Source organism: Bradyrhizobium sp. AZCC 1721 (genome assembly GCF_036924715.1).
GTDB lineage: Bacteria > Pseudomonadota > Alphaproteobacteria > Rhizobiales > Xanthobacteraceae > Bradyrhizobium.
Genome location: NZ_JAZHSB010000001.1, coordinates 2,639,072 through 2,695,553 on the forward strand (window position 1 = coordinate 2,639,072; position 56,482 = coordinate 2,695,553).

Sequence of the window (56,482 nt, forward strand, 5' to 3'; positions counted from 1 at the left end):
TCGGCGGCCAGTTCTTGCCGCCCATGTTGCCGGGGCAGATGTCGGTTTCCATGTTGGTGCGGCTTGGCGTCACCGACGCGATATAGGTCTGCACGGCCTTGTTCGGGTCATACTCGATCGGCTTGCCGCTCTCAGGGTCGAGCCCTTTGGTCCATGTGACTTTCTTGACGAACGGGAGGCCCCAGACGAACTTGCCGGTGGTGCGATCGATCGCATAGGCGAAGCCGTTGCGGTCGGCTTCGAGCGCGAGCTTCCGCGGACCACTGGGCCCGGGGACGTCGACCAGCACGTTTTCCGCCACGCTGTCGTAGTCGTAGGGGTCGTTTGGCGTGTGCTGATAATGCCACTTGATCTTGCCAGTCGTGGCATCAAGGGCCAGCGAACTATCGGTGTAAAGGTTGTCGCCTGGCCGATATTCATTATCCCAGTCCGGCCCGGGGTTGCCGATGCCCCAGATGATGGTGTCCGTTGCTGGATCGTAGGTGCCTGTTACCCAGGTCGAACCGCCGCCGGCGGCGGCGGCGTTGTTGCTGTCTTTCCAGGTCTCGCTGCCGGGCTCGCCCTTGCCCGGGATTGTGTGGGTGCGCCAGACCTCCTTCTGGGTCGTCAGGTCGGTGGCGGCGATCCAGCCACGGATGCCGTACTCCGCGCCCGCCACGCCTGTGATCGCCATGTTCTTGACGATCAACGGCGCGCCGGTGATCACCTCGCCCTTGTCCGGATCGGCCACCGTGCGCTGCCAGGCAACCTGACCGGTTTCCTTGTTGGTCGCGATCAGCCGGCCATCAAGCGTATGGGAAATGACGAGATCACCCCACAAGGCGACGCCGCGGTTGTCGACGCCGCAGCACGCCACAGCGCCAGCCCAGTCACGATCCGTCTTGGGGTCCATCTTCCAGAGCAACACGCCGCGGCCACCATGCGCATCGATCTTGTAGACTGAACCCCATCCATCGGTGACGTAGAGAAAGCCGTTTTCGGCAATCGGAGTGCCTTCCAGCCCGCCATGGCTCCAGATGCCGCCGCCTTCGATGCCGCCGAGATGCATGGTCCAGGCGACCTTCAGGTTCTTCACGTTATCGCGGTTGATCTCCTTCAGAGTGGAGAACCGGTGAGCCGAGTAATTCTGATGATGATGAAGCCAGTTGCCCGGCTCCTTCTCGACGTTGAGCAGCCGTTCCTGATTGACCTCGTCGGCGGCGGACGCGGGCAGTGCGGCCGTGATGCCCGCGGCAGTGACTGCAATAGCGAGCAGGCGCGCTCGCGTGGAGATTCTTGTGTGACCTGAAAATCGCTCCATGAGAAATGCCCTCCTTTTGGCAGTCCACGTTAAATCGAGCGTCCGGCACATCCGGGCGTTTAGCTGAGAAGCCTCGTTCAGCGGCTCACCGGGCCGCTGTCGCGATCAGGGCGTTCGTGAAACCCGCACCTCCGTTTCTTTGGTTCCGCCTTTCTGGAAAACGATGGCGCATGTAAACGTCTCGCCGTCGACAAGTTGCTGCCGCGTCTGCAGCAGCATCACGTGATGTCCGTCGTGCTTGAGTTCGGTCGTCTTGCCCTCCGGGATTGGAATGGACTTGATCTCGCGCATGGCTGGGGCGCCTTCGCCGCGATCGACCGTGTGCCTTACGGCGAAGTTCGCGAACGGACAGCGGACGCGCAACAGGGCGTCGGCTTCGGCCGCATCGTTCCTGATCGTCATCACAAGCGGGAGATCGATACCGATCTGATCGGACGCATGCACCCGGGCGTTCGTCACTTGCAACGCTTCACCTGCCGCGGCGAACCCGCGCGTCAGCCAAAGAACAGCAACCAGTCCGAACACAAGAAATGCAATCCGGCCGCGATCAAGCCGTGCGCCATCAGCACCTGATGTCGCTGTCGCGGTCATCGGCTATGTCTCGGCCGAAGGGTAATCCTGTAAATGCGCGGTCAGTCGAGGTACACAAGCGAGGGATGCCCAAACGAAACTCTTCGTTCTGCACATTGGCGTGCCTCCCAAGATCGATTTTCTCTTGTTTCTTGGCGTCTCAAGTTACGCTTCAAAATAAGGCGACGAAAGGGCGCTGCGCATTTTTCCCGATCGATGACCGACAAAATGCGCTCGCCTTCACAGCCTCTACGCTGCTCGCTGATCAGGTGATCGAACAGACCGCCTCAGTTCCGCTGTTGGGCCTCGCTTTTGCGCTCTGGACACGAGCCTGCGGCATTGTCCAAAATCTCTCGGTACAGAGGAACCGCCCCGATGCCCATCATCGATTCCCAGGTCCATGCCTACGAGGCGAACAGTCCGAAGCGGCCTTGGCACAGTGTGCCGAACTGGCCCGATCACGTCACGGGTGACGAGATGGTGGCAGCGATCGACAAGGTTGGCGTCGACGGCGCGATCTTCATCTCGGCGTTTTCGTTGTACCGCTACGACGCCAGCTATGCCGTGGAAGTGCAACGGGCCCATCCCGGCCGGCTCGCCATCGTCAAGCCGGTCGACCCGGATGACCCTGATGTGGCCGACGTCGTCGCGGAGTGGAGGAAGACGCCGGGCGCGGTCGGAATCCGCATCATGCTGACCAAGGAGGCCAAGCGTGCGCCTGACCATCCCGGCCTCGACCGGATTGCGCGTGCGGCGGTTCGCCATGATTTTCCGGTCAACCTCCACTGCTGGGACAATCTGGATGCGGGCAGGGCGCTGATCGATCGCCACCCCGACACGCGGTTCATCATCGATCATCTCGGCCTCCTGCAGCCACGTGTTCCGCCGGCGCCGCCAGAGCCTTGGGCGGAGTTGCCGAAGGTGCTGGAACTCGCTGCGCGGCCGAACGCCGTGATCAAGGTCAGCGGCGCCTGCACGCTGTCGCGCGAGCCGTATCCTTATCCGGATATCTGGGACCCGCTCGCCCGCGTGTTCGATGCCTGGGGTTTCGAGCGCTGCCTGTGGGGCACGGACTGGACGCGCGCATTCGCCGTCGTCAACTACGAGCAGGCGGTCGAGCCGTTCCTCAGGACCAGCCGCCTGAACGAGAGCGAGCGCGCCATGCTGATGGGCGGGGCCTGCGCCAAGGCTTATGGCTGGTCGCCGAAAGAAGGCTAGCGCGCAGGTCATCCACCTCAGGAGGAAACGCGATGGAATTTCGAACCTTTGGCCGCACCGGGATGCGGCTCTCGATCCTCGGCTTCGGCTGCGGCGCCGTCGGCGGGTTGATGGTGCGTGGCGATGCTGCCGACCAGGAGCGAGCCATCGCGCGCGCAATTGCCGCTGGCGTCAACTACTTCGACACCGCGGTGCAGTATGGCGACGGGGAATCGGAAAGGAACCTTGGCCGGGTTTTGCAGAAGCTAAAGCCGGTCGACGTGGTTGTCGCCACCAAGGTCCGGTTGCCGCCTGACGATCGTGATCGCATTGATGAGGCGGTGCGGCTATCGCTCGAAGGCAGCCTGGCGCGGCTGCGGCTCGAGCGTGTCGATATTTTTCATCTGCACAATCCCATCACCGAGCAAGGCGGCGGGCCGGCGCTGAGCGTGCGGCAGGTGCTGGACGAGGTGGTGCCGGTGTTCGAGCGGCTGCGGCGAGAGGGGAAGATCCGGTTTCTCGGCATCACGGCGCTGGGCGATACGGCGGCGCTGCATCAGGTGATCAATGCGCGCGTGTTCGACAGCGCGCAGGTCGTCTACAACATGCTCAATCCGTCTGCGGCCGGCGAATTGCCGGCGCGCTATCCGGCGCAGGATTATGGACGGCTGTTCGATCACACGGAAACCGCCGGTGTTGGCGTCGTGGGCATCCGCGTGCTGGCCGGCGGGGCGCTGTCGGGTTCGGCGGAGCGTCATCCGATTGCGGGCGCTGCGCCGGAGCCGATCGGCTCTGCCATGAGCTACGATGCCGATGTCGATCGCGCGCGCCGGCTGATGCCGCTGGTGGAGGAGGGATTTGCCGCCAGCCTGACCGAGGCGGCCACGCGGTTTGCGATCTCGCATCCGGCGATGGGCACGATCCTGGTCGGCATGGCGACGCCGCAACAGTTCGAGGGTGCACTCGCCGCGGTGGAGAAGGGCCCGCTGCCGCAGGCCGCACTCGACCGGCTGTCGGAACTGCGGCAGGCGTTTGCCGGCGAGGCGCGATGATCGAAAAACGACGGTCTCGGCTTCCCCTTACCGAATTATTAACCAATCTGCATCAGGTTTAACGGATTATTAACCAATCTGGTTCGGGATTGGCGTCGCGACCAACCGGCACCAAGGGAGCACCTGATGGATACCCGAACGTCCGCCGCACCCGACGAAAAAACGCCTCCGTCGGAGGCTTTGGCGACACAACTCAGCAAATCGGAAACGCAAGAGAAGTCGCAGCCCTCCAGCGAGCTGGAGATCAGCGCCGAACGGATCAACTCCTCCGTCGCCCGGCTGACCTCAAATTCGATAGGCGAACTTCAGGGGTTGGCTTCCGAACTCCAAAAAATGCAGGACTTCCTGCAGGCCGAGGTCAACAACGTGCAGCGCCAGATCGACAGCGCGTTGGCCGGAATCAACATCATCGTCGAAACGATTAGTCCTTGGAAAAGTATCGCGGGCTCGCAAACGCTGCCATCCGGTAATCGCCATGTCCGCGCGGGGGGACCGGCGGCCAATATTGAGCAACGCAGTCGCGTCGGGTAGCAGCGTCGCGCGCGCCGCTCGCCCGATATTGCGGACTTCCGACCGAACTGGCGTCGGTGCGGATACTCGGCTTCATCCCTGCGAGCGCTTCGGTCGAAGTGTACGCTGCGCGGAAGAGAGTGAACGCCGGATCGCCACCACCGCGTCACCAAATCGCCTAACGACTCAACGACACTATTGCAGCGGGGCGCGGGCGATGCGCATGGGTGCATGCAATGGTGCGCTATGGGTCCAATCTATGTCTAACGCCGGCCCTGAGTGGGCTGATTATGGTCGCGCTGCTTGTGCTTGGCGCGATCGTCGTTCGAAGTCTCGGACCGGCTGAGAAAGGTGACCGAGTCATTGCCGTGTCCGAACACAGTAAGGTGAGCACGCGCACGACCCCCGAGAATGATGGCCGAGCAACCCTCGATATTGGTGTCGCAGACCTGAGAGGGTCGCTGCCGTAAGATAACTTGCGGTTTACGCTGTCTGGAAAGAGCGGCGGTCTGCGTTCCCCGGATGCTGTGCAGCACGCCGCTTGCGGCGTGATGCACTGCTGATCCGGGGTCCACCGATGCGTGGGTCCCGGCTCTGCGGAGCAGCGCTCACGCGCTGCACCGCGTCCGGGACACAGAGCTAAAACGCCACCACGATTTTGCCGAGGTGCTTGTTGGCCTCCATGTGCTCGAACGCTTTGCCGATCTCGGCGAAGGGATAGACCTTGTCGATCGGCAGTTGCAGTTTTCGCGATTCTACGGCCGGCCAGATGTCTTTGCGGACCTCGTCAAAAATCTCGCGGATTTCCTCGACGCTGCGAGTGCGGAAGGTGACGCCGATATAGTTGATGCGGCGGGCGGCGTGGAGGTCGAAATTGAAATCGGCGTGGGTGCCGCCGAGCCGGCCGACATTGACGATGCGGCCCTTGACCTTGGTGGCGGCGAGATTCTGGTTAGCGACCTTGCCGGAAACCTGGTCGACGATCAGGTCGACGCCTTCGCCGTTGGTGGCGTTGAGCACCTGATCGACCCAGCCGGGGTCGCTGGAATCGATCGCGAGATCGGCGCCGAATTCCTTCAGGCGGCCGCGGCGCATCGCGTCCGTCGAGGAGCCGATCACGAGCTTGGCGCCCTTCAGCTTGGCGATCTGCATCGCCATCAGGCCGACGCCGGAGCTGGCGCCCTGGATCAGGACGCTCTGGCCCGGCTGAAGCGCGCCGTTGGTCACAACGGCGTTGTGCATGGTGGCGAGCGCGACGGGGAGGGTGGCGGCTTCCTCGAAGTTCATGTTCGAGGGTGCACGGAACAGCCGGCCGTGGTCGGCCAGCGTATATTCGGCAAACGCGGCTGCGCCCGAGCCCATGATCTTGTCGCCGACCTCAACACCTTCTGCGTCAGGCCCGAGCTCGGCGACTTCGCCCGCCCATTCCATGCCGAGTACGGTGCCGACGCCACCGGCCGCGCCATGCACGTGGCCCTTGGTCATGCCGAGGTCGGCGCGATTGAGGCCGCAGGCATGCACCTTGACCAGCACCTGCGTGCCCTTCGGCGAGGGCTTTGCGACCTCTGATATTTCGGCGCCGTTGGCGCCGTAGACATAGGCTTTCATGGGCTCTTCTCGTTGTTGGCGGAGACCGCTTTTATTCTGCTGCCTGACGCTGCGCGCCCGACAGCATGCCTTCGAACCGGCTGCGGATGATCGCTTCCGCATCGCGCACGATGCGCGAGATCAGTTCGGCGCAGGTCGGAATGTCGTGGATCAGCCCCTGGACCTGGCCGGCCGACCAGATGCCCTCATCGGCGTCGCCGGTGGCGTAGACCATCTTGCCGCGGGCGCCGGCGACGAGTTCGCGCACGTCCTCGAATTTCGCGCCTTCCCTTTCCATCGCCACCACCTTGGTCGAGATCGTGTTCTTGGCGACGCGCGAGGTGTTGCGCATGGTGCGGAAGATCAGTTCGGTTTCGCGCTCGTCATTGGCGACGATGCGCTCCTTGACGAGCTGGTGAATCGGGCTTTCCTTGGTGCACATGAAGCGCGTGCCCATGTTGATACCCTCGGCTCCGAGCGCGAGGGCTGCGACCAGGCCGCGGCCGTCGCCGAAACCGCCGGAGGCGATCATCGGTATCTTCACCTTGTCGGCGGCGGCCGGGATCAGGATCAGGCCGGGCGTGTCGTCCTCGCCGGGATGGCCGGCGCATTCAAAGCCGTCGATCGAGATCGCATCGACGCCCATCCGCTCCGCCGACAGCGCGTGGCGGACGCTGGTGCATTTGTGGATGATCTTGATGCCGTGCTTCTTGAACTCGGTGACGTGTTCCTGCGGCTTGTTGCCGGCGGTCTCGACGATCTTGATGCCGGCCTCGATGATGGCCTGGCGATACTCGGCGTAAGGCGGCGGCTTGATCGCGGGCAGAATGGTGAGGTTGACGCCGAATGGCTTGTCGGTCATGTCGCGGCAGCGCGCGATTTCCCTGGAGAGATCCTCCGGCGTCGGCTGCGTCAGCGCGGTGATCAGCCCGAGCGCGCCGGCATTGGCTACGGCCGCAACCAGCTCGGCGCGGCCGACCCATTGCATGCCACCCTGGACGATCGGGTGCTCGACGCCGACGAGCTCGGTGAATCGCGTCTTGATCATGTCTGCCCTCTGTCGTGAGATTTCGATGGGCAGGATGCCGCCACCTCCTGCAAAAGTCTACGGGGCGCGGGGTGGTGGTCAGGACAACGCCATCATGCAAAAGCAGGGGCTGGTTTCCGCAGGGCGGAACAAGTCAGCGTGGGGTCCGGTATTTCCGAGATCACCCGCTAACCGCACATGCTGCCTACGTCCAGATTCACGCAAGGTACCACCCACACCCGAACGGGTGTAACTGATATCGTGTCTATCGCCCGAACGTTTGCGATCCGAATTGACGACTCGGCTTTTGGCTTGCCGAGGTGACATCCTCTCTTGAGTGCGGGAGGCGTCCGTCCGGTCGGCGCGAAACAATTTCGGTAGGCAACAGTCATGGATCATCGGAGTGTACCGGACCCTGTTCACGGCGTTCCCCTCGACCGCAAGCCTCAGCTTGGAAACGATCTGCCAGGCTCGTGGTGGATGTCCGCGGATTCATGGCCACGCTTCCTGACCCACACGGGAGACAACAGCGCCGGCAATGGCGGCAAAGGTCATTTTGCCGGGAGCCTGATCCATAGCAGCTACGCTGGTTTCGAGCCACTCAACGTGGCATGGCCGGGCGTCCATGCGCCAGCCCTCGCCAATCAGACGAACATCGCCTATTTGGATCAGTCCGCAAGCCAGATCGCGGGAGTTGGCGGTGATGGCGGCAATTGGAACGCCGCATCGGGTGGAAGCGTCGGCGCGCTCGGGCCTGCGGGCTCTGGCGTGATCGCCACCGGTGACAACAGTGCCGGCAATGGTGGCGATGGCTACTTCTCCGGAGCAATGGTGCATGCTCCTGTCGCGGTCTATAACCCGATCAATATTGCGGTGGCGGGTGCCCATGCGACGGCCGACGCTCATCAGACGAACAACGTGGTGTTCGATCAATCCGCGACCCAGATCGCGGGAGTTGGCGGCCATGGCGGCAACGGAAATACCGCATCGGGTGGAAATGTCAGCGCGATTGGGTCTACCGGCTCCGACGCGCTCGGTACCGGCGACAACAACGCCGGCAATGGTGGCGACGGATACGCCTACGGGGGTATCGTTCACGCGACCTTTGCGTTCTACTATCCGATCAACATTGCCGTCGCGGGATATAATTCCACCGCCAATGCCGATCAGACAAACAATGTGGTGTTCGATCAATCCGCTTTTCAGATGGCCGGCGTGGGGGGTGATGGCGGGAACGGTAATCACGCGGTTGGCGGAACTGCAGATATCTTCTCTTCCATCTTCGAGTTAATTGGCTCTGATGTAATAGCGACCGGTAACAACAACGCCGGCAACGGCGGCAACGGCCACTTCTCGGGAAGCATGATCGACATCGACGTGGCGATCTACGCCCCGATCAACATTGCGGTCGCCGGCTACAATTCAACAGCCGAGGCTCATCAGAGCAACAATGTCGTGTTCGACCAGAGCGTGATCCAGATTGCCGGAATCGGTGGCGACGGCGGCCACGGCAATGCTGCGCTTGGCGGCGATTTCGCCATGCATCTGTTGTCGGACCTTCACCTGCTGGATCATGCCTAGAGCCTGTTCCGTTTCGATAGAATCGAAACGCGATTCCAGGTTTTGATTTGACGCGTCTTCCTGGCGCGAACCTCTTCGCTTCACTCGAAAACGCTCGAGCAGCACTGGAGCTGCGCAGATCTCCGCGGCGCGACGCTAGCATTTCGGGCGTACACCGTTGCCACTGGGTGGCATCAGCTTTGGCGGCTAGACCGCGCCAGTCTCCAAATCCAAGATCGTTGCTGTCCACATTGGGACGCACAGTGCGCAAACCAAGTCAGGGAGTCTCACACATGGCAAAGGCATCATTTCCTTCCGACACGATCGTGTTCAAGGCGTCGACCGGCGGCAACAGCGCAGGGAACGGTGGAGACGGTTACAACGAGGGTAACATCATCAGCAACCCGAGTATCCACTTCAACCCGACCAACAAGGCCGAAGGCGCCGACGTCCACGTCAAGAACGGCGATGACGTTTATCAGAAGGCATACTGGGACGCCGAGGGCGCGAATGCGAAGGCGGAGAAGCATTCCAAGGCAGAGGGCGGCAAGGCCGTCTCGAATGGCGACCAGGAATCGGAGAGCGGCCATAACAAGTCCGACGTGGATGCCAACACGAAGGCCTATCAGGAAAACTGGCTCGCTGCGGACCAGAGCCAGACCGTGATGGCCGGTGTCGGCGGCGACGGCGGAGACGAAAACAAGGCGGAAGGTGGAGATATCTACTTCAAGGCCAGCATCGAATCCGCGAACCTGAACGACGTGCTTAACGATTCCAAGTACTTCCATATCGACGATTCAGGCATGTTTAGCTGATCCATGCCTGTGTGGGGTGAGGCCGGCGGCGCAATGCCGCCGGTTCTCAATTCGTCGCGGAGTCGACGAGGAGTGAGCGGAAGGTTCGGACTTCAGATCTGGCGGGACCGCAATGCTGATGCCACCGCTCCAACTGCAGACAATGTCGTCGCCGCGGACGCCGTTGAAGTCGGCGTTGCGGGCCTGCGCGGGGTCGTTCGGACTCGTTTTCGCGTATAGCTGCAGCTACAATCTCCTTCTTCTCGCGCCTTCCATCTACCTGCTTCAGATCTATGATCGCGTGCTGTCGAGCCGCAGCGGCGATACGCTTCTGATGCTGACGCTCATCGTCGCGTTTACCGTCGTGGTCGGCGGAGTGCTGGATGCGCTGCGCCGCGCCGCATTGGGCCGGATGGGTGAGTGGCTTGAAGAAGAACTCCATCCGGCAGCGCTCTCCGCCTGCCTCAAATGCGCCCATGTCGATCGAGCGCGGGCATCGGAAGCCTATCGCGACCTTGCGGTCCTGCGTCAGTTCGCCCAGTCCGGAGCCTGCTCTACGTTGTTTGACGCGCTCTGGACGCCGCTCTTCCTCGGGGTTCTCTTCCTCGTGCATCCCTTGCTCGGGGTGATAGGTGTGCTCAGCGTGCTCTTCCTGCTTGGGCTCGGGCTTGCCGAAGACCGGTTCACGGAAGCACCGCGGGCGCGGTCGGCTGCCGCGGCGACGAGGAGCCAGGGATGGTTCGGCATGGCCGTCGGAAACCTCCACGTGATCAGGGCTATGGGAATGCTCGACGGTACCACGCGCCTGATCCGCCAGACTGCGCAGGATGCGAGGAGCGAGCAAGAGGTGGTCCAGCGCCGCCATGAAACCATCATGCTGATTTCCAAACCCGCGCGAGCGCTGGCGCAGGTCCTGATCATGGGTACTGCCGCCTGGCTCGTCCTGGAACAAAGCCGAAGTCCCGGCATCATCTTTGCCACGACGCTTTTGTTCGGACGCGCGCTCGCGCCCGTTGAAGGGGCGGTTGCAGGCTGGAAGGCATTCGCGATGGCCTTGGCCGCCTACCGCCGGCTCAACGACGTCATGTCCGCTGTCACCACGGTTGCGAACGTCAGAGACCTGCCGGAGAGGCCGAAGGGCAATCTCATTGTCAACAATGTTGGCGTCGCCGTCTCAGGATCGGACTGTTGGATGCTGAAGGACGTCTCATTCAGTCTCGCACCCGGTGAATGCCTGGGCATCATTGGTCCATCTGGCTCCGGCAAATCCACGCTCGGCAGGATCATCACCGGAATCTCCGCGCCGACGGCAGGTTCGGTCCTGCTCGACGGCATCGATATTCTAGCCCTGCACGATTCGCGCGGCGGCGGGCGCCTCGGATATCTGCCGCAGGATATCGATCTGGTCGGAGAAACAGTAAAGGACATCATTGCACGGCTGGACGACGCCGATCTGCAGAAGATCATCGAAGCAGCGAAGCTGGCCGGCCTTCATGAGACGATCATTCGTCTCCCGCAGGCATACGATACGGTCGTCAATGGCGCAGCGGCCAATCTCCCACGTGGATTTCGCCAGCGCCTCGGCCTTGCACGGGCGTTTTTTGGCGACCCGCACCTCGTGGTCCTCGACGAGCCGAACTCCAGCCTGGACAGTCTGGGCGAGCGCATGCTCTTCGACGCCATCGAACGGATGAAGGCGGCCAATACGACTGTGATCATCATCACCCACCGGATAGGGATCCTCGGCGCAACGAACAAGCTTGCCATCATGCAGGGCGGCGCGATCAGCGCATTCGGTGAGAGCAGGGAAATTTTCGAAAGGTGTTTGGCAAGACCTCAAGTTACTTTGCGTGACCCTGTCTCATGAAGAGTTCATTCACTCACGTCGATGTTCGGGAGATTCCACGCTGGCTGAGATCGGCGGCGCTGGCGCTGCGCGGCCGGCTGCGCGGTGTCACCTGGATCAGCATCAAACGTCTTCACCGTCTCTGGGGTCGCCCAAAAATTGCATTCGCTCACGTTGAGATCTGGGAGGTCCCTCGGTGGCTGAGATCGGCGCCGCCGGCGCTTCGCGACCGACTTCGCGGCGTCACCTGGACCGGAAATCTGCTGGTTTGCGGCTTCGTCATCGGTCTCGGTACCTGGTCGACCTATGCACCCCTCGAGAGCGCCGCGATTGCTGTCGGCACCGTCGAATCCGAATCGAGCCGCAAGACGATTCAGCATCTTGAGGGCGGCATCATCAGAGAAATTCTGGTCGCGGACGGTGACGTTGTCCGTGCTGGACAAACGCTGATCTCGTTGGAGGACACCAAGGCCCGTGCCGAAGTCCAGAGCCTGCAAGGCCAGTTGTGGGAGGCGACGGCGCGAGAGGCACGGCTGCAGGCGGAACAGCGCGGAGACGAGCGGGTATCATTTCCGGGCAGGTTGGAGATGGCGCAGATGGCGAGTCCTTCAGTCGCGGATGTCCTTGCGGGTCAGCAAGCCATCTTCGAAACGCGCCGGCAGGTCTTTCAATCGCAAGCGGCCGTAAATCGGGAGAAGCGGTCGCAGGTGGAAAAGGAGATCGAGGGCCTCAGGGCGCAGGAAAGCGCGGCCGCAAGGCGCATCGACATCGTCCGCGAGGAAGCGGCAACGGTGGCCACGCTCGTCAGCAAGGGGCTTGAGCGGCGACCGCGGCTTCTGAACCTCGAGCGAGAGATAGCTGACATCGAAGGACGGCGGGGAGAGATTGTCGCGCAGATATCGCGCGCGGGGCAGGCCATCAACGAATCCGAGGCTGTTCTCCTCAAACTGGAGCACGACCGTCAAAACGAGATCGCGCAGTCGCTGCGCGAGGTACAGAACCAGATCTTTCAGATATGGGAACGACTGCGGGCGGCCGACGACCAACTCTCGCGAACGATGGTCAAGGCGCCCGAGGACGGCGTGGTAACCGACCTGAAGATCCATACGCCAGGCGGCGTTATCGGCGCCGGGGCACCTCTCATGGATCTGGTTCCCCGGCAGGATCGGCTCATCGTGATTGCGCGCGTCAGGCCCGAAGACATCGATGTGGTCCGTCTCGGACTGAGCGCCGAAGTGAATCTCCTGCCCTATAATCAGCGCCGCGTACCACGGCTCCATGGGACTGTGACGCACGTTTCTGCCGATCGTCTAGTCGATAAGCGCACTGACCAGCCGTACTACGCGGCGAAGATTCGAGTTCAGGATCTGGTCGGCGCCGGGATCGATAGTGTCCAGATTATTCCGGGAATGCCGGCCCAGGTATTCATCAAGACGGGTCATGGCACCGTGGCGCTCTACGCTCTCAGGCCTCTGCTCGACAGCTTCCACGGCGCGTTCCGGGAGGACTAATCTACGGCCAGAACTGCGAGCTCGGGCATCTCTCAAGATGATCGCACGCGTGAGGGGTAGAGCGTGATGACTTTTCTTCGAATCGTCATCTCGCTCTAGCTCTTTGATTTGAGCAGGATCTCCGCGCAAACGCGTTCGCGTTTGTCGCGACGGAAAACCGGTTCCCACTTTTCCGGATCATGCTCTAGGCATGACCGTTGGCTCTCCGGCTCCAGCGAACGACCGCCTCGGTGCGGTTATGCGCGGAGCATTTTCGCATGATACGTTGAATATGCATTTTTACGGTGTTTTCCGATAGGTTGAGCCTGACGGCAATCAACTTGTTCGGAAGGCCAAGCTGCAGCGCCTCGAGCACATGTTGTTCGCGCGGCGTAAGGTCGACCATTGCCTTCTCCGGCACAATCCTGGTGTTGCCGTTATCCTCGTTAGTTCCGAACAGCTCGGACGTATCCGGGCATCCCGATATCGTCTTGTGGCTTGTCCCTCCATTTTGCCCAACGATCGGTAACGGTCGGTAGACCCCACCGGCAAGGACCAGGCGTAATCCGGCAATCGCGAGTTCGACCGGGATCGATGTCGGAAAGAAACCGCGCACTCCGCGTTGCATCGCGGCCGAAGCCGTCGCATCGTCGTCGCGGTTCGACAACACGGCAACCGACGCTTTCGGGCAGGTTTCTGCGAGGAAGGCGAGGCTCTCCTCGATCGAAGGATCAGTGATCTGCTTGTGCCCGATATTCAGTGCAATCAAGCGGATGTCTCTGCCGGATAGCCAGTTCAGGTCACTAGTCGTTGCCATCTCGACGATCTCGAATCCAGTGAGTTCTCTCTTGAGGATATTGAGGATGCACGTACGCGCCAGGACATGTTGCTCGATGATCACGAGCACCGGCGAATTTTGTGATACCAAGGCCAGTTCCGCGGGATTAGAAAAATCGTCCATGATGTCCCCGAATTCAGAAATTAGCTGTCACTCCACACGTTTTGATTTCCATTTCCATGGAGCAAATGTGCCCCACCACACTCTTTCGCTCGCAAGAGATCGTCAGAGGACCTTCTGGTCCGTCGCAATAGATCTCTTGGCAGCGGTTCCGTCGTAGGCTAGCTGCTGCAAATATTGCGGTACGCGCTCGCCGCAGCCGACTTGGCGGGGCCATCGACCACGTATGCTTCATCTTCCGTTACGAGATATAGAAACGGCCTGTCTCCGGTATCTTCGCCCGACGCCGTTTTTCCTTTGACACGGCCGCAAATGGTGTCGACGGACTGCCCGAGCGTATTTTTGCGGATGGCCCGTTTCATCTCACCGAACTCGGCGGACGCCGGCTCCTCCAACTTCGCAGCAATCGTGGTCTTCGCCTTGATAATGACCGGATCGGACGTCTGAGCGGGCCGACCAGATGTCGGAGCTTCGACTTTCGCTTCGATCGTGGCGGGCTTCGCCTTTTTCTCAGCGGGTTGAGGCCTGTCGCGGACGTCGGCAACCGACGGCTTTTCCGTCTTCGTCGCGATCGTGGACTTGGCTTTTGTTGTCGCGGAATGGGTCTTGGATGACGCTGGCGCCGGTTCAATCGGCCGGCCGGCGGCCATCCCGTTGAGACAGCCGGACCCACTCGCGTCCGTGCACGCTTCCATGCTTGCTTGCGGCGGTAAAAGGCAGCTACAGCCAACCAGGGTCGCAGCCAGAACACCAATGAGAAGCGTTCTCATGCTAATCCCTCAAAAAAGGGCCTGAGGTCCGCTCGCAATTCTTGCGGCGATCTAAAATGTTGCGCTGGTTGTCTATCATTTGCGCAAAAGTCTTAACTGTTGCTAAACGCCCATCCCGCGCCGCGGCGCTGGGCCCGTGCGCAATGCGGGGGGGTGGGCTCGAATTGGCCTGTCGGCGGCCAATGATCGAACGCGTTTTTGAGCGAAGCAGGGACCGTTCGCGTAAAGAAACGCGTTGAAACAAGAGACTAGAGCCAGTTTTAGCTCAATCAGAACCGATCGGGCTCTACGTCACTGAGATTGGAGCACCTCGCGGCGCGTCGGATGCTTCCGCCACGACGCTCTCATTCAGTTTCTGATTGACGATCTGGACCGTACGGTCGATTTCGGCATTGGGTACGCCAAGCTGATGCGAAATCAGCTTCACCAGCAGGTCGACGCGCTCGATGGAAGGTGCGCCACCAGCGACCGCCCGGGCCGCCGACGAGGGCTTGAGAAGGCTTTCCGCGGCTTTGGCGTACTTCTCGAAAGGGACCTGATCGGTGGGATCGGCGCCCAGACGCTGGGCGATGGCATCGACATGGTCGTAGATCGACTGCGAGAGATTGATATCGCCGTGCACCGCGTCGCGGATCGATTGCGGCTCCTGCGGCGTGATGCAGCGGTAATTCCCCGTCAACAGCATCGACCATTTGGCCAGAGGGACGAACATCGAATCGAACACTTTGAGCTTCACCGGAACGTCCTGGCCATCCACCTTCACCGCATCGACGTCGGCCTCCAGCTCCCGAAGCAGCAAGTTATGTTTCTCATCCGCAAATGACGCTGCCTTGAAGTTTGTCGGCAGGCCGACGTGAAGAACATTCGCCGCCTCTTCCGGTGGACGGAAGGCCTGCGGATCAGGGGAGCAGAGCGACACCAGATCCGGCTCGAACCGTTCCCATACCGCGGCGTTGGTATAGGCCTCCTCCAGCTCCATTTTCGCAAGCGCCGGGATCCGTTTGAGATAGGGCAAGGGCGGCATGTTCATGATCGAAAGGCAAGGCAGCTTCGCCTCGGCGATTTTGATCATCAGAGCCCGGATCGCATGGTTGGTGTATTGCGGCTCCTGCATGGCAAGACCGACCAGATCATAACGGGAAGGATCGACGTCGGCGGGCTCGACCGCGTCCAGGATCCCGGGCAGGTCGCGCGAGAAGATCGGCCGGTGCGCCGCCTCGTCGCGCAGCTTGATGCGAACTTCGGTGCCGTCGCGGTTGATGAGCTCGGCCGTCTTCTTCCGGCACACCAGGGTCACGTTGTGACCCGCCATCAAAAGCTTTGTCGCCAGCAATGAGCCATACGAGGCTCCAAGGATCAGAATGTTGCGCGCCATGCGCCCTCCCACAGATAATGCTTTCCGGCGCGCCACTACTCCGGCGCAAATTTGCGAGCGCCTGCTTTGCGACAGGAGTTAAGCCGAATTGTTCGGTGCGATACCGCCGGCTTCCCTGGGAGTGCGCCCAGGAAATGCCGGCGGAGTTCGAGGCGACCGGTCAGGCCGACGCGACCAGCTTGTAGGGCGTTGCTTCGTCGTCGAACGCGGTCGTGATGTCACGAATGCTGATGACGCCGATCAGGCTGTAATTGTCGATCACCGGCACGTGGCGGATGTGATGCTTGCTCATGAGGTGACGGACATGCTCGAGCGTATCCGCCGAGGTGCAGGAGACGAGCTGCTGCACCGAAATGAATTGCGAGACGCGCATGTTCACGCCGGCGGCGCCATGTTCGGCAATCGCGCGAACCACGTCGCGCTCGGTGAACATGCCGACCGCCGTGTTGCCTTCGGTGCGGACGACATCCTTGACGACAAGCGCGCTGATATTGCCGGAGCGCATCAATTGCGCGGCAATGGCGACGGTCTCGTTCATACGGACCGTTGCGACACGGGCGGCTTTCTTGCGCAGGATATCTCCGACTTGCATGGCAACCTCCTTGGGTGAACTATTGGTTTCAAGTCTGGTATCAAGTCTGGTATACATAATGCCAATTGTCAACACGCGGAGCGTGGAATTCTCGCAGCCAAGATCGAGATAAATAGGCAGTATTATTGACGTTTTTGGAGCGTGCCGTGACATTCCAGGGGAGGGGCCTCGGGTTTTATCGGCCCCATGTGGCGTCAGGTATACCAGAGGTCGCTGGTCGTCAAAAGAAAACGCGCCCACCCGGAGGTGAGCGCGTCTTGTTCTTGCCATGGATCGGTGAGGTCAGGCCGCAATCTGCGACTTGGCGACCACCACCTTGCGCCAGGGCTTGAGCACAGCGATCGCCAGCAGCGAGGCCAGGATGTTCGCGCCGGCCGCTACGATGAACACGGTGTCCCAGGTGCCCGACGACTGCTGCATGTAGTTCGCCACCGGCACCAACAGCGCTGCGGTGCCCTTTGCCGTGTAGAGCAGGCCGGCATTGGTAGCCGCGAACTTCGCGCCGAAGGTGTCCGTGCAGGTCGACGGGAAGAGGGAGTAGATCTCGCCCCAGGCAAAGAACACGAAGCCCGACAGCAGCACGAACCAGACGGGATCGTGGCCCAGCATGTAGAGGCCCCAGATGCCGATGCCTTCCATGCCGAAGGCGATGAACATGGTGTTCTCGCGGCCGATCATGTCCGAGATCCAGCCGAAGAACGGACGCGTCAGGCCGTTGAGGACGCGATCGATGGTGGCTGCGAACGTCACGGCCGTCATCGTCACCGCCATCAGCGTTACCGGCACGCTGTCGACCTTCCAGTCGACGGCGATCGGCTTCAGGTTGGCGGTCACCATCAATCCGCCGGCGCCGACGATCACGAACATGAAATACATCAGCCAGAAGATCGGCTGACGGATCACTTCGGTGGGTTGATAGTTGCGCCGGGTCTGGATCACGTTGCTGTTCTGCACCGTCGGCACCTGTCCCGCTTTCGGCGAGAACATCAGGAAGGCGAGAATGACGATGATGATGCCTTGGCCGAGGCCGAAATAGAGGAAGGTGGTCTGGAAGCCGGAGTCCTTGATCATCGCCTGGATCGGCGCAACCGTCAGCGCCGAGCCTGCGCCGAATCCGGCGGCGGTGATGCCGGCCGCAAGGCCGCGCTTGTCGGGAAACCACTTAAGCGCGTTGCCGACGCAGGTGCCGTACACGCCACCGGCGCCGATGCCTGCGATGATCATGCCGAGATAGAAGCCGTTGAGCGTGGTCGCATGGGCGTTGATCGCCCATCCGATGGCGCAGAGGATGCCGCCGATCAGGACGACGAGGCGCGGGCCGTATTTGTCGACGAACCATCCCTCGACCGGCACCAGCCAGGTCTCGAACAGCACGAACAGCGTAAATGCCCACTGGATCGAGGCGCGATCCCATCCGAATTTCTGCTGGATGTCGGGTACGAAGAACGTCCAACCATATTGGTAGTTCGCGATCATCACCATCGCGGCGACGCCGATGGCCAATTGAGTCCAGCGATAGGCATCGCTCACTCGCGCCTCCGCGACGGGGGCTGCTCCGTGCACTGTATCCGTCATTTTTCCTCCAAAGGGCTGCTGTTCTATCGTTGCCCGACAGCTCGGCGCAAGTGTGGTATATGTTATGCCAGTAGACAAGGGAAAAATTGCATGTGTTCTAAGAATTCCCCCGCGTCGGTGAAAGCTGCACAAACGAAAAGGGCCGCGGGGTTGCGCGGCCCATCGTCGGAAGCGTCTTAAGCTATTGCTTTGCTTAGAGCTTAATCATGCGGTCGCCGCAGATCGCAGGCGGCTATATCCTTCCTGAATGACCGACCAGAACAGTGCGATCAATCCCAGGATCATGATCGTGCTGACGAGTGGATTGGAAAGGAACACTCCAAACGAGCCCTGGGATCCCAGAAGCGATTGGCGGAAGGCCTCTTCGGCCTTGTCGCCGAGCACGATCGCCAGCACCAGCGGGGCGAGGGGATAATTGCACTTCTTGAGCAGATAACCGATCACGCCGAACACCAGCATCAGCATGACGTCAAACGTGCTGCTATGGACCGAATAGGCACCGATTGCGCATAGCACCAGAATAAGGGGTGCGATGATGCTGAAGGGCACGCGCAGGATAGCTGCGAAAATCGGTACGCAGGTGAGCACGACGAGCAGGCCGACAATATTGCCGAGATACATCGAGGCGATCAGGCCCCAGACGAATTCCTTCTGTTCGACAAACAGCATCGGTCCGGGCTGCAGGCCCCAGATCAACAGGCCGCCGAGCAACACTGCTGCCGTCGGAGAGCCCGGCACGCCGAGCGAGAGCATCGGCAACAGGGCCGCTGTACCCGCGGCGTGCGCCGCGGTCTCCGGCGCAACGACGCCTTCGATCTCGCCCTTGCCGAAATTGCTGCCTTTCTTCGCGACGCGCTTGGCAATGCCGTAGCTCATGAACGAGGCTGGCGTTGCACCCGCCGGCGTGATGCCCATCCAGCAGCCGATGAAGCAGGAACGCAGCGAGGTCATCCAATACGCGGGCAGCTCCTTCCAGGTCTGGAGCACCACGCGCAAATTGATCTTGGCGGTGCCGCCGCGGAAGGCCAGCCCTTCTTCCATCGTCAGCAGGATTTCGCCGATGCCGAACAGTCCGATCACGGCGATCAGGAAGTCGAAGCCGTTGAGCAGGTGGGTGACGCCGAAGGTCAACCGCAACTGCCCGGTGATGGAATCAAGTCCGACCGCGGCGAGTGCAAAGCCGATCATCATGGCCGCAATGGTCTTGAACGGCGGTTCCTTGCTCAGGCCCACGAAGCTGCAGAATGCGAGGAAATACACCGCGAACTTTTCCGCAGGCCCGAATTGCAGCGCAAAGCTGGCGACCAGGGGAGCGACCAGCGTGATCATGACCACGGCGAACAGCGCACCGACAAAGGAGGAGGTGAAGGCGGCGGTCAGTGCTTCGCCGGCCTTGCCCTGCTGTGCCATCGGATAGCCGTCGAACGTCGTGGCCACCGACCATGGTTCGCCCGGTATGTTGAAGAGAATCGAGGTGATCGCTCCACCGAACAGCGCGCCCCAGTAAATACAGGACAACATGATGATGGCCGACGTGGGCGACATGCTGAATGTCAGCGGCAGCAGGATGGCGACGCCATTGGCGCCGCCCAGTCCCGGCAGCACCCCGATGATGACACCGAGCACGATGCCGATAACCATCAGCATGATGTTGTACGGCTGCAGCGCGACCGCAAAGCCGTGAAAAAGATTGACGAGTTCTTCCATCCCGATAATCCGATCCTGACTGTGCGTCGTTGTTTACAGGTCGAGCCACTCTTCCAACGGTCCCTTTGGAAGCGGGACCATGAACCAGCGCTCGAAAATCAAATAGGTGACGAGGGGCATGCCGAGTGCCACCGCCAGGACGGTGATCCAGTTGTATTTGCCCAGCCATCGCATGAACCATGCGATGAAAATGGTCGAAGAGACGTACAGCCCGATGAACGGCATGGAGCCGACATAAATGCCGGTGGGAATGACGACGCTGAGAACCTGACGAAGCTGTCCCCACTCCGCGAACAGTCCGTCATTGTCTTCGCGCAGTCCGTGCCACAGATTGATCCCGCTGGAAGCGACGATGAAAAGCCCGATATAGAATGGGAAGAACCCGGCGCGGGGGCCCTCAGCGCCCCAATTGATCCCCGCCTTGAGGCTGCCGGCGATCACGATCACTCCGAACAGAGCGATCAGTAGGGTGACGCCCGCTTCCACGAGCTTGTGGGTCGGGCCGGTGTTGCTCGAACTGCCTGTTGTCATCGAAACTCCATGCGCAATCGAGCCCGCGGAAACCGAGCCCGCCGTCTGCGTTGCTACCCCAATCGATCAGTGCTTCTCGGTCAGTTGCTCGGAGCGAGGAAACCGGCCTCTTTCATCAGAGCCTGATGACGCTTGTCCTCGGCCTCGACCCATTTGGCGTATTCTGCGCCGGTCAGGAAGGTCGTGTTGAATGCGCCGCTCTTCATGAAGTCCTGCCACTCGGGAGTGGCGCGAACTTTCTTGAACAGTTCGACATAATACTCGACCTGGTCCTTGGTGGCCCTGGGCGCCATGAAGATACCGCGCAGCATCAGATATTCCATGTCGAGACCTGCCGACTTGCAGGTCGGAACGTCCTTCCAGCCCTTGCCGTCCGCGATCGGCTCATCGTAGGCCATCGGCTTTGCGTCAAAAACGCAGAGCGGACGCAGCTTGCCGCCGCGCCATTGCGCAACCGCCTCGATCGGATTGTTGACGGTCGAATCGACGTGGTTGCCGACGAGTTGAACGGCGACTTCGCCGCCGCCCTTGTAGGGAATGTAGGTGAACTTGGTGCCGACGGCTTTTTCCACGGCGACAGTGATGATCTGATCTTCCTGCTTCGAGCCGGTGCCGCCCATCTTGATCGAGCCGGCGGGAGCGGCCTTCACGGCATCGATGTACTCCTTCGCCGTCTTGTACGGTTTGTCGGCGTTCACCCACAGCACGAATTCATCCAATGCCAGCATCGCTACGGGCGTGAGATCTTTCCAGCTAAACGGAATTCCGGTGGCAAGCGGAGTGGTGAAGAGATTGGAGAGCGTGATGATGATCTTGTGCGGATTGCCGCCCGATCCCTTGACGTCGAGGAAACCTTCGCCGCCGGCGCCGCCCGACTTGTTGATGACGACCAGCGGCTGCTTCATCAGATTGTGCTTGGTGACGATGCCCTGGATCGTGCGCGCCATCTGGTCGGCGCCGCCGCCTGTGCCGGCGGGGACGATGAATTCAACGGGCCGCACCGGTTCCCACGCCGCAATTGCAGGAGCCGTGACGCTGCCTGCGCACAGCGCTGCAATCGTCCCTAATGCAAGTTGTGTAGAACGCCTCATTTGCTTCACTCCCGTTGAACTGTGGTTACGCCGGTCTTTGCCGGCTTGGTAAGTTCATTCCCGATCAAACGTTTCGGGTCTTCATGCACCCATGATCGTCGCGCCGCAATGGTTGCCTCGACGCTACTCCCGCGGGTTCGAATTGTACGAGGGGCCTGATCGGGCGGCATCCGCTCCTTTCGGCCAATTGTGAGTCTGAGAGGCGCAAGAAGAGGGGGTGGGCACGCTCACGCTGCCCGTTCCTTGCGATATCGCCTTCGCTGTCCCTTGCGGACTGCACGGCCTAGCTCCCCCCTGGTATGCGCCCTTGTTCTGGTACGGGCGTTTTTAGAATTGTTGTATATGATATGCCACGATGCAACTGGTTTTTGGTTTCGACAGGAGGCTAGGCCAATTTGTCGCAGGTGATGCCCAAACAGGCAATCGGTGAGCGGCGAACGAAAACGGCCCCGGAAACCGGGGCCGTTGATCGAAATGCAATCGATGGTTGCTGTTAGATTTCGCGCGGTGTCGCGCAAAAAAGTTCTTATTGTAGAAGCATCAGAGGCCGAAAGGGGGGAGGTCGCCGTTGCGAACCGCAATGCGGCTGCTCGCGATCAGCAGACGGTCGATGGAAGCCATCAGGCGGCCGAACAGGGTGGCGGAGGGCAGGAGGCCGATGGATGCAGTCTTGGACATGGATGTCCCCTTTCTGAAGTAGCGGAGAAGCTCCGCTTTCGTGATACGGGAAGACTTTATGTATACCAGATACCACCAACAATAACTTTGTTTGCATAGCAGCAATCAGGCGTTTGCATTGCAGCAATGGGTCGAGATGCTGGCACTCCAGAATGAAAAAGGCCGCCGGAAACCGGCGGCCTTTGCATTCCAGAATCCCAGGCTGCTTATTCCGCCGCTTGCTTCCGCGGCGGATCGAGCGCGCCGGAATCGTGGATTTCGGCGACCTGGTGATCGCTGAAGCCGAGGACCTCGCTCTTTGCCTGCTGCGATGTCAGCTTTGTGGACCCAAAGCGGTCGAGCCGCCTAAGTCGATCCCCGTGGTGACCGATTTTTGAGATGAGATTTTAGAACGCCGGGCGCGATGATTAACAACAACACGACGCTGCTGATCATCCCGGCAATGCCAAGAAGGGTGGCAACGACTGTCCAACCTTGTTGAAGCAGTTTATCAACGAACATCATAGCGGCACTAACGACGAACAAAGCAGCAAGCCATCCAATCGCACGCATCGATACCTCGCTCCGGCCGCGTCATTGTTTCATGTCAGCTCTAGCATGCAATGTCGGCTCTTGGCCCAGAGCCGAGCTTGCTTCTGCTATCCCAACGTCCGCTTGCCTTCATAAAGCTGTCAGCCCTTCAAAGTGCCGCATCTTCGATGCGATCTCGTTGCGAGCGGGAGAGGTGTGGCAGGTGGCCGCCGCTTCTCGCCCTAACAAAAAGGCCGCCGAAACCGGCGGCCTTTCGTGCTGTTCGGATGGCGTCGTTACTCCGCCGCCTGCTTGCGCGGCGGCTCGAGCGCGCCGGAATCGTGGATTTCCGCCACCTGGTGATCGCTGAAGCCCAGCACCTGGCGCAGGATCTCGTCGGTGTGCTCGCCGAGCAGCGGCGAGCGCGTCACCTCGCTCGGTGAGTCCGACAGCTTGATCGGATTGCCGACCGAGATGTACTTGCCGCGGGTCGGGTGATCGACCTCGACCACGGTGCCGGTGGCGCGCAGCGACTGGTCTTCGGCGATCTCCTTCATCGACAGGATCGGGCCGCAGGGGATGTCGTCCTTGTTGAGGATCTCCATCGCCTCGAATTTTGTCTTCGTCATCGTCCACTGCTCGATGCGGGCGAAGATTTCGTTCAGCCGCGGCAGGCGGGCCGCCGGCTTGGCATAATCCGGATGGGTCTTCCAGCCGGGCTCGCCGATGACGTCGCAGATCTTCTCCCAGACCGGCGCCTGGGTGATGAAGTAGATGTAGGCGTTGGGATCGGTCTCCCAGCCCTTGCACTTGAGGATGCGGCCCGGCTGACCGCCACCGGAATCGTTGCCGGCGCGCGGCACGGCGTCGCCGAACGGAATGCCTTCGCCGTACTGGCTGTATTCCTTCAGCGGGCCATGGGCGAGGCGCTGCTGGTCGCGCAGCTTTACGCGCGCAAGGTTCAATACGCCGTCCTGCATCGCTGCAGTGACGCGCTGGCCTTTGCCCGAGTGGGTGCGCTGATAGAGCGCGGTGACGATGCCGAGCGCCAGATGCAAGCCGGTGCCGCTGTCGCCGATCTGCGCGCCGGTGACGAGCGGCAGACCGTCGCGGAAGCCGGTGGTCGAGGCGGCGCCGCCGGTGCACTGCGCGACGTTCTCATACACCTTGCAGTCTTCGTATGGGCCGGGACCAAAGCCCTTGATCGAGGCCACGATCATCTTCGGGTTGATGCTGTGGATCTTCTCCCAGGGGAAACCCATGCGGTCGAGCACGCCGGGGCCGAAGTTTTCCACCAGCACGTCGCAGCTCTTGATCAGCGCGGTGAGGACTTCCTTGCCCTTCGGGTTCTTGGTGTCGAGCGTGATCGAACGCTTGTTGTGGTTCAGCATGGTGAAATACAGGCTGTCCACGTTCGGGATGTCCTGCAACTGGCCGCGGGTGATGTCGCCGACGCCGGGGCGCTCGACCTTGATCACGTCGGCGCCGAACCACGCCAGCAATTGCGTGCAGGTAGGGCCCGACTGGACGTGGGTGAAATCGAGAATACGAACGCCCGTGAGCGCCTTTGTCATCGTCATTGCTCCGTACTGTGTCTGTACTGCGTGATGCAGATTGAATGAATGGACGTTGGTTACTTCTTTTTCAGGACGCTCTGCGGGTTGAGGTTGCCGATGCGGCCGCTCTCCGAGCCTGCCGCCGGATCGATCACGGCGTTGATCAGCGTCGGCTTGCCGGAATCCATCGCCGCGTTGACGGCGCGCTTCAATTCGTCGGGCGAGGTGGCGTTGATGCCGACGCCGCCGAAGGCTTCCATCATCTTGTCGTAGCGCGAGCCCTTGACGAACACCGTCGTCGCCGGATCGGAACCGCCCGTATTGACGTCGGTGCCGCGGTAGATGCCGTCATTGTTGAAGATGACGATGCAGACCGGAAGCTGATAGCGGCAGATGGTCTCGATCTCCATGCCGGAGAAGCCGAACGCCGAGTCGCCTTCGACCGCGAGCACCGGCTTGCCGGTTTCGACCGCGGCCGCAATCGAATAGCCCATGCCGATGCCCATCACGCCCCAGGTGCCGACGTCGAGCCGCTTGCGCGGCTTGTACATGTCGATGACGCCGCGCGCGAGGTCGAGCGTGTTGGCGCCCTCGTTGACGAGGATGGCGTCCGGCCGTTCCTTGATGATGGTGCGCAGCGCGCCGAGCGCGCCGTGATAATCCATCGGGGAAGCGTTGCTCATCAGCTTCGGCGCCATCTTGGCGACGTTGTCGTCACGCTTCTTGTTGACGGTCGAGACCCAGTCGGCTGGCGCGGCCGGCCAGTTGCCACCCATGCCCTCGAGCAGAGCGGATACGCAGGAGCCGATATCGCCGACCACAGGGGCCGCGATCTCGACGTTGGAATCCATCTCCTTCGGCTCGATGTCGACCTGGATGAATTTCTTCGGCGCATCGCCCCAGGTCTTGCCCTTGCCGTGCGACAACAACCAGTTGAGGCGGGCGCCGATCAGCATCACGACGTCGGCGTCCTTCAGCACGGTCGAGCGCGCGGCACCGGCCGACTGCGCGTGCGTGTCGGGCAGCAGGCCCTTGGCCATGCTCATCTGCAGGAAAGGTGCGCCGGTCTTTTCGACGAAGGCGCGAATCTCGTTGTCGGCCTGTGCGTAAGCCGCGCCCTTGCCGAGAATGATGAGGGGGCGCTTGGCGCCCCTTGAACACGTCGAGCGCGCGCTTGACGGCCAACGGGGCAGGGATCTGGGCGGGGGCTGCGTCGATCACCTTCACCAGCGACTTCGCGCCGGCGCCGGCGTCCATCACCTGGCCGAAAAGTTTGGCCGGCAGGTCGAGATAGACGCCGCCCGGGCGTCCCGACACCGCGGCGCGGATCGCGCGGGCAAGACCGATGCCGATGTCGGCGGCATGCAGCACGCGGAACGCTGCCTTGCAGAGCGGCTTGGCAATCGCAAGCTGGTCCATCTCTTCATAGTCGCCCTGCTGCAGGTCGACGATCTCGCGCTCGGAGGAACCCGAGATCAGGATCATCGGGAAGCAGTTGGTGGTGGCGTGGGCCAGCGCAGTGAGGCCGTTGAGAAAGCCGGGCGCCGACACCGTGAGGCAGACGCCCGGTTTTTTGGTGAGAAAGCCAGCGATCGAGGCCGCGTAGCCGGCGTTCTGCTCGTGGCGGAACGACAATACGCGCATGCCCGCGGCCTGCATCATGCGTCCGAGGTCGGTGATCGGGATGCCCGGCACACCATAGATGGTATTGATGCCGTTGAGCTTGAGCGCGTCGATGACGAGATGAAAGCCATCCGTCAGCTCTTGCTCGGTGCCCGGTGCTTCGGACTTGGTCGCGGTATTCAGCATGGGCTTCATCTCCCTGATCGTTTTGGTTCGGACGATTTTTCGTCGTCTTCTGGTGCGAAGGTTCGTCTAGCTAAAAAGTTCCTGCCCGTGCGCTTCGACGTAGGCGGCAAGGCCCAGCGTGTGGTCGCGCGCGCGCTTCTCGGCGAGTTCGGTGTCGCGTGCTTCCAGCGCTTCGATGATGCCAAGATGTTCGGGCAGCGAGGTCGCGGTGCGATCCTTGCGTCCGATAGTCAGTTGCCGGTATCCGCGCACATGCAGCAGCAGATCGTTGGTCAAATCGACCAGCACCGGCGATTCCGAAAGCGAGATCAGCGCCTGATGGAACGCGATGTTGGCCTTGGAGTATTCCTCGACATGATCCTGCGGCAGCCGGTCCTTGCCAAAATCCTTGAAGAAATCACGCAGCGCGGTGATGTCCTTCTTGCGCGCGGTGGTCGTGATCAGGCGCGCCGCCATGCTTTCGAGAGCGGCCCAGGCGCGGATCATGTCGACGATCTCGGTCTTGGTGCGGCGGACCACGACGATGCCGCGACGCGGCACGGTTTTGACGAAGCCATCCTGTTCCAGCATCGCGATGGCTTCGCGAATAGGGGTGCGGCTGACGCCGAGGCGTTCGGACAGCGCGCGCTCGTCGAGCATCACTTGCTCGGGCGTCGCATAGATATCCATCTTGAGAATAGCTTCCTTCAAGGCCTCATAGGCCTTGTTCTTGAAGCTCGTCTCAGGCGCAATCCGAACGATTGCGATATCTGCCTCAGCCATGACAGGCGGCGCCTTGGTTTGTTTACGTGCGGGCACGACTCGTCTCCTCCCTGTTTTGGAGACGTCTTCTTAGCAGAAGAAACACCCGAAGATTTTTGGCATACCAAATACCAGGATGTCAAGATGCCCGTGTTTTCGCTGTTTCCGCACGATAGTTTGTCTTGACAATCTAATCTCTGGCATACCAAATGCCATAAAACTAGCCCCAGGAGGAAGCCAATGTCAAATTCTGCAGATGCGGCCCGCAAGATCGCCGAGCCCAGCGCCCAAGAGGCTGTCCGCCGGGTGCTCGATACGGTGAAAGCCGAGAAGCGCACGAGCCTTACCGCGCCGGAAGGCAAGGTGGTGTGCGATGCCTATGGCATCCCGGTTCCTAAAGAGGGCGTGGCCAAATCTGCCGCTGATGCATCCAAGATCGCATCCAGCATGGGCTTCCCTGTGGTGATGAAAATCGTCTCGCCGGACATTCTCCACAAGACCGAAGCCGGCGGCGTCATGGTCGGGGTCAAGACCGCGGCTGATGCCGAGAAGGCCTATGACACCATTCTCGCCAATGCGAAGAAGTATAAGGCCGATGCCAAGATCGAGGGCATCCAGGTCCAGCAGATGCTGGCCGGTGGAACCGAGGTCATCGTCGGCTCCATTACCGATGGTTCGTTCGGCAAGCTTGTCGCCTTCGGCCTCGGCGGCGTGCTGGTCGAGGTGCTGAAAGACATCACCTTCCGCCTCGCGCCCGCAGCCAAGGACGATGCGCTGTCGATGCTCGACGGCATCCAGGCCCATGACATGCTGAAGGGCGTGCGCGGTGGCGATCCGGTCAGCCGCGATGCGCTGGCTGACGTCATCGTCAAGGTCTCGCAGCTCGTCAGCGATTTCCCCGAAATCGTTGAACTCGATCTCAATCCGGTATTCGCCACCAAGAAGGACGCGATTGCCGCCGACGTGCGCATCGTCGTCGATTTCGACTACAAGCCGCGTCCGGCGCCGCGCCCGACCGAAGAAATCGTCACTGCGATGAACCGCATCATGCAGCCGAAGGGCGTTGCTGTGATCGGCGCCTCCGCCGAGGACGGCAAGATCGGCAACTCCGTGATGAAGAACCTGATCAACGGCGGCTACAAGGGCGAGATCTATCCGATCCACCCGAAGGCGGCCGATATCCTTGGTTACAAGGCCTACAAGAGCGTCAAGGATGTTCCGGGCGTAATTGACACCGCAGTGTTCGCGATCCCCGCAAAATTCGTTGCCGGCGCGCTGGCCGAATGCGGCGAGAAGAAAATTCCAGGTGCCGTGCTGATTCCGTCGGGCTTTGCCGAAGCCGGCGCGCCGGAATTGCAGGCCGAGATCGTCGAGGTCGGCAAGAAGTACAACATCCGCCTGATGGGGCCGAACATCTATGGCTTCTATTATACGCCGGCCAATCTCTGCGCCACGTTCTGCACCGCCTACGACGTCAAGGGTTCGGCAGCGCTGTCGTCGCAGTCCGGTGGCATCGGCATGGCGATCATCGGTTTTTCGCGCTCGGCCAAGATGGGCGTCTCCGCGATCGTCGGTCTCGGTAACAAGTCCGATATCGACGAGGACGATCTGCTCGCCTTCTTCGAACAGGATCCGAACACCGCGATCATCGCGCAGCACTGCGAAGACCTGAAGGACGGCCGCGCCTTTGCGGAGGCTGCCAAGCGCGTCGCCAAGAAGAAGCCGGTGGTGGTGCTGAAGGCGGGCCGCACCTCGGCCGGTGCGAAGGCGGCATCCTCCCATACCGGCGCGCTTGCCGGCAACGACAAGATCTACGAGGACGTGTTCGCGCAGTCGGGCGTGATCCGCGCCCGCAGCTTGCGGCAATTGCTCGAATTCGCGCGCGGCGTGCCGGTGCTGCCGACGCCGAAGGGCGAGAACATTCTGATCATCACCGGTGCGGGCGGCTCGGGCGTGCTGCTGTCGGACTCGGTGGTCGATAACGGCCTGTCGCTGATGACGATGCCGCCGGACCTCGATGCCGCGTTCAGAAAGTTCATCCCGCCGTTCGGCGCGGCCGGAAATCCTGTGGATATCACCGGCGGCGAGCCGCCGATCACCTATGTCAACACGGTGAAGCTCGGCCTGTCGGATGAGCGCATCCACGCGCTGATCCTCGGCTACTGGCACACCATCGTGACGCCGCCGATGGTGTTCGCCCGCAACATGGTCGAGGTGAAGAAGGAGATGGAGGCCAAGGGCTTTGTGAAGCCGATCGTCGCCTCGCTCGCCGGCGACGTCGAGGTCGAGGAAGCCGCCGAATACCTCTACCAGAACGGCATCCCCGCCTATGCCTATTCGACCGAACTGCCGGTCGAGGTGTTAGGGGCCAAGTACAAGTGGGCGCGCGGCGCGGGCCTGCTCTGAGCTTATCAACGATAAGTGCCGCTTCGGAAGCTCTCCGAAGCGGCATTTTTGTCCAACGAATAACAACAAGCGGACATTCGCCGTTCGACGCGCTGGCACTCTGACTGATTGATGGATGCAGGTCGCGATGAGAAAAGACGTGGTCCGGCGCAAGGCGATCGAGCCGAAATCCGGTGCAGACCAGGACGAGAACGCCCGCGACGGCGGCGTGCAGTCCGTCGATCGTGCGCTCTCGATCATCGAGACGCTGGCTGAAGACGACGAAGGCTATCGCCTCAGCGATCTCGCCATCCGCACGGGACTTTCGACCTCGACCGTGCATCGCCTGCTCGGGACGCTGGAAAGCCGCCGCTTCGTGCAGTTCGACCGCACCGAATCGAAATGGCATGTCGGTGCGCGCGCCTTCACGGTGGGAGCAACCTTCGCCCGCCGCCGCAACTTCACGGCGCAGGCGGTGCCTTACCTGCGCAAGCTACGCGACCTGACTCGGGAGACGGCGAATCTTGCTGTCGTCGACGACGAATTCATCATCGTGCTGACGCGCATGGAAAGCCGCGAAATCATGCGTTCGCTGACCAAGGTCGGCGGCCGCGTCGCCATGGTCGCCTCCGGCGTCGGCAAGGCGGTGCTGGCGACCTATTCCAACGAGGACGTCAGCGCGATCATCCGTCATCACGGCATGCCGCGGCTGACCGAAAAATCGATCGTGCGCCCGGGCGATCTGTTCAAGGAACTCGAGAAGATCCGCCGCCAAGGTTTTGCGATCGACGACGAGGAAGCCTGCATGGGCCTGCGCTGCATCGCCGCAGTCGTCTACAACGACTGCGCCGAGCCCTTGGCCGCGATTTCCGTCTCGGGCATGACCAGCCGCCTGACGGATGAGCGCCTGCCGATGTTGGGGCAGACGGTGAGGGAGGTGGCGGCGGAACTGACGGTGGCGCTTGGTGGGGCGATGCCGGAGACGAAGGCCGGCTGAGCCGTGGCCGCGAGTGGCGCAGCCACAAGCAATCCATGATTGCCGCATGGCACGGCTCCGCTTTTGATACAGAGCCGCCACTTGGCCGAAATATCCGATCCGCTAGACTGTCCTCCAACGGAAACAAGATCAGGGGAAAGCATGGCGCGCAGGATCGCGATCGTCGGAGCAGGCGCCGTCGGCGGGTATGCCGGCGCCCACATGGTGCAGGCGGGCGAGGACGTCACTTTCATCGATCCCTGGCCTGAGCACGTCGAGCACATGCGAAAGCATGGGCTGCGCGTCACCCACGCGATGGATGTCGCGGAATTCTCGGTGCCCGTACGCGCGCTTCACGTCACGGATGCGCAGCGGCTCGCCAGGGAGAAGCCGGTCGACATCGCCTTCGTCTGCATGAAATCCTACGACACCGCGTGGGCCACTATGTTGATCCAGCAATATCTGGCGCCGGACGGCTATGTCGTGTCGCTGCAGAACTGCATGAACGAGGAGACGATTGCCGGCATCGTCGGCTGGGGCAAGACGCTGGGCTGCATTGCCAGCAGCATCACGGTGAACCTGCCGGAGCCCGGCCATATCCACCGTGGCGCCGGCAAGGGCGGGGCGGCGCACACGGTGTTTCGCGCCGGCGAAGTGCACGGCCGGATCACGCCGCGGGCGGAAGAAGTTTGCCGCCTGGTCGGCTATTCCGACAGCGCCAAGGTGACGGAGAATCTATGGGGTGAGCGCTGGTCGAAACTGGTCGCCAACGTCATGGGCAACGGGCTCTCGGCCTGCACCGGCCTGCCGGGCGCCGAAATCCTGCAAAGCGAGCCGCTCCGTCGGTTCTCCACCCGGCTTGGCAGCGAAGCGATCCGCGTCGGGCAGGCGCATGGCTATCAACTGGAAGAGATATTGCATCTGACGCCCGAGATGATCGCGCGCGCCGGCGAGGGCGACGAGGAAGCCATGCGCGCCTGCGACGAGCAGCGCTTCAAGGACTCAAAGCGCACGTCTTCCCAGCAGCGCCCCTCGATGGGTCAGGACATGCAGAAGGGCCGCCGCACGGAGATCGAGTTCCTCAACGGTTTTGTCGTGCGAGAGGGCGAGAAACTCGGCATCGCCTGCACTGCAAACGCCGCGCTGACGGATATTGTCAAGCGCGTGGAGCGCGGCGAACTGAGCCCCGATCCGCGGCACATCACGGAATTGCGGATGAACTGAGCGGCCAGCGTCGTCTAGTTGACGGGCCCGCCGCGACCTAAATGTTCCATATCTGGCTCTATTCTCGTTATCCCGCTCATCCGGTTGAGCATGATCGTGATGAGCCACAGAACGATGCCCACCCCGATCAGGACACCGGCGACCCGGTACTGAACGGGGTCACGGCCGGTCCAGGGACTGGCGAGGAAAGCGCAAAACACAGCGCCAAGGATCGGCAGAATGGTCGGCGTGCGAAAGTGCTGATGACTTACAGAGTCGCGCCGAAGCACCAGCACCGCAACATTAACCACCGTGAAAACGCATAACAAAAGCAGCGCGGTGGTGCCTCCGAGTGCCGGCACCTCACCGACGAACGTGATCAGAGCAAACGCCAGCAAGGTCGTGAAGCCGATGGCGACATAAGGCGTCCGCCGCGTCTGGTGTACTCTCCCGAGAGCTGGCGGAAGCACATGCTCGCGGCTCATGCCATACACAAGGCGACTGGCCATGAGCATATTGATGAGAGCGGTATTGGCCACGGCAAACATGGTGATGAATCCAAAGATCCAGATCGGAAAATTTGGCGCGCCCTGTTGGACGACCTTCAGAAGGGGTGTTTCGCCTTCGCCCAATTGCTCCGGCGCCACCAGGGTGATCGCCGAGACCGAGACAAGGACATAGATGAGACAGGTAATCACGAGGCCTGCAAGCAGCACCTTTGGAAAGTGACGGCTTGGATCCTTGCATTCCTCGGCCATGTTGACCGAATCCTCGAAGCCCACCATGGCAAAAAAAGCGAGCGTGGTCGCGGCAATCACCGGCCAGAACATGCCGCCGTCAGCGGTCGAACGAAACTGCATGACACGCGAGACATCGCCCTGGCCCAACCCGATCGCCCAAAGGCCGATCACAATGATGATCAGCAGTCCCGTCAGCTCCACGCAGGTGAGAACGACGTTAGCTTTCAGACTTTCGCCAACACCACGGAAATTGATCGCGGCAACGACAGCCATGAAAGCGAGACCGGTAATCGTGATGGCAAGGGTCGATAGGTTGAGGCCCATTGCGTTCGACATGTTCGCGGCGAAAGCCCGGGAAGCGGTCGATGCCGAGGTGATACCCGAGCACATCACCGCAAATGCAACGATGAACGTGACGAAATGGATACCAAAAGCCTTGTGAGTGTAGAGCGCCGCGCCCGCAGCTTTTGGATATTTCGTGACCAGTTCGAGATAGCTGAACGCGGTCACGAGGGCGACCACAAACGCAACCACAAAAGGCAGCCACACGACACCGCCGACTTGCTTCGCCACCTGGCCTGTGAGCGCATAGATTCCGGTGCCGAGAATATCGCCGACGATGAACAGCAAGAGCAGCCAGGGGCCCATCACCCTACGAAGGCTCGGTTCGGCGGCGATCGATTGAGCACCGGCGTTCATGGGGACATCGGTCATCGCACGTCCTTTTTATCGGTGGCGCCAGCGCAGTCTACTGGTAGTTGAAGGCCTTGTGCAATAATTCTGCCTGGGGTTTCGGCAGTGCGAATTGGCTGAAATCCGGAACCATTGCCAGCCGCAGGCATTCAACTGCTGGCTCGAAGCGGATCTCAGGAGGGCTTGATATGCGATTGATCACATCAACTGCGATACTGGTCCTGTCGGCGCTTCCTGCGCTCGCCGATCGCGCGGTCACTGAAGACGAGCGCGCAAAGCTTGTCGCTGCGGTTCAGGTCGAGGGATGTTCAGGCGGCAAGCTCGAGATGGATGAAGACGACCAGCAGTTTGAGGTCGATGACGCCGTCTGCGCGGACGGCAAGAAGTATGACCTCAAGTTCGATATGCAGATGAAGTTGAAGCGGAAGAATCTGGACTGAGTTCGGGCGCAAATCCTCCTCGCAACGGCGTCCTCACAGGCTTTCCACCACGTTCGTGAACCAAGCGCCTGATTTGTCGCGTATTTTCTACTCCCTTCCACTCCGCGGGAAATAAAATCACCCGCGTTGAGATTGCGTCTCACGGCCACGAAGATCGCCGCCAGAGCCAACACTGGTGAGCGAGGCGCGACATGGCGAAGATGCGGGCGATCGATGCGGCTGTGCGGATCCTGGAGAAGGAAGGCGTGACCATCGCCTTCGGTGTTCCCGGTGCGGCGATCAACCCGCTTTACTCCGCGCTGAAGAAGCGCGGCTCGATCGGGCATATCCTGGCGCGCCATGTCGAGGGCGCTTCGCACATGGCCGAGGGCTATACCCGCGCCAAATCAGGCAATATTGGTGTCTGCATCGGTACCTCGGGTCCGGCCGGCACCGACATGATCACCGGGCTTTATTCGGCGATCGCGGATTCGATCCCGATTTTGTGCATCACCGGGCAGGCGCCGCGGGCGCGGCTCTACAAGGAAGACTTTCAGGCGATCGATATCGAAGCAATTGCCAAGCCGGTGACGAAATGGGCGGTCACCGTGCGCGAGCCGGCGCTGGTGCCGCGGGTGTTCAGCCAGGCGTTTCACATCATGCGTTCCGGGCGTCCGGGGCCGGTGCTGATCGACCTGCCGCTCGATGTGCAGCTTGCGGAAATCGAATTCGACGACGAGACCTATGAGCCGCTGCCGGTCTACAAGCCCGCGGCGACCCGCAAGCAGATCGAGAAAGCGCTCGACATGCTCAATGCGGCGGAGCGGCCGCTGATCGTGGCGGGCGGCGGCGTCATCAATGCCGACGCGTCCGAGCTGCTGGTGCAGTTCGCCGAGATGGTCAACGTTCCCGTGGTTCCGACCTTGATGGGGTGGGGCGCTATTCCCGACGATCACGTGCTGATGGCGGGCATGGTCGGCTTGCAGACCAGCCACCGCTACGGCAACGCGACCATGCTGCAATCCGACTTCGTGCTCGGCATCGGCAACCGCTGGGCCAACCGGCACACCGGCTCGATCGAGACCTACACCAAGGGTCGCAAATTTGTGCATGTCGATATCGAGCCGACGCAGATCGGACGCGTGTTCAATCCCGATTTCGGCATCGTCTCCGACGCCAAGGCGGCGCTGGAATTGTTCGTCACGGTCGCCAGGGAGTGGCGCAAGGCCGGCAAGCTGAGGGAGCGGCAGGCATGGCCGGCGGCGTGCCAGGACCGCAAGCGCACGATGCTGCGCAAGAGCCATTTCGACGACATGCCGATCAAGCCGCAGCGCGTCTATGAGGAGATGAGCAGGGCGTTCGGGCGCGACACCTGCTACGTCAGCGTGATCGGATTGTCGCAGATCGCCGGCGCGCAATTCCTCGGCGTCTACGGTCCGCGCAACTGGATCAATGCGGGGCAGGCCGGCCCGCTCGGCTGGACATTGCCGGCGGCACTTGGCGTGCGCGCGGCCGATCCGTCGCGCCAGATCGTTGCGCTGTCAGGCGATTACGATTTCCAGTTCCTGATCGAGGAGCTCGCGGTCGGAGCGCAGTTCAAGCTGCCCTACATCCACGTCGTCGTGAACAACTCCTATCTCGGACTGATCCGCCAGGCGCAGCGCGGTTTTGACATGGACTACCACGTCCAGCTTTCCTTCGAGAACATCAACGCACCCGAGATCGGGGTCTATGGCGTGGACCATGTCGCGGTCGCGGAGGGGCTCGGCTGCAAGGCGATCCGCGTCACCGATCCGAACCATGCGCAGGCGGCGTTCGCGACCGCGCGCGAATGGATGGCAGAATTCAAGGTGCCTGTCGTGGTCGAATTCATTCTCGAGCGCGTCACCAACATCTCGATGGGCACCGAGATCGACAACATCATTGAGTTCGAGGAGGTGCTCGATCTGCCGCTGGACGACACCCCGGCCAAAGCGAGCGCGCCGCAATCCGGCAAGCTGCTGCCGGCATAAGGGGAGAATCTGATCGTGCCGAAATTTGCCGCCAATCTCACGATGCTGTTCGGCGAGCAGCCGTTCCTCGATCGCTTTGCGGCCGCCAAGGCGGCAGGATTTAACGGGGTCGAATATCTATTCCCGTATGATTTCGACAAGGCCGAGCTGCGCGAGCAATTGCACCAGCACGGCCTGACCCAGGTGCTGCACAATCTCCCCGCTGGCAACTGGGCGGCCGGCGAGCGCGGCATCGCCATCCTGCCCGATCGCGTCGACGAATTTCGTGACGGCGTCGGACGCGCCATCGATTACGCCAAGGCGCTCGATTGCCGCCAGCTCAATTGCCTCGTCGGCATCGCGCCTGACGGCGCTGATGCGGTCGATCTCAACGAGACATTGATCGGCAATCTGCGCTTTGCGGCAGACGCGCTCGCCAAGCAGCAGATCAAGCTCCTGATCGAGCCGATCAACACGATCGACATACCCGGCTTTTTCCTGAACAAGACCGCACAGGCGCTTCAGCTCATTGCCGATGTGCGCTCGAGCAATCTGTTCGTGCAGTACGACATCTACCACATGCAGGTGATGGAAGGCGACATCGCGCGAAGTTTGCAAAAGCATCTGCAGTGCATCGCCCATGTGCAGCTCGCCGACAATCCCGGCCGCAATGAACCGGGCACCGGCGAGATCAACTATCCCTTCCTGTTCCGCCATCTCGACGCTATTGGTTATCGCGGCTGGATCGGTTGCGAGTACAAGCCGAGGACGACGACGGTCGAGGGCCTTGGTTGGCACGCGGCGCTGACGGCCGATACCTGAACAAGAAACGAAATAAGGGGAGTTGAAATGATCGATATCGGCTTTATCGGCCTCGGCACCATGGGGCGCCCGATGGCGGGCCATCTGCAGGCCGCCGGCCATCACCTGTTCCTGCACGATGTCGGACCCATCGCACCAGAGCTGGTTGCGGCCGGCGGCGAGGTCTGCAAATCGGGCAAGGAAGTCGCCGAGAAGGCCGACGTCGTCATCATCATGGTGCCTGACACGCCGCATGTGGAGGCAGTCTTGTTCGGGCCCGGCGGCGTCGCCGAGGGCCTCTCCAAGGGGCAGATCGTTGTTGACATGAGTTCGATCTCGCCGCTCGCCACCAAGGAATTTGCCAAGAAGGTGGAGGCGCTCGGCGCCGATTATCTCGACGCACCGGTCTCCGGTGGCGAGGTCGGCGCCAAGGCGGCGAGCCTCACCATCATGGTCGGTGGACCGGAGCGAGCGTTCAACGCGATGAAGCTCGTGTTTGACAAGATGGGCAAGAACGTCACCCTGGTCGGCGCCAATGGCGACGGGCAGACCACCAAGGTCGCCAACCAGATCATCGTGGCGCTGACGATCGAGGCGGTCGGCGAGGCGCTGTTGTTTGCATCGAAGGCCGGCGCGGATCCGGCGCTGGTGCGCAAGGCGCTGATGGGCGGCTTCGCATCGTCGCGCATTCTCGAAGTGCACGGCGAGCGCATGGTGAAGCGCAATTTCGAGCCGGGCTTTCGGATCGAGCTGCACCAGAAGGATCTCAACCTGGCGCTGGAAGGCGCGCGTGCGCTCGGCCTTTCCTTGCCGAGCACGGCGCTGGCCCAGCAATTGTTCAGCTCCTGTACCGCTCAAGGCGGCAAGGCATGGGACCATTCGGGAATGGTGCGCGCGCTCGAAATGATGGCGAGCCACGAAATCACCAAAGCCTGATCGATCTCTGTACTCCTCCCTGTGACTGGAACCGCGCCGAAATTTCGGCGCGGCCCTTTTTGCTGCCGCATTGGAACCGGAACCTTCTCACGCCTCCGGCGGTTGAGACACGTCATCATCAATTTACTGGAGAATGTGATGAATAATCGTTTGGCCGTTTCACTGATTGCCGCTTCGTTGCTGACCTCTGGTGCGGCATTCGCTCAATCGACAACCGCGCAAGGCGCCGCGGACGGCGCCGCCGCAGGCGCTGAAGTCGGTGGCCCGGTCGGCGCGATCGTCGGCGGCACCGTGGGTGCTGCGCTCGGCGCGGCCGTGGAAATTCCGAACGCCGTGATCAATTCGGTCCCGCGAGACCGCTCTGTCGTGGTTCGTGAGCATGTCGTAGTGGGCGAGCCATTGCCGCCGACCGTCCAACTGCGCACGGTGCCGCGATACACCGAATACCGCTATGCGGTGGTCAACGATCGTCGCGTGATCGTGGAGCCGCGCACGCGCAGGGTTGTCAGGATCCTCGACTAGAGCCTTTTCGGTTCTGATTGAATCAGAACCGGGCTCTAGATTTTTGTTTTAACGCGTTTTCTTGACGCGAACCGGTGTCCACTTCGCTGGAAAACGCTCTAACGAACGCAGCTCTTACTGAGCCATCCTCGCGGGCGATCGTCCCGCGAGGGTTTTTCTTGTCACGATGCGCTATGGCGCGATCGCCTGATCTTCCTGTCGAGCACCATAGCAGCCGCAAGCCCGATGGATGCTGCCAGCGCGTCGACCACAAAGTCCTCCATACGGGCATGCCGGCCCGGCGCCCAGAACTGCAGGATTTCGATCAGGCCGGTGTAAGCGATGACGAAGGCCGCCGTGTGCAACCGGTTGCGCGTGTGGGCCAATCCGAAGGCGAGCCCCAGCAGCACAAAGGCAAGCGCATGCTCCCCGTTCTGCCCGAGGTTTGAATGCGGCCGTTGTTCCGCCGGACCGAGCGTCGCGAAGGCGATTGCCGCGGCAAGGCCCCAGGCGAATAGTCGAAGGATGATCGTCATCGGAATGGCATAGCACGATTTCTGTGCGGGCCATCCCATGCAGGCAAACTGGCAAGGCCTGTGGTTAATTGCCTTTCAGAGCGGCTCCCGTACGCCCATACCGTGCATGAAGCGCTCCCGGATCTGCACGGGATCGCGGCGGGTGGTGCCGACGCCTGGCTTGTCGTCGATGCGCACGCCGATCAGCGCCGGGCCTGCGGCCGACATGGACTGCTCGATCAGGCGCTCGAAGTCCTCCTCGTCCGCCGCCCAGGCGCTGTTGGCGAGGCCGCTCGCGACCGCGATGGCGACGATGTCGGCCACGGCTGCAGCCGGCGTCGGTTGCGCGCCGGTGATCTGGTAGATGCCGTTGTCCATCACGATCATGGTGAGATTTCTGGGCGCCAATGTCGCGATCGTCGAGAGCGATCCCAGTTGCATCAACAGCGAGCCGTCGCCTTCGAGCGCGAATACGCGGCGTTCCGGTTGCGCGAGCGCGACGCCGAGCGCGATCGGGAAGGCGAGACCCATGCTGCCGAGCATGTAGAAATTCTGCGGCCGGTGGCCGGCGGCCCACAGGTCGAAATTGGTGTTGCCGATGCCGCCGATCACGGCTTCCTCGTTCTTCAACTTCGCAATCAGCCGCGAGGTGAGATCGAAGCGGTTCATGACCTTGGTGTTGCGGGCAGGGGTATCGCTGTTCATGAGATCGCTCACTTGTCGAAGACTTTGCCGCCGGTCAGAAGCGGGGAGAGGATCAACGCCACCGGCGCCTGCGTGCTGATGGCCTGCTTGATCGAGCGGTCGACGATGAATTCCAGTTCGTCCAGTCGGGTAATGGTGTGATGCTCCATCGCGAGCGAGTCCAGCACTGGCCGCATGGTGCGGCACACCAGCGACTGGCCGTAGTTGAATTCGCCGAGCGTGCCGCGTTCGGACACGAACATGATCAGCGGGATCTGATAGGGCACGGCCAGCGACGCCAGCACGTTCGCGAGCGTTGCAAATCCCGAAGTCTGCATCAGCACTGCGCCACGCATGCCGGCCATCCAGGCGCCGGAGACGATGCCGACCGCTTCCTCTTCGCGTGCCGCGGGGAAGGTGGTGAAGAAGGGATCGGCGTGCAGGTTCCTGATCAGCGTCGTGAGGACGCGGTCGGGCACGTAGGGGATTAGGCGGATGTCGTTGCGCTTGAGACTTTGCAGCACGATACCGTGCCAGCTCTTCTCAGAGGTTTCGGGCGAGGTTTTTTCCTCCGCAACCGGCATGTTGGTCTCCTTTGCCCGCGACGTCTTTCGTTCGCGCTCATCCCTGGAGCGGCGAAACTTGACGCCATCGGCGGGATTGTCAACATGTCCCGATCGTATCCGGCTCTGCGCCGCGCGGCGCTACACTCGGCATGCGACGATGTGAGATAAATAGGAAAAGATTTCGGGGAGGGGGCCATGGCTGGATATGTCCGGACTGCTGCAGACGCTGCGGCGCCGGTTGCATCGACGCCGGCCATCCTTCCGCCGAAACCTGTTTCCTGATCGGCTCCCGCCAAACCAGCTTACGCCCCGCCCGAACCGAAAGTTGCCAAGGAAAATGACCGTCAACAACAAGCGCGTGTTCTATGTCAAATACCTCGCCCACGAGATCTACGTCGATATCATGAAAGCGCGTGCTGACGTGCGGCTCGACCGGCTGGAGAATGACAGCCCGGATACGATCGCAGCGCCGATCTTGTCGGCGGCGCATGCCTATCAGGTCGGCGCGGCGCGCGACGAGATCGCCAGGCATTTCCATGTCGATCAGGATCTGTTGCGGCGGGCGCCGAACCTCCTGATCGTCTCCTCGAACGGCGCGGGCTTCGATCCCGTCGACGTCGACGCCTGCACGGCGGCCGGCGTGCTCGTCGTCAACCAGTCCGGCGGCAACGCGAATTCGGTCGCCGAACATGCGCTGGGGATGATGCTGACGCTGTCCAAGCGCATCCTCGAATCCGACCGCGCGCTGCGCCGCCAGGCCAACGTCAACCGCAACGCGCTGATTGGCAACGAGGTGCAAGGCAAGACGGTCGGCATCGTCGGGATCGGCAATGTCGGCCGCCGTATCGCCGAGCTCTGCAACGGCCTGCTGCATATGAAGGTGATTGCTTACGATCCCTATCTGACCGCGGAAGAAATCGCCGCCCGCGGCGGCGAAAAGGTCGAGCTTCACGATCTGATGCGCCGTTCGGATTTCGTGTCGATCTCCTGCCCCCTGACCAAGGAGAATCGCCGCATGATCGGCGCCCGCGAGTTCGCGCTGATGCAACCGCACGCCTTCTTCATCACCACGGCGCGCGGCTTCATTCACGATGAGGAGGCGCTATACGAGGCGTTGCGCGACAAACGCATTGCGGGAGCCGGCCTCGATGTATGGGACAAGGAGCCGCCGCCGCCGGAGCACCCGCTGCTGCAGTTCGACAATGTGCTGGCGAGCCCGCACACGGCCGGAGTGACCAAGGAAGCGCGCATCAATATGGGCCGGATCGCCGCCGAACAGATTCTCGATGCGCTCGACGGCAGGCGGGCGCCGCGCATCGTCAATCCCGAGGTGTGGCCCGACTACGCCAAGCGCTTCGAACGGACGTTCGGGTTCGCGCCGAAATAGGCCATCACCTCCGCGAGGGAAGATCCACGATGGCCGAGCCGGCAGATCGCTTTTACGAGTCGCAGGGGCTGCGGCTGCATTATGTCGACTGGGGCAACGAAGCCGCGCCGCCCTTGATCCTGGTCCATGGCGGGCTCGATCATTGCCGCAACTGGGATGCGATCGCGCGGGACCTGCAGCCGCATTTCCATATCATGGCGCCGGACCTGCGCGGGCACGGCGATTCCGAATGGGCGAAGGGAAGCAGCTACAGCCTGACTGACAACGTCTATGACATGACCCGGCTGATGCGCTTTGCGGGGCTGCAGGACGCGGCGTTTGTCGGCCACTCGATGGGCGGCATGGTCGCATCGGCCTATGCCGGTACCTACCCAGAGAGGGTCTCGCGGCTGGTGGTGCTGGACGGTGCTTTCCTGTCGGGCTCGCAGGCTGCGCCGATCCACGAGCAGATGTCGCGATGGATCGACCAGCTCGACCGTATCGCGGAGTATCAACCGAGCGCGTTCCGGACGGTCGAGGAGGCGGCGCAGCGGTTGTCCGCGCGCAACAAGCGGCTGACGCCGACACTGGCGCTGCATCTTGCCCGCCACGGTGTTCGCCAGGGCTCCGACGGCTTCTATCGCTGGAAGTTCGATCATTATCAGCGGGCGAGGGCACCATACCGGCTTTCGCCAGACAACTATGCCGCCCTGTGGTCACGCATCACCTGTCCGACCCTGTTGATGTGGGGCGATGAAAGTTTTCTCCCCGATCCCGCCGGCCTGCTCGCGCATTTCAATAGCGCCGAACTGCAGAAGATCGCGGGCGCTGGGCACTGGCTTCATCATGATCGGCTCGATGTGGTTCTGGCGTCGCTGCGACGGTTTCTTGATGCGCCGCAGCCGGCTCAAGCACGGTGAGATAGCGGAATCACCGGGCTCTGAGGTCAGAATCCGCGGAGAAAATTTCATCCGCCGGCGGGTCGATCGCGGCAATGATTCCACTGCCGGGCGGCCTCTCGACGAAGCGGGCGTTGCTATTTTCCCCGACATCTCGACTAGTTCGCGGCTTGAGACCATTTTCCCCGTGCGCCTTGCCCCCGGCGCACATGGAAGATGAAGAGATGCGACAGGTTCGTTCATTGCTGAGCAGCGCCTCCTCCCGGATCGGGCGCCGGCTTTCCCAGATCGTGGCCATTGCCGCCGCCAGCCTGCCGTCCGCCGGCGCGTGAGGCGCGGGCGTCCTTCACTGCTCCGAAATCACGTCTAACGCTGTCAGCGCCTGATCGAGGCGCTGGACGAGCAGGTCCTCAATAGCCCCGTTCACGGTCGATCGAGTGCGGCGGCCGGCGGCCGGCCCGTATCGCTTCCGCCGTCGCGCGAAACGTTGCGCCGATCGCTTCCACGCTCACCTCGCAGGCATCGTGTGGCGTGACGACGATGCGAGGATGCCGCCAGAACGGATGCCGCGGCGCCAGTGGCTCGGTTGCGAAGACGTCGAGCGCAGCGCCGGCCAATTGCCCTTCCTCCAGCGCGGCAAGCAGATCGGCCTCGACCAGATGTTCGCCGCGGCCGACCTGGATCAGGTAGCCGCCGCGATACATTCGGGCGAATGTCGTGCGGTTGAGAATGCCTTTTGTCTCCGGCGTCAGTGGCAGCAGGTTCACGAGGACCTCGGTCTGGCCGAGCATGGCTTCGAGGCCCGCGGCGCCGTCGAAGCCGCGGATGCCCTGCGGCGTCGGCTTCGCGGTCCGGCTCCACGCCATGACAGGGAAGCCAAGCAAGACAAGATCGGCAGCGACACGGCGGCCGATTTCGCCAAAGCCCAAAATGCCGACCGGCACGTCCTGCGCCCGGCGCTGGCCGAGGCGCTGCCAGCATTCCTCGCGCTGCTGCGCCTGATAGGTCGCAAAGCGCCGCTGATGGCCGATCACGTGCCAGGCAACGAAGCCCGACATCATCTGCGCCTGCGCCGGATCGACGACACGGATAACGTCGACATCGGGGCGCAGGCTGGGACACGCCAAAATGTTGTCGACGCCGGCGCCGATCGAGCAGACGGCCTGCAGATTGGGATAGCGTTCGAATGCGTCATCCGGAGGATGCCAGGCCACCGCCAGCCGGATGTCAGTTGCCGGTCCCTCGTGCGGATGGCTGATGATTTCGATACGGTCGGCGGCGCGCATGAATTGCGGGCCGAGATAGCCGCGAAGATCGAGGCTCTTGCTAACCAGGACGCAGCGCATCGTTCGTGGCCCCGTTCATGCCGCCTTGGACGATGACGTCTGGCCAGGCACCGCCGAGAGCAGTTCGCGCGTGTAGGTGTGCTCGGGGGCCGCGAACAGCAGCGACGCGGATTTGAGTTCGACGATCGCGCCATGCTGCATTACGGCGATGCGGTCACAAATCTGCGCGGCCACGCGCAAATCGTGGGTGATGAACAGCATCGACAGACCGAGCCGGGCCTTCAAATCCTCCAGCAGGTCCAGCACCTGGGCCTGCACCGATACGTCGAGCGCGGAGACCGCTTCGTCGGCGACAAGGATTTCCGGGTCGAGCGCCAGCGCTCGCGCGATTCCAATGCGCTGGCGTTGCCCGCCGGAGAACTCATGCGGAAATCGTTCCATCGCGCCGGCGTTGAGGCCGACGAGGCCAAGCAGTTCACCGGCACGTTTTCGCGCGGCCGCCGGATCGACGCCATGCGCAATCGGCCCATCCGTGATGATGTTGCCGACTTTCCGGCGCGGATTGAGCGAGGCGAACGGATCCTGAAACACCATCTGGATGCGGCGGCGCTGCTCGCGCAGCGCCTTGCCGCTGATGCGGGTGAGATCGACATCGCCGATGCGGACGGTGCCGGCGTCGGGCTCGATCAGGCGCATCACGAGCCGCGCCACCGAGGATTTTCCAGAACCGGATTCGCCGACTAGGCCGAGTGTCTCGCCGCGGACGATGTCGAAGCTGACTTCTTTTGCCGCCTCTACGCGCCGTTCGGCGCGGAACCATCCGCCGCCGCTGACATAGGTCTTGCCGAGCCCGATCACTTCCACCGCCTTATTGCGATCGGGCAGGGGCGTCCGCTGCGGCGGCTGCAGGGTTGGAACGGCGGCGAGCAATGCGCGGGTATAGGGATGTTGCGCGCGGAGCAGCACGTCGTCGGCAGCGCCCTGTTCGACGACCTTGCCGTGCTGAAGCACGACCACGCGATCGGCAATCTCGGCGACGACGCCAAAATCATGGGTGATGAACATGACGGCCATGTTGCGGCGGCGCTGCAGGTCGCGGATCAGCTTGAGGATCTGCGCCTGCGTCGTGACGTCGAGCGCCGTCGTCGGTTCGTCGGCCACCAGCACGGCCGGCTCTAGTGCCAATGCCATGGCAATCATGGCCCGCTGGCGCTGGCCGCCGGACAGTTGATGGGGATAGGCGCGCACCGCGCGCTCGGGATCGGGAAGGCCGACTTCGCGGATCAAGGCGAGGGCTTTCTGCTGCCGCTCCTTCGGCGTCAGTAGGCCATGCGCCTCGAACATCTCGGCGATCTGCTCGCCGATGCGCATCAATGGATTGAGCGCCGTCATCGGCTCCTGGAACACCATCGCGATGCCGCGGCCGCGGAACGCCAGCCATTCCGCCCGGCTGAGCGACAAGAGGTTCCTTCCCTCGAACAGAATCTCTCCGGATTCTGCCGTCAACGTATCCGGCAGCAGCCCCATCAGCGCGTGGGCGCACATCGATTTGCCGGAGCCGGATTCACCGACCACGCAGAGGATTTTTCCGGCGGTGAGATCGAACGAAACGTCGTCCACGGCGTGGGCACGGTCACCGCCCGGCGGCAGCGCCAGCTTCAAGTTCTTGACGACGAGGGTCATGCTCAGCGTCCTCCCTTGGCGAGGCGAGGGTTGAGCGCGTCGTTGAGGCCTTCGCCGATCAGGTTCAGCGCCAGCACCGAAACCAGAATGGCGATGCCGGGGAATACCGTGATCCACCAGGCCTGACGGATCACGGTGCGGCCGGCGCCGACCATGTAGCCCCACGACATCAGGTTGGGGTCGCCGAGACCGAGAAAGGAGAGCGAGGACTCGAGCAGGATCGCGGTCGCGACCATCAGCGAAGCCAGCACGATGACGGGCGACAGCGCGTTGGGCAGGATCTCGCGCCAGATGATCCACCAGTTGGTCTGGCCGGTCACGACCGCCGCCTGGACGTATTCGCGCGTGCGCAACGACAGCACCTCGCCGCGCACCAGCCGTGCCACCGGCGGCCAGCTCACGATGGCAATGGCGGCCACGATCGAGACGATGGACGGTTGCATGATCGCGACGAGCACGATCGCCAGCGCAAAGCTCGGAACGGTCTGGAAGAACTCGGTGAACCGCATCAGGGCATCGTCGATCTTGCCGCCGAAATATCCGGCCATCGCGCCGAGCGGAATGCCGACCGCGAGCGAGGCCAGCGTCGAGATCAGTCCGACCAGCAGCGAGACGCGCGCACCGTAGATGATGCCGGCCATCACGTCGCGGCCGAGCGCATCGGTGCCGAGCGGAAAGTTGGCCAGCGTGAACGGCGGCAGGAACGGCCGCTGCACCATGCGCCACGGCGAGGTCGGAAACAGCAGCGGGCCAATCAGGGCGACAGTCACCGCAACGATGAGGATCGTGATGCCGATCATGCCGCCGGGATTGCGCAACAGCATTCGCGAAACCTGTTTCATGCGGCGAACTCGATGCGGGGATCGACGGAGCGATAGACGAGGTCCGTGATCAGGTTGAAGGCCAGCACCATGGCCGAGCAGACGACGAAGACGCCGAGCAACAGATTATAGTCGCGCTGCAGCAGCGCCTCGTACATCAGGCGGCCGATGCCGGGCCAGGCGAACACGGTTTCAGTCAGTACGGCGCCGCCGACCAGAGTGCCAGCCTGCAGGCCGGCCAGGGTGACGACCGGCAACAGCGCGTTGCGCAGCACGTGACGGCGCTGGATCACGGCATCCGACAGTCCCTTGGCGCGCGCGGTCTTGACGAAGTCGAGCCGGCTAACCTCCAGCATCGAGGCGCGCGTCATGCGGACGTAGGTCGCCATGAAGAACAGCCCGATCGTCGTCGCCGGCAGGATCAGATGGGCGGCGACGTCGAGGACATGGGCAAGGCCGGTGTAGCCTGCGCCGACCGTCTCATAACCAAAACTCGGCAGCCAATCCATCGTGACCGAAAACAACAGAATCGCCATCAACGCGACCCAGAACAGCGGCGTGGCGTAGAAGATCAGCGCCGCGATCGTAATCGCGGTGTCGGCCCAGGTGCCGGCAAAGCGCGCCGCCAATGCGCCGAACAGGATGCCGAACGCGAGCGAGATCGCGAACGCGGTGCCCGTCAGCAACAGCGTCGCCGGCAGGCGATCGAGGATCAGCTTCGAGACCGGCATCTGCTGGCGGAACGAAAATCCGAGATCGAGGCTGACGATGCCCTTGACATAGAGAAACAGTTGCACCGGTAGCGGCTGATCGAGGCCGAACTTCTCGCGGAGCTGGGCGATGAAGAGCTGGTCGCCCGCGCCGGCTTCGCCCGCCATCACCACCGCCGGATCGCCCGGCGCCATCCGGATCAGGAAGAAGTTCATGACGACAAGCGCGAGAAGAACGACGATAGCTTTCGCGATCCGCTGGGCGATGAAGGAGATCATGGGCTGTCGCTGGCGTTGGAGACGCGGTGTTCGGGCGTCAGGATTGAACCCTGACACCCGATGAGGCGGCGATTACTTCTCGATCCAGGCGTCGCGGAAACCGTCGTTGACGCCGATGCCGGTCGTGATCAGGTTCTTGACGCTGCAGCGGGTGATGGTCGGGAATTGCAGTTCGAGCATCCATGCCACCGGCACGTCCTCGACGAGGATCTTCTGCGCCTTGGCGTAAATCTCCTCGCGCGCCGCGTCGGGGAAGGCGACCGCGCCGTCGGCGAACAGCTTGTCGATCTCGGGGTTCGAATAGCCTTCGACATTGTTGAACGGCGACCCCTTGGCGATCTGGCTCGAGACATAGTTGCGGCCAACGCCGAGCGCGGGATCGCCGTACTGGTAGAGATAAGTGAACGCGATATCGTAGTCCCACTCGGAGACTTTTTGGTTCCAGCCGGGGACGTCGGTCGCGATCATCTCGACGTTGATCCCGACGTCTTGCAGGTTCTGGCGGACCATCTCGGCCCAGCGCTGCCACGTCTCGCCATAGGGCAGGGGCAGCATGCGAACCTTCTCACCCTTATAGCCGGCTTCCTTGAGCAGGGCCTTCGCCTTGGCCGGATCGTGGTCGTATTTCGGCACCGCGTTGGTGTAGTACTTGATCGCCGAGCCCGACGGACCGGTCGCGATCTTGCCGAGGCCGTTCCAGACTACGTCCTTGGCCATGTTGCGATCGATCGCAAACATTAGCGCCTGGCGGAATTTCTTGTTCGCGGTGGGGCCGGAGCGGTTGTTGAGCCAGAGCCAGGAATGCGGGCTGAAGAATTCCCAGCCGGCGCCGGTGACGCATGTGTTCTTCAACTTGCTCAAGCGCGGCACGTCGAAATTCTCCACCGAGCCGCCCGGCAGCACGTCGACCTTGCCGGTCTCGTAAGCGACCGAACGTGCGGCGGCGTCCGGAATCACGTGCCAGTAGATCTCGTCGATGTTGGGCTTGCCCTTGACGTGGTAGCTCGGATTCTTGACGAGGCGGATGAACGAGCCCTTCTGCCATTCCCTAAACATGAAGGGGCCGGTGCCGACGGGGGTGTTGTTGGCCGGATTGGTCTTGAAATCGGTGCCTTCATAGAGGTGCTTCGGGATCATCGGCAGCGAGCCGACTTCGAAGATGCCGATGAACGGGCCGAACGGCTGCTTCAGGGTGAAGACGACGGTGGATTCGTCCGGCGCTTCCACTTTTTCGAGTTGCGCAAGATTGCCGCGTGCGCGCGCGTGCGTCTGCTTCAGGAACTCGATCGAGAACAGCACGTCGGCCGAGGTGAACGGCTTGCCGTCATGCCAGGTCACGCCCTTCACGAGCTTGAACGTGTAGACCTTGCCGTCCTCGCTGACCGACCAGCTTTCGGCGAGGCCGGGCAGGGGATCGAGCTTGGGGCTGTAGCGGAGCAGGCCTTCGTAGACATTGCCGGCCACCATCTGCGTCGGGCCGTTCTGCACCAGACCCATCATCAGGCTTGGCGGCTCAGGCTGGATCACGGCGTTGATCACGCCGCCTGCTTTCGGCCCCTCGGCCGCCGCCGCGGTGCTCAGCATGCACATCGCAGCAAAGCTCACCAAAATCTTACGCTTGGACATCGCAAACCTCGTTTCAAGAAAGGGTTTTTGGCGCTCTCACTTCGGCGAGGGCGGGTCTGTCAGTTGGCAAAGTCGGGATCGGTCCGCTCGAGCATCCGCTTGAAGGCCGCCCATTCGTTGTCGGGCACGCCATTTGTTTCGATCGCGTCGTAGAAGCTTGCGTATTGGCCGGCCGTCTTGCGGGCGACGGCTGCGGATAGCTCGATGATCTCAGCGCCCGATGACTGGATTGCCAGTTGGGCGCGGCAGGAGCGCTCCAGATTGTGCATCAGCTTGAAGGCCTCGGCGACGGAGCGCCCGCAGGTCAGCAGGCCGTGATTGCGCAACACCATTACGAACTTGTCGCCGAGATCGGCGACCAGGCGCGATCGCTCGTCGAGATCGAGCGCGATGCCTTCATAGTCGTGATAGGCGAGGCAATCAGTAAACTGCAGCGACCATTGATTAAGCGGCAGCAGCCCCTGCTTCTGGCAGGCAACGGCGATGCCCGCAACCGTGTGCGTGTGCAGGACGCAGATCGCATCATGCCGCGCGGAGTGGATCGCACTGTGAATCGTAAAGCCTGCCGGGTTGATGCCGAGCTCCATGGGGTCATCGATGACGTTCCCGTCGAGATCGACCGTCACCAGGTTGGACGCCGTCACTTCCTCGAAACGCAGGCCGTAGGGGTTGATGAGAAAGCGGTCTTGCCGGCCCGGAAGGCGGACGGAGATGTGGGTGTAGATGCTGTCGTCGAGACCGAGCCGGTGAATCAGCCGGTAGGCCGCCGCGAGGTCGATCCGGATTTGCAGGGTCTGGTCATCTACCGCCGGCCAGGCCTTCGCGGTGTGGTGGGCTGCGCTTGTCATTTCCGCCTTATCCATTTTTCAACTTTTTCAGCTTGCGTGCGGCGCAGCATCTGGGCAAGATTAAAGTGTCGACAATCGACGATTAAAAAATAACCACGGACTGGCGCGGGTTTAGCCGATGCGGCCTATGTCTCTTCCGGTTGGATTACCGGCACTTGCGGACAGCGATCTGGTCGGCCAGATCGCTAGAATTTTGATGCAGGCCATCGTTCAGGGGCGGCTGCCTCCTGGTTCCAAGGTGGTGGAGGCAGGGGTTGCCCGGGAATTAGGCGTCAGCCGCGCGCCGGTGCGCGAAGCGGCGCGCCTTCTGGAGAAACAGGGGCTGCTGGTCGCGAGCCCGCGCCGCGGCTTTTTCGTCCGCAAGCTCGAAATCAGAAACATCGACGAGATCTACGATCTGCGTCTGTGCATCGAACGCCATGCCAGCGTGCTGGCGGCGAAGCGCCTCTCTCCGGAGTCGCGAGATATGTTGCGCCGGCAAATCGATGTTCTGCACCGGACCGCCGATCTCGACGATCCCGCCCGGCAGGTGGAAGAGGATTATCGCTTTCACCGGCTGATTTTTGAAATCGCGGATAACCGCCGCCTGCTGCGGCTGTTCGATGATCTCGCAGCCGAGCTGCGCATGGTCATCGGCCTGATCGGCCGCCTCTATGACGACCCGCACGAGATCGCGAGGACTCACGAGCCGCTGCTGGCGGCGATCGAAGCCGGTCATCCCGAGCGCATCACGGCGCATGTCGACTACCATATCGGTCACGCCTGGCGCGAAGTCGGCAGGCTGGTGCGAGAGCTCACGCCGCCGCTCGGCAATCCCACTGAGCCGAGCAGCATCCTGTTTCCAACCAACGGAGTGTCCGTGTGAAGGCCGTCTACACCGAACTGCATCGAAGCCACGATCCGCAATTCTTCCTGGTGCGGGGCGTCATCAAACGCACCACCGAGCAGCCCGAGCGTGCCGACCGGTTGCTGGCGGGGCTTAAGGCCGGCAAGCACAGCCTCGTCGAGCCGACGGTGTTCGGCCAGGGGCCGCGGGCGCGCGTTCACAGCGCGGAATACCTGCGTTTTCTGGAGGAAGCCTGGGACGCCTGGGTTGCGCTCGGCGATTCCGGCTCGGAGATGATCGCCAACATCCACCCGGTTCGCTACGGCGCCACATACCCAACCCATATCGTCGGCCGCCTCGGCTGGCACGCGGCGGATACGGCAGCTCCGATAGGCAAGGGCACTTACGCCGCCGCTTGTGCCGCCACCGATGTTGCCACGACCGCGGCGCAACTCGTCATGGACGGCGAAGACGCTGTCTATGCGCTGTGCCGGCCGCCGGGCCATCACGCCTATGCCGATATGTCGGGCGGCTTCTGTTTCTTCAACAACAGCGCGGTGGCAGCGGCGCAGCTTCGGCTGCAGCATGAGCGCGTCGCAATCCTCGATGTCGACGTGCATCACGGCAACGGCACGCAGGGCATCTTCTACGAGCGCTCCGATGTGCTGACGGTGTCGATCCACGCCGATCCCGTCTTCTTCTATCCCTTCGTGTGGGGATATGCGCATGAGCGCGGTGCCGGTCCGGGCCTCGGCGCTAATCTGAACATCCCGCTGCCGAAGGGCACCGGGGATGACGATTACATCAAGGCGCTCGGCGACGCCGAAAAAACCATCCGCGCGTTTGCGCCCGGCGCGCTGGTGGTGGCCCTCGGCCTCGATGCCTCCGAGCACGATCCGCTCGCCGGTCTTGCGGTGACCACCGCCGGCTTCCGCCGCATCGGCGCCGCGATCGCGCGGCTCGGCCTGCCGACGGTTTTCGTCCAGGAAGGCGGTTATCTCTCGGATATTCTCGGCGCCAATCTCACCGCTGTGCTCGGCGGCTTCGAGGAGGCGCGTTAGGGCGTGATGAAGTTGTCGATGTAATCCGTCACCCTGAGAGGTGACAGAGACAATTATCGACATTGGCCTGCGGCCGGTTTACGCTTCGGAAGCGCGACGCAGAGAGGAGAGATCGCAATGCTCTATGCCTTGCTGGCTCTCATGGCACCGCTCTGGAGCAGATCTCGGGATCGGACGGCCGCGCAACGCGAGGCAACCGATGCATCTGTCTCGCGCCTTCTGGTGTTGGTTGCCACCGTTCTTTTCGTGGTGCTGTCGATTCTCATGGTCGACCTATATCGCGACGAATTGCATGCGCTCGGCTTTGCTGGCGGCGCAGAGCGGATCGACGCGATCTTTATGAGCCCGTGAGCTGCCGGGCTGCGACTATTCGATGACGATGCGCGGCGGTGGCCGGTGCGCCGCGCCGGTTACGATCGCGGTCCAGACTTCACGCGCAATACTCACATATTGCTTGGCGTGAACGCCGTCGGGCTCGACGGCGACGATCGGTCGGCCATCGTCGGAGGTCTGGCGAATCTGCATATCCAGCGGTATCTCGCCGAGATAGGGAACGCCGCGGCGTTCGGCTTCCGCTCGCGCGCCGCCGTGGCCGAAGATCGGCGTGACGTGGTTGCAGGTCGGGCAGCAGAAGCTCGACATGTTCTCGATCAGGCCCAGGATCGGAATGCTCACCTTCTGAAACATGGCGATGCCGCGCCGCGCGTCGATCAGCGCGAGGTCCTGTGGCGTCGAGACGATGATCGCGCCGGCGAGCGGCGCCTGTTGCGCCATGGTGAGCTGCGCGTCGCCGGTGCCGGGCGGCAGGTCGACGACGAGGATATCGAGGTCGCCCCATGCGACTTCGCGCAGCATCTGCGTGATCGCCGAGATCACCATCGGCCCGCGCCAGATCATGGCGTTGTCTTCCTCGACCAGAAAGCCGATCGACATCACCTTGACGCCGAACCGCTCCAGCGGCTCCAGCATGCGCGGGCCGAGTTGGCGCGGCTTGCCGCGCAGTCCGAACAGTTTTTGTTGCGACGGACCGTAGATGTCGGCATCGAGAATGCCGGTCTTCAGTCCGAGCGCCGCGAAGCCGAGCGCGAGATTGCACGAGGTGGTGGATTTGCCGACGCCGCCCTTGCCGGAGGCGACGGCGATGACGTGCTTGACGCCGGGAATGCCGGCGGCCTTTGACGTCGCGCGGGCCTTGAGATCTGAAGAGGTGGCGGACACTGGCGGCTCACGATCCAAGCGGATCGTCCTTCTTCACTTCGCGCGCGCGCAGATAATCTTCCGTCGACATGACCGGCGGGCGTTGCGGCACCGCATGCGGGTCGAAACTCTCGTTCACCACCGCTTCGACGCGGCAATCCGCGCACATCTTGATAACGTCAAGGCGCTTCGCGTTGGCGCCCTGGAACATCCAGTGCCTCTCGCCGCCGAGCTTGGCCAGCACGCGATCGATCGAGCTCTTGGTGCCGAATGGTTTGCCGCAGGCGATGCAGTTGAACGGCTCTTCCTCTTTCAGCACGCGCTGCGGCGTGTTCCAGGCCCGGAAGTCGAGACGCGGTTCGATGCTGATGACCTTTTCCGGGCAGGTGGATTGGCAGAGCCCGCACTGCACGCAGAGGCTTTCGGTAAAGCGCAGCATCGCGCGATCAGGGTTATCTGATAGCGCGCCAGTCGGGCAGGCGGTGACGCAGGCATGGCAGAGCGTGCAGCCGTCGACATTCAGGTTCACGGTGCCGAAGGGAGCGCCCGGCGCCAGCGGCACGACCTCGACGGGCGTGGGCGCGGCCAGGTGCAGCTCGCGAAATGTCGTTTCGAGCACGCCGCGTTTCGCCCCGCGCGGCACAAAGCCGGCCGGCTTTTGCGTTGCTATCCCGCGGGGGGCAGCATCCAGCATGGCGCGCAGTTGATCCGGATCGTCCGTCTCGATGATCTGGATGATGCCGGCGCCGAAGCCGAGTGCGCTAACGATTCGATCCGACGTCTCGACCGCGCGGCGAAGTGCCGTGATATCGTGGCGAGGTTTTGCGCGCGTCAGCAGCGCGACGCCGCTACCGCCATAGGCGAAGACGGACGCGATGATCTCCGGTCCGACCTGCGTTACTTCGTTGACGCGCAGCGGCAGTACGTCGGCCGGCAAGCCATCGCCGAACCGCGCCAGGGCATCGATGATGTCCTCGCCATGCTCGCCGTCATGAAACAAGACCACGGCATCGCTGCCGCCGGCCTTGCGGTAAGTCTGCAGCAGCGTGCGCAGCCGCCGCATCAGCGCGTCCGCGCTCGGCAATGCATAAGACGCCGCGCCGGTCGGACATACGGAAGCGCAGGAGCCGCAGCCGGCGCAGACATTGGCGTCGATTGCGACGGCGTTCCCGTTCGGCGTGATCGCACCGGTCGGACAGAGGTCAAGACAGCGCGTGCATCCGGTAATGGACGAGCGCGAATGCGCGCAGAGCGACGGCTCGAAATTGACAAAGCGCGGCTTGTCGAAGGTGCCGACCAGGCCGCCGGCATCTGCGATCGCGCGCTCGACGGCGGCCTTGTCGCGCGGGTCGGCGCGCAGATAGCCGGGACGCAGTTCATGCGCGGGGAACAGCGGTGCGCCACCGGAGAGATCGAGGATCAGATCGCAGGTCGAGGTCGCGCCATTGCGCGACGGCCCGAACACGAGCTTGGCTCGCGAAGAGGGGGATGGCAGTGCGTAGTCGTCGATCGAAAGCTCGAACTGGCCGAGATGGCCGCGGGCGTTGCGGATCGTGCCTTTGAGCACGGGAAATTCGTTGGTGCGGCGTGGGATCACATCGCTAGGCTTGGTTAGAAGCACCGTAATGTCCAAACGATCGGCGAGACGCTGCGCCGCCTCGATGGCGATTTCGTCGCGGCCGTAGATCAGTGCAACGCCGCTACTCTCGAGCGTCACCAGCGAGAGCGGGGGCATTTCTTCGCCCGCCGCAGCAATCAGCGCGGCTGCTTTCGGACCGGCTGCCGCGGCGTCCTTCGACCAGCCGCCGGTCTCGCGGATGTTGACGAAGTTGAGCTGGGCTTGCGGGGTGTTCTCCGCCACTTCCCGAAACAGCGGCGCTTCCTGGGTGCAGGCAACCGTAATCGGCGCGCCCTCGGCGAGCGCCTCCTTGAAGCGGTCGAGTTCGAGCCCGCAGAGCTGATTTGCCTGCGTGATCTTGCTCGCGCAGCCACGGCCGATCGCATCCGCATCGAGCGGCATGGTCTTCTCGCAACTGCAAATCAGGAGGCGCGACGTCGCCGCACTCATTTTGAAATACCTTGAACCCGGAGCATCAAGCGGGTTGTTGCTTCATCCTACGGTTCTGCGGTAACCGCTCGGACGGATATCTGCAAGATATAGATATCGAGATAGATATCGAGGCCGCTCACGTGGCCAACTTGCACGGAATAGCATACACAGGCGGCTCGTGGAGCAATTAGGGATTAGCCGCTCGTGATCGTTCGTCCAAGAGATATGGAACAGACGCTCGATTTGCCACCCGGTTATACTTTGGTCGCGTTGCGCGAGCTCGGCGACGCCTTTGCCCATGCTCGCGAGGTCGCGGCGGAGGCGGGGGCCGGAACGCTGGTATGGGTGCGCCGCTACGATCTGGTCGAGTTCGCGGTGGTGCTTGAACCCGACGAGCCGCTCAGGTCGGCGCGGCGGGCGTTCTATGCCGGCATGAATGCGCTGGCGGATGCGATTGCGGCTCATTGTCCGCCGGAGCGAGAGGTCAGTTTCGACTGGCCCGACGCGATCCGGTTTGACGCGGGATTGCTTGGCGGCGGGCGGCTCGGCTGGCCCGCTGAATGCACCGAAGACGACATACCGTCTTGGCTCGTTTTCGGCGTGATTCTGCGCGCGGCCGCCATGGCGCATGTTCCGGAGGTGCAGGCGGCCTCGGGCGTGTCGCTACTGAGCGAAGGTTTCGAGATGGTCGATACCGATGCGATCATCGAAAGCTTCACCAGGCACCTGATGACCGCGTTCGATCGCTGGAAAGAGCGCGGCTTCGAGGCGATCGCGCGGGACTATCTGGAGCGGCTTCCCAAGGGCAAGGCCGGCGAGCGCAGGGGCATCGACGTCAACGGCGATCTTCTGGTCGGCATGCCGGCCGGCGGCGGAGCGCCGGAGCGGAACAGCCTTGTGGATGCGCTGGCAAGAGCCAATTGGTATGATCCGCAGGCGCGCGGTCCGAAATTCGGATGAGCCGGACATGCTGAAATTTCCGCGAACCATCAGGCTGGACCCGTCAGATACCTTCGTCTTCGAGCGGGCGGCGGAACCCGGCGAATGGGCGGTTTCCGGCGCGTTCGTTTTTTGGAACCGGGATCCGGCGACGCTCGGCCAGAAGCAGCGCGTGGCGCTGCGTTCCGGCTTTCTTGGGATCGACAGTCTCGGATGGTCGACGCTTGCCGTCGTCACCGAAGCGAGCGAAGCGGAACGGGAGGCGATGATCGAGCGGCTTGCAAGCCAGTTGCTGAAGAAATTCGGGGCGCCCGATGCGGATGCCGCGCGTCTTGCCGCCGAGGAAGAGATCGCGTTCGCAGCTTCCTTGTGCGAACACCCGCCGCAGACGTTGCTTGCCGTTCAGCGCAGCGTCGAAAACGGCGAGATCCGCGAACGCTTTCGTACCCTTAAAGCCCGCCCGGCTGCTGCGGATGCCGACCGGTTGCACGCGCATGCCAGCGCCTTTACCTTCCATGAAGTCGAGGGCGATGTTGAACCTGCCGAAGAGGTCGATCTTCTCGGGCTGATCAGGACCGACGCCAGGACGACGGATCGTACATGAGAGAATTCTGGGTCGCATCGGGCCATCACCTCACGCGCCGCGCCGATCACGGCGGGCTGGTCGCGACGCCTGAACTCATCATGGCCTATCTGGCGCGGCCCGAATTGATGCCGCCGGCCGACGCCTGCGACGCCGAGCGCCATCTTCATGCGAGCCTGATGGGCGATCCGCTGCGCCCGGTCTCGGATGCTGATATCGCCGCGCTGGCCGATGCCGATGCGCGCGAAAACTGGTCCTTCATGGTGAATTTCCGCGATCGGCTGATGGCGGCGCCGTCGCTGGAGGCGGTCTATGTCGCGCTCGCCCGCAAGGGGGCCGGCGATCTGCCGCCGATCTTTCTGTCGCAATTGTGCCACCTGATCCTGCGCAACGCGCTCGAAGGCTGCGACGACCCTTATGTGTTGCGTGCTGCGGAGCTGTTCTATCGCAGCCAACTGGCCGCCGTTCACGAAGGCACGTTGCTGCTGGCCGATGCGGAAGTCATCGAGGCGGAGCAGCATGCCCAGCACGACCTGCATTCATCGCCGCTCACGGCCATGCTGCAGCAGCCGAAGTCGTTCGGCGAGATGGACGTCATGGACGACGAAAACGCCTGGACCTACTGGTCGCGGTCGGATGCGCATGCGATGGTGATGAACATCGGCGGCAACAAGAAAGCGCGGGCCGCGCTCTGCCGTGTCATCGAGCGCTGGATTGCTCATCTGCTCGGCATCACCGTCGGCGTCGAAACCATCGCCGCGATCGAGGATCGCGACTGGCGCTGGTTCATCGGCCTCGACAGCGAGGCGACGCGGATCGGCAACGCGCTGTGGCGTGGCGAGCAGCTGGAGGGCGGCATTGCCGAACGCATCGTGGCACTGATGCGCCTGACCTTCGAGGATACGCGGCTGGTGGACGAGCGGGTCGGCGACAAGCCGGTTTACCTCATCCTCGCCATGGGCGCGGACAAGGTGGTGAGACTAAAGCCGCAAAATCTGGTTGCGGGGTTGCCGCTGGCCGCGGCCGCGAATGCCACGTGATCCACTGAATGGAGGATGGGACATGGCGATGA

At 62.3% G+C, this 56,482-nt stretch carries 53 protein-coding genes and 1 pseudogene (2 of these 54 cut by a window edge); 25 read left to right on the top strand and 29 right to left on the bottom strand.

Annotation, left to right across the window (positions count from 1 at the left end):
* Together V1273_RS12460 and V1273_RS12465 are read right to left on the bottom strand one after the other, a co-directional pair.
* Positions 1 to 1,300, bottom strand: the 5' portion of a protein-coding gene (locus V1273_RS12460) for a PQQ-dependent dehydrogenase, methanol/ethanol family (RefSeq protein ID WP_334409772.1). The gene continues 488 nt to the left of window position 1, outside the view; only the first 1,300 of its 1,788 coding nucleotides appear in the window; it begins with the start codon at positions 1,298 to 1,300; its stop codon lies off the left edge, out of view.
* A gap of 105 nt (positions 1,301 to 1,405) precedes the next feature.
* The gene (locus V1273_RS12465; protein WP_334367958.1) at positions 1,406 to 1,891 is read right to left on the bottom strand and encodes a copper chaperone PCu(A)C; all 486 of its coding nucleotides are present in this window, start codon (positions 1,889 to 1,891) and stop codon (positions 1,406 to 1,408) included.
* A gap of 354 nt (positions 1,892 to 2,245) precedes the next feature.
* On the opposite strand from V1273_RS12465, the gene V1273_RS12470 reads away from it, so the two are divergent.
* The 3 genes from V1273_RS12470 to V1273_RS12480 all read left to right on the top strand — a co-directional run bounded on the left by V1273_RS12470 (position 2,246) and on the right by V1273_RS12480 (position 4,650).
* The gene (locus tag V1273_RS12470) at positions 2,246 to 3,088 is read left to right on the top strand and encodes an amidohydrolase family protein (RefSeq protein ID WP_334409773.1); all 843 of its coding nucleotides are present in this window, start codon (positions 2,246 to 2,248) and stop codon (positions 3,086 to 3,088) included.
* Positions 3,089 to 3,120: 32 nt separating this feature from the next.
* Positions 3,121 to 4,119 (top strand): aldo/keto reductase, encoded by a 999-nt coding sequence (locus V1273_RS12475; RefSeq protein WP_334409775.1) that lies wholly within the window; start codon positions 3,121 to 3,123, stop codon positions 4,117 to 4,119.
* A gap of 126 nt (positions 4,120 to 4,245) precedes the next feature.
* Positions 4,246 to 4,650 (top strand): hypothetical protein, encoded by a 405-nt coding sequence (locus tag V1273_RS12480; RefSeq protein WP_334376367.1) that lies wholly within the window; start codon positions 4,246 to 4,248, stop codon positions 4,648 to 4,650.
* 618 nt (positions 4,651 to 5,268) lie between these two features.
* Here V1273_RS12480 and V1273_RS12485 read toward each other — a convergent pair.
* Together V1273_RS12485 and V1273_RS12490 are read right to left on the bottom strand one after the other, a co-directional pair.
* A complete protein-coding gene (locus V1273_RS12485; RefSeq protein WP_334409776.1) occupies positions 5,269 to 6,237 on the bottom strand; it encodes a zinc-binding dehydrogenase in 969 nt (322 codons plus the stop codon).
* A gap of 31 nt (positions 6,238 to 6,268) precedes the next feature.
* Positions 6,269 to 7,264 carry an NAD(P)H-dependent flavin oxidoreductase gene (locus V1273_RS12490; RefSeq protein WP_334409777.1) on the bottom strand — a complete coding sequence of 332 codons (996 nt, stop codon included), beginning with the start codon at positions 7,262 to 7,264 and terminating at the stop codon, positions 6,269 to 6,271.
* A 459-nt stretch (positions 7,265 to 7,723) separates the two neighbouring features.
* Here V1273_RS12490 and V1273_RS12495 point away from each other — a divergent pair, with 459 nt between their 5' ends.
* The 4 genes from V1273_RS12495 (at position 7,724) to V1273_RS12510 (ending at position 12,954) form a co-directional block, all read left to right on the top strand.
* The gene (locus tag V1273_RS12495; protein ID WP_334409778.1) at positions 7,724 to 8,824 is read left to right on the top strand and encodes a hypothetical protein; all 1,101 of its coding nucleotides are present in this window, start codon (positions 7,724 to 7,726) and stop codon (positions 8,822 to 8,824) included.
* Positions 8,825 to 9,096: 272 nt separating this feature from the next.
* Entirely contained in the window at positions 9,097 to 9,618 is a 522-nt protein-coding gene (locus V1273_RS12500) for a hypothetical protein (protein WP_334409779.1), read from the top strand.
* Positions 9,619 to 9,730: 112 nt separating this feature from the next.
* Positions 9,731 to 11,464 (top strand): type I secretion system permease/ATPase, encoded by a 1,734-nt coding sequence (locus tag V1273_RS12505; RefSeq protein ID WP_334409781.1) that lies wholly within the window; start codon positions 9,731 to 9,733, stop codon positions 11,462 to 11,464.
* A 158-nt stretch (positions 11,465 to 11,622) separates the two neighbouring features.
* Positions 11,623 to 12,954 carry an HlyD family type I secretion periplasmic adaptor subunit gene (locus V1273_RS12510; RefSeq protein WP_442894149.1) on the top strand — a complete coding sequence of 444 codons (1,332 nt, stop codon included), beginning with the start codon at positions 11,623 to 11,625 and terminating at the stop codon, positions 12,952 to 12,954.
* Between the two features lie 184 nt (positions 12,955 to 13,138).
* Here V1273_RS12510 and V1273_RS12515 read toward each other — a convergent pair whose 3' ends face one another.
* From V1273_RS12515 to V1273_RS12555, 9 genes are all read right to left on the bottom strand, one after another.
* Positions 13,139 to 13,894 carry a response regulator transcription factor gene (locus V1273_RS12515; RefSeq protein ID WP_334409784.1) on the bottom strand — a complete coding sequence of 252 codons (756 nt, stop codon included), beginning with the start codon at positions 13,892 to 13,894 and terminating at the stop codon, positions 13,139 to 13,141.
* Positions 13,895 to 14,052: 158 nt separating this feature from the next.
* The gene (locus tag V1273_RS12520; RefSeq protein ID WP_334409785.1) at positions 14,053 to 14,661 is read right to left on the bottom strand and encodes a hypothetical protein; all 609 of its coding nucleotides are present in this window, start codon (positions 14,659 to 14,661) and stop codon (positions 14,053 to 14,055) included.
* Positions 14,662 to 14,947: 286 nt separating this feature from the next.
* Positions 14,948 to 16,036: a ketopantoate reductase family protein gene (locus tag V1273_RS12525; protein ID WP_334409786.1), complete on the bottom strand. Its 1,089-nt coding sequence runs from the start codon at positions 16,034 to 16,036 to the stop codon at positions 14,948 to 14,950.
* Positions 16,037 to 16,196: 160 nt separating this feature from the next.
* Positions 16,197 to 16,628 (bottom strand): CBS domain-containing protein, encoded by a 432-nt coding sequence (locus V1273_RS12530; RefSeq protein WP_065748322.1) that lies wholly within the window; start codon positions 16,626 to 16,628, stop codon positions 16,197 to 16,199.
* A 282-nt stretch (positions 16,629 to 16,910) separates the two neighbouring features.
* Positions 16,911 to 18,203, bottom strand: a complete 1,293-nt coding sequence (oxlT, locus tag V1273_RS12535) for an oxalate/formate MFS antiporter (protein WP_334367970.1) — start codon at positions 18,201 to 18,203, stop codon at positions 16,911 to 16,913.
* 204 nt (positions 18,204 to 18,407) lie between these two features.
* Positions 18,408 to 19,910 carry a tripartite tricarboxylate transporter permease gene (locus V1273_RS12540; RefSeq protein WP_334367971.1) on the bottom strand — a complete coding sequence of 501 codons (1,503 nt, stop codon included), beginning with the start codon at positions 19,908 to 19,910 and terminating at the stop codon, positions 18,408 to 18,410.
* Positions 19,911 to 19,943: 33 nt separating this feature from the next.
* On the bottom strand, positions 19,944 to 20,441 hold the full coding sequence (locus V1273_RS12545) for a tripartite tricarboxylate transporter TctB family protein (RefSeq protein ID WP_334367972.1): 498 nt from the start codon (positions 20,439 to 20,441) through the stop codon (positions 19,944 to 19,946).
* 80 nt (positions 20,442 to 20,521) lie between these two features.
* Positions 20,522 to 21,532 (bottom strand): Bug family tripartite tricarboxylate transporter substrate binding protein, encoded by a 1,011-nt coding sequence (locus V1273_RS12550; protein WP_334367973.1) that lies wholly within the window; start codon positions 21,530 to 21,532, stop codon positions 20,522 to 20,524.
* Positions 21,533 to 22,072: 540 nt separating this feature from the next.
* The gene (locus V1273_RS12555) at positions 22,073 to 22,210 is read right to left on the bottom strand and encodes a hypothetical protein (RefSeq protein WP_334367974.1); all 138 of its coding nucleotides are present in this window, start codon (positions 22,208 to 22,210) and stop codon (positions 22,073 to 22,075) included.
* A 152-nt stretch (positions 22,211 to 22,362) separates the two neighbouring features.
* Here V1273_RS12555 and V1273_RS12560 point away from each other — a divergent pair, with 152 nt between their 5' ends.
* Entirely contained in the window at positions 22,363 to 22,587 is a 225-nt protein-coding gene (locus V1273_RS12560; protein ID WP_334367975.1) for a hypothetical protein, read from the top strand.
* A 429-nt stretch (positions 22,588 to 23,016) separates the two neighbouring features.
* Here V1273_RS12560 and frc read toward each other — a convergent pair whose 3' ends face one another.
* From frc to V1273_RS12575, 3 genes and pseudogenes are all read right to left on the bottom strand, one after another.
* Positions 23,017 to 24,294: a formyl-CoA transferase gene (frc, locus tag V1273_RS12565; protein ID WP_334409787.1), complete on the bottom strand. Its 1,278-nt coding sequence runs from the start codon at positions 24,292 to 24,294 to the stop codon at positions 23,017 to 23,019.
* A gap of 59 nt (positions 24,295 to 24,353) precedes the next feature.
* Positions 24,354 to 26,085: pseudogene (gene oxc, locus V1273_RS12570) on the bottom strand (oxalyl-CoA decarboxylase).
* Positions 26,086 to 26,151: 66 nt separating this feature from the next.
* On the bottom strand, positions 26,152 to 26,847 hold the full coding sequence (locus tag V1273_RS12575) for a GntR family transcriptional regulator (RefSeq protein ID WP_051379524.1): 696 nt from the start codon (positions 26,845 to 26,847) through the stop codon (positions 26,152 to 26,154).
* Between the two features lie 219 nt (positions 26,848 to 27,066).
* Here V1273_RS12575 and V1273_RS12580 point away from each other — a divergent pair, with 219 nt between their 5' ends.
* The 3 genes from V1273_RS12580 (at position 27,067) to V1273_RS12590 (ending at position 31,411) form a co-directional block, all read left to right on the top strand.
* Positions 27,067 to 29,232, top strand: coding sequence for an acetate--CoA ligase family protein (locus V1273_RS12580; protein ID WP_334409788.1), 2,166 nt, complete (start codon positions 27,067 to 27,069; stop codon positions 29,230 to 29,232).
* 127 nt (positions 29,233 to 29,359) lie between these two features.
* Positions 29,360 to 30,208 (top strand): IclR family transcriptional regulator, encoded by an 849-nt coding sequence (locus V1273_RS12585; protein WP_334382894.1) that lies wholly within the window; start codon positions 29,360 to 29,362, stop codon positions 30,206 to 30,208.
* Between the two features lie 141 nt (positions 30,209 to 30,349).
* A complete protein-coding gene (locus V1273_RS12590; RefSeq protein ID WP_334409789.1) occupies positions 30,350 to 31,411 on the top strand; it encodes a ketopantoate reductase family protein in 1,062 nt (353 codons plus the stop codon).
* Between the two features lie 14 nt (positions 31,412 to 31,425).
* Here the strand turns inward: V1273_RS12590 and V1273_RS12595 are convergent, their stop codons facing one another.
* The gene (locus tag V1273_RS12595) at positions 31,426 to 32,844 is read right to left on the bottom strand and encodes an APC family permease (protein WP_334409790.1); all 1,419 of its coding nucleotides are present in this window, start codon (positions 32,842 to 32,844) and stop codon (positions 31,426 to 31,428) included.
* Between the two features lie 167 nt (positions 32,845 to 33,011).
* On the opposite strand from V1273_RS12595, the gene V1273_RS12600 reads away from it, so the two are divergent.
* From V1273_RS12600 to V1273_RS12620, 5 genes are all read left to right on the top strand, one after another.
* Positions 33,012 to 33,263, top strand: a complete 252-nt coding sequence (locus V1273_RS12600; protein WP_334367982.1) for a PepSY domain-containing protein — start codon at positions 33,012 to 33,014, stop codon at positions 33,261 to 33,263.
* Positions 33,264 to 33,454: 191 nt separating this feature from the next.
* On the top strand, positions 33,455 to 35,254 hold the full coding sequence (gene gcl, locus V1273_RS12605; RefSeq protein WP_334409791.1) for a glyoxylate carboligase: 1,800 nt from the start codon (positions 33,455 to 33,457) through the stop codon (positions 35,252 to 35,254).
* A 15-nt stretch (positions 35,255 to 35,269) separates the two neighbouring features.
* Positions 35,270 to 36,055: a hydroxypyruvate isomerase gene (gene hyi / locus V1273_RS12610; protein WP_334367984.1), complete on the top strand. Its 786-nt coding sequence runs from the start codon at positions 35,270 to 35,272 to the stop codon at positions 36,053 to 36,055.
* A 27-nt stretch (positions 36,056 to 36,082) separates the two neighbouring features.
* Entirely contained in the window at positions 36,083 to 36,970 is an 888-nt protein-coding gene (locus V1273_RS12615) for a 2-hydroxy-3-oxopropionate reductase (RefSeq protein WP_334409792.1), read from the top strand.
* 138 nt (positions 36,971 to 37,108) lie between these two features.
* Positions 37,109 to 37,492, top strand: a complete 384-nt coding sequence (locus V1273_RS12620; RefSeq protein ID WP_334367986.1) for a DUF1236 domain-containing protein — start codon at positions 37,109 to 37,111, stop codon at positions 37,490 to 37,492.
* 161 nt (positions 37,493 to 37,653) lie between these two features.
* Here V1273_RS12620 and V1273_RS12625 read toward each other — a convergent pair whose 3' ends face one another.
* From V1273_RS12625 to V1273_RS12635, 3 genes are all read right to left on the bottom strand, one after another.
* Positions 37,654 to 38,007: a VanZ family protein gene (locus V1273_RS12625; RefSeq protein WP_334382888.1), complete on the bottom strand. Its 354-nt coding sequence runs from the start codon at positions 38,005 to 38,007 to the stop codon at positions 37,654 to 37,656.
* 75 nt (positions 38,008 to 38,082) lie between these two features.
* Entirely contained in the window at positions 38,083 to 38,691 is a 609-nt protein-coding gene (locus V1273_RS12630) for a thiamine pyrophosphate-dependent enzyme (RefSeq protein WP_334409793.1), read from the bottom strand.
* A gap of 8 nt (positions 38,692 to 38,699) precedes the next feature.
* A complete protein-coding gene (locus tag V1273_RS12635; protein WP_334367989.1) occupies positions 38,700 to 39,254 on the bottom strand; it encodes a decarboxylase in 555 nt (184 codons plus the stop codon).
* Between the two features lie 319 nt (positions 39,255 to 39,573).
* Between V1273_RS12635 and V1273_RS12640 the strand changes: the two genes are divergently transcribed.
* The gene (locus V1273_RS12640; protein WP_334409794.1) at positions 39,574 to 40,623 is read left to right on the top strand and encodes a hydroxyacid dehydrogenase; all 1,050 of its coding nucleotides are present in this window, start codon (positions 39,574 to 39,576) and stop codon (positions 40,621 to 40,623) included.
* A 29-nt stretch (positions 40,624 to 40,652) separates the two neighbouring features.
* Positions 40,653 to 41,522 (top strand): alpha/beta fold hydrolase, encoded by an 870-nt coding sequence (locus V1273_RS12645; protein ID WP_334409795.1) that lies wholly within the window; start codon positions 40,653 to 40,655, stop codon positions 41,520 to 41,522.
* A gap of 10 nt (positions 41,523 to 41,532) precedes the next feature.
* Here the strand turns inward: V1273_RS12645 and V1273_RS12650 are convergent, their stop codons facing one another.
* From V1273_RS12650 to V1273_RS12680, 7 genes are all read right to left on the bottom strand, one after another.
* Entirely contained in the window at positions 41,533 to 41,799 is a 267-nt protein-coding gene (locus tag V1273_RS12650; RefSeq protein WP_334382885.1) for a hypothetical protein, read from the bottom strand.
* 112 nt (positions 41,800 to 41,911) lie between these two features.
* Positions 41,912 to 42,847 carry a 2-hydroxyacid dehydrogenase gene (locus V1273_RS12655; protein ID WP_334409796.1) on the bottom strand — a complete coding sequence of 312 codons (936 nt, stop codon included), beginning with the start codon at positions 42,845 to 42,847 and terminating at the stop codon, positions 41,912 to 41,914.
* A gap of 15 nt (positions 42,848 to 42,862) precedes the next feature.
* Complete coding sequence (locus V1273_RS12660) at positions 42,863 to 44,470, bottom strand: ABC transporter ATP-binding protein (RefSeq protein ID WP_334367994.1); 1,608 nt, start codon at positions 44,468 to 44,470, stop codon at positions 42,863 to 42,865.
* A gap of 2 nt (positions 44,471 to 44,472) precedes the next feature.
* Complete coding sequence (locus tag V1273_RS12665) at positions 44,473 to 45,312, bottom strand: ABC transporter permease (RefSeq protein WP_334367995.1); 840 nt, start codon at positions 45,310 to 45,312, stop codon at positions 44,473 to 44,475.
* Complete coding sequence (locus tag V1273_RS12670) at positions 45,309 to 46,280, bottom strand: ABC transporter permease (protein ID WP_334367996.1); 972 nt, start codon at positions 46,278 to 46,280, stop codon at positions 45,309 to 45,311. Before V1273_RS12670 ends, V1273_RS12665 begins: the two co-directional genes overlap by 4 nt.
* A 72-nt stretch (positions 46,281 to 46,352) precedes the next feature.
* Positions 46,353 to 47,870: an ABC transporter substrate-binding protein gene (locus V1273_RS12675; RefSeq protein ID WP_442894150.1), complete on the bottom strand. Its 1,518-nt coding sequence runs from the start codon at positions 47,868 to 47,870 to the stop codon at positions 46,353 to 46,355.
* 95 nt (positions 47,871 to 47,965) lie between these two features.
* The gene (locus tag V1273_RS12680; RefSeq protein ID WP_334367998.1) at positions 47,966 to 48,754 is read right to left on the bottom strand and encodes a class II aldolase/adducin family protein; all 789 of its coding nucleotides are present in this window, start codon (positions 48,752 to 48,754) and stop codon (positions 47,966 to 47,968) included.
* A gap of 196 nt (positions 48,755 to 48,950) precedes the next feature.
* On the opposite strand from V1273_RS12680, the gene V1273_RS12685 reads away from it, so the two are divergent.
* The 3 genes from V1273_RS12685 (at position 48,951) to V1273_RS12695 (ending at position 50,992) form a co-directional block, all read left to right on the top strand.
* Positions 48,951 to 49,619: a GntR family transcriptional regulator gene (locus V1273_RS12685; RefSeq protein ID WP_442894084.1), complete on the top strand. Its 669-nt coding sequence runs from the start codon at positions 48,951 to 48,953 to the stop codon at positions 49,617 to 49,619.
* Positions 49,616 to 50,641, top strand: a complete 1,026-nt coding sequence (locus V1273_RS12690) for a histone deacetylase family protein (protein WP_334409800.1) — start codon at positions 49,616 to 49,618, stop codon at positions 50,639 to 50,641. The genes V1273_RS12685 and V1273_RS12690 overlap by 4 nt, the downstream gene beginning before the upstream one ends.
* A 117-nt stretch (positions 50,642 to 50,758) precedes the next feature.
* Positions 50,759 to 50,992: a hypothetical protein gene (locus V1273_RS12695; RefSeq protein WP_334368001.1), complete on the top strand. Its 234-nt coding sequence runs from the start codon at positions 50,759 to 50,761 to the stop codon at positions 50,990 to 50,992.
* 15 nt (positions 50,993 to 51,007) lie between these two features.
* On the opposite strand, the gene V1273_RS12700 is transcribed toward V1273_RS12695, so the two are convergent.
* Positions 51,008 to 51,859: an Mrp/NBP35 family ATP-binding protein gene (locus tag V1273_RS12700; protein WP_442893723.1), complete on the bottom strand. Its 852-nt coding sequence runs from the start codon at positions 51,857 to 51,859 to the stop codon at positions 51,008 to 51,010.
* 7 nt (positions 51,860 to 51,866) lie between these two features.
* On the bottom strand, positions 51,867 to 53,906 hold the full coding sequence (locus V1273_RS12705) for a 4Fe-4S binding protein (RefSeq protein WP_334368002.1): 2,040 nt from the start codon (positions 53,904 to 53,906) through the stop codon (positions 51,867 to 51,869).
* A gap of 207 nt (positions 53,907 to 54,113) precedes the next feature.
* Between V1273_RS12705 and V1273_RS12710 the strand changes: the two genes are divergently transcribed.
* The 4 genes in view from V1273_RS12710 to V1273_RS12725 are tightly spaced (at most 22 nt apart) and all read left to right on the top strand, a layout consistent with a single transcriptional unit that may run on beyond the window.
* On the top strand, positions 54,114 to 54,848 hold the full coding sequence (locus tag V1273_RS12710) for a biotin/lipoate--protein ligase family protein (protein ID WP_334369235.1): 735 nt from the start codon (positions 54,114 to 54,116) through the stop codon (positions 54,846 to 54,848).
* A 7-nt stretch (positions 54,849 to 54,855) separates the two neighbouring features.
* On the top strand, positions 54,856 to 55,431 hold the full coding sequence (locus V1273_RS12715) for a DUF6505 family protein (RefSeq protein WP_334368003.1): 576 nt from the start codon (positions 54,856 to 54,858) through the stop codon (positions 55,429 to 55,431).
* Positions 55,428 to 56,450: a DUF6352 family protein gene (locus V1273_RS12720; RefSeq protein ID WP_334368004.1), complete on the top strand. Its 1,023-nt coding sequence runs from the start codon at positions 55,428 to 55,430 to the stop codon at positions 56,448 to 56,450. The genes V1273_RS12715 and V1273_RS12720 overlap by 4 nt, the downstream gene beginning before the upstream one ends.
* A 22-nt stretch (positions 56,451 to 56,472) precedes the next feature.
* Positions 56,473 to 56,482, top strand: partial view of a DUF3305 domain-containing protein gene (locus V1273_RS12725; RefSeq protein ID WP_334409801.1) — the 5' portion only. It continues 509 nt past the right edge of the window; 10 of the gene's 519 nt are visible here — the first part of the coding sequence; it begins with the start codon at positions 56,473 to 56,475; its stop codon lies beyond the right edge, outside the window.

Bases quoted from the DNA above. Each gene is read 5' to 3' on its own strand.
- V1273_RS12465 (WP_334367958.1), bottom strand. From the start codon at position 1,891: ATGACCGCGACAGCGACATCAGGTGCTGATGGCGCACGGCTTGATCGC.
- V1273_RS12470 (WP_334409773.1), top strand. From the start codon at position 2,246: ATGCCCATCATCGATTCCCAGGTCCATGCCTACGAGGCGAACAGTCCG.
- V1273_RS12475 (WP_334409775.1), top strand. From the start codon at position 3,121: ATGGAATTTCGAACCTTTGGCCGCACCGGGATGCGGCTCTCGATCCTC.
- V1273_RS12480 (WP_334376367.1), top strand. From the start codon at position 4,246: ATGGATACCCGAACGTCCGCCGCACCCGACGAAAAAACGCCTCCGTCG.
- V1273_RS12485 (WP_334409776.1), bottom strand. From the start codon at position 6,237: ATGAAAGCCTATGTCTACGGCGCCAACGGCGCCGAAATATCAGAGGTC.
- V1273_RS12490 (WP_334409777.1), bottom strand. From the start codon at position 7,264: ATGATCAAGACGCGATTCACCGAGCTCGTCGGCGTCGAGCACCCGATC.
- V1273_RS12495 (WP_334409778.1), top strand. From the start codon at position 7,724: ATGTCCGCGGATTCATGGCCACGCTTCCTGACCCACACGGGAGACAAC.
- V1273_RS12500 (WP_334409779.1), top strand. From the start codon at position 9,097: ATGGCAAAGGCATCATTTCCTTCCGACACGATCGTGTTCAAGGCGTCG.
- V1273_RS12505 (WP_334409781.1), top strand. From the start codon at position 9,731: ATGCTGATGCCACCGCTCCAACTGCAGACAATGTCGTCGCCGCGGACG.
- V1273_RS12515 (WP_334409784.1), bottom strand. From the start codon at position 13,894: ATGGACGATTTTTCTAATCCCGCGGAACTGGCCTTGGTATCACAAAAT.
- V1273_RS12520 (WP_334409785.1), bottom strand. From the start codon at position 14,661: ATGAGAACGCTTCTCATTGGTGTTCTGGCTGCGACCCTGGTTGGCTGT.
- V1273_RS12525 (WP_334409786.1), bottom strand. From the start codon at position 16,036: ATGGCGCGCAACATTCTGATCCTTGGAGCCTCGTATGGCTCATTGCTG.
- V1273_RS12530 (WP_065748322.1), bottom strand. From the start codon at position 16,628: ATGCAAGTCGGAGATATCCTGCGCAAGAAAGCCGCCCGTGTCGCAACG.
- oxlT (WP_334367970.1), bottom strand. From the start codon at position 18,203: ATGACGGATACAGTGCACGGAGCAGCCCCCGTCGCGGAGGCGCGAGTG.
- V1273_RS12540 (WP_334367971.1), bottom strand. From the start codon at position 19,910: ATGGAAGAACTCGTCAATCTTTTTCACGGCTTTGCGGTCGCGCTGCAG.
- V1273_RS12545 (WP_334367972.1), bottom strand. From the start codon at position 20,441: ATGACAACAGGCAGTTCGAGCAACACCGGCCCGACCCACAAGCTCGTG.
- V1273_RS12550 (WP_334367973.1), bottom strand. From the start codon at position 21,532: ATGAGGCGTTCTACACAACTTGCATTAGGGACGATTGCAGCGCTGTGC.
- V1273_RS12555 (WP_334367974.1), bottom strand. From the start codon at position 22,210: ATGTCCAAGACTGCATCCATCGGCCTCCTGCCCTCCGCCACCCTGTTC.
- V1273_RS12560 (WP_334367975.1), top strand. From the start codon at position 22,363: ATGAAAAAGGCCGCCGGAAACCGGCGGCCTTTGCATTCCAGAATCCCA.
- frc (WP_334409787.1), bottom strand. From the start codon at position 24,294: ATGACAAAGGCGCTCACGGGCGTTCGTATTCTCGATTTCACCCACGTC.
- V1273_RS12575 (WP_051379524.1), bottom strand. From the start codon at position 26,847: ATGGCTGAGGCAGATATCGCAATCGTTCGGATTGCGCCTGAGACGAGC.
- V1273_RS12580 (WP_334409788.1), top strand. From the start codon at position 27,067: ATGTCAAATTCTGCAGATGCGGCCCGCAAGATCGCCGAGCCCAGCGCC.
- V1273_RS12585 (WP_334382894.1), top strand. From the start codon at position 29,360: ATGAGAAAAGACGTGGTCCGGCGCAAGGCGATCGAGCCGAAATCCGGT.
- V1273_RS12590 (WP_334409789.1), top strand. From the start codon at position 30,350: ATGGCGCGCAGGATCGCGATCGTCGGAGCAGGCGCCGTCGGCGGGTAT.
- V1273_RS12595 (WP_334409790.1), bottom strand. From the start codon at position 32,844: ATGACCGATGTCCCCATGAACGCCGGTGCTCAATCGATCGCCGCCGAA.
- V1273_RS12600 (WP_334367982.1), top strand. From the start codon at position 33,012: ATGCGATTGATCACATCAACTGCGATACTGGTCCTGTCGGCGCTTCCT.
- gcl (WP_334409791.1), top strand. From the start codon at position 33,455: ATGGCGAAGATGCGGGCGATCGATGCGGCTGTGCGGATCCTGGAGAAG.
- V1273_RS12615 (WP_334409792.1), top strand. From the start codon at position 36,083: ATGATCGATATCGGCTTTATCGGCCTCGGCACCATGGGGCGCCCGATG.
- V1273_RS12620 (WP_334367986.1), top strand. From the start codon at position 37,109: ATGAATAATCGTTTGGCCGTTTCACTGATTGCCGCTTCGTTGCTGACC.
- V1273_RS12625 (WP_334382888.1), bottom strand. From the start codon at position 38,007: ATGACGATCATCCTTCGACTATTCGCCTGGGGCCTTGCCGCGGCAATC.
- V1273_RS12630 (WP_334409793.1), bottom strand. From the start codon at position 38,691: ATGAACAGCGATACCCCTGCCCGCAACACCAAGGTCATGAACCGCTTC.
- V1273_RS12635 (WP_334367989.1), bottom strand. From the start codon at position 39,254: ATGCCGGTTGCGGAGGAAAAAACCTCGCCCGAAACCTCTGAGAAGAGC.
- V1273_RS12640 (WP_334409794.1), top strand. From the start codon at position 39,574: ATGACCGTCAACAACAAGCGCGTGTTCTATGTCAAATACCTCGCCCAC.
- V1273_RS12645 (WP_334409795.1), top strand. From the start codon at position 40,653: ATGGCCGAGCCGGCAGATCGCTTTTACGAGTCGCAGGGGCTGCGGCTG.
- V1273_RS12650 (WP_334382885.1), bottom strand. From the start codon at position 41,799: ATGGCCACGATCTGGGAAAGCCGGCGCCCGATCCGGGAGGAGGCGCTG.
- V1273_RS12655 (WP_334409796.1), bottom strand. From the start codon at position 42,847: ATGCGCTGCGTCCTGGTTAGCAAGAGCCTCGATCTTCGCGGCTATCTC.
- V1273_RS12660 (WP_334367994.1), bottom strand. From the start codon at position 44,470: ATGACCCTCGTCGTCAAGAACTTGAAGCTGGCGCTGCCGCCGGGCGGT.
- V1273_RS12665 (WP_334367995.1), bottom strand. From the start codon at position 45,312: ATGAAACAGGTTTCGCGAATGCTGTTGCGCAATCCCGGCGGCATGATC.
- V1273_RS12670 (WP_334367996.1), bottom strand. From the start codon at position 46,280: ATGATCTCCTTCATCGCCCAGCGGATCGCGAAAGCTATCGTCGTTCTT.
- V1273_RS12675 (WP_442894150.1), bottom strand. From the start codon at position 47,870: ATGTGCATGCTGAGCACCGCGGCGGCGGCCGAGGGGCCGAAAGCAGGC.
- V1273_RS12680 (WP_334367998.1), bottom strand. From the start codon at position 48,754: ATGACAAGCGCAGCCCACCACACCGCGAAGGCCTGGCCGGCGGTAGAT.
- V1273_RS12685 (WP_442894084.1), top strand. From the start codon at position 48,951: ATGCAGGCCATCGTTCAGGGGCGGCTGCCTCCTGGTTCCAAGGTGGTG.
- V1273_RS12695 (WP_334368001.1), top strand. From the start codon at position 50,759: ATGCTCTATGCCTTGCTGGCTCTCATGGCACCGCTCTGGAGCAGATCT.
- V1273_RS12705 (WP_334368002.1), bottom strand. From the start codon at position 53,906: ATGAGTGCGGCGACGTCGCGCCTCCTGATTTGCAGTTGCGAGAAGACC.
- V1273_RS12710 (WP_334369235.1), top strand. From the start codon at position 54,114: ATGGAACAGACGCTCGATTTGCCACCCGGTTATACTTTGGTCGCGTTG.
- V1273_RS12715 (WP_334368003.1), top strand. From the start codon at position 54,856: ATGCTGAAATTTCCGCGAACCATCAGGCTGGACCCGTCAGATACCTTC.
- V1273_RS12720 (WP_334368004.1), top strand. From the start codon at position 55,428: ATGAGAGAATTCTGGGTCGCATCGGGCCATCACCTCACGCGCCGCGCC.